General features: G+C 57.8%; 56 protein-coding genes and 4 pseudogenes (1 of these 60 running past the window's edge). 23 read left to right on the top strand and 37 right to left on the bottom strand.

Annotated features, from left to right (window positions below; all coding sequences use genetic code 11):
- From AC1DXW_RS17225 to AC1DXW_RS17195, 7 genes and pseudogenes are all read right to left on the bottom strand, one after another.
- Window positions 1-866 carry the 5' portion of a LysR family transcriptional regulator gene (locus AC1DXW_RS17225; RefSeq protein WP_477760243.1) on the bottom strand. The gene continues 52 nt to the left of window position 1, outside the view, so the window shows 866 of its 918 coding nt (coding positions 1-866); the start codon lies at window positions 864-866; the stop codon falls past the left edge of the window.
- 115 nt (window positions 867-981) lie between these two features.
- Window positions 982-2,193, bottom strand: a complete 1,212-nt coding sequence (locus AC1DXW_RS17220; protein WP_477756550.1) for an MFS transporter — start codon at window positions 2,191-2,193, stop codon at window positions 982-984.
- Between the two features lie 530 nt (window positions 2,194-2,723).
- Window positions 2,724-3,914 (bottom strand): MFS transporter, encoded by a 1,191-nt coding sequence (locus AC1DXW_RS17215; protein WP_477756551.1) that lies wholly within the window; start codon window positions 3,912-3,914, stop codon window positions 2,724-2,726.
- Window positions 3,915-4,029: 115 nt separating this feature from the next.
- Window positions 4,030-4,218, bottom strand: a pseudogene (locus tag AC1DXW_RS17210) (SAM-dependent methyltransferase); the annotation flags it as partial.
- 83 nt (window positions 4,219-4,301) lie between these two features.
- A pseudogene (locus tag AC1DXW_RS17205) lies at window positions 4,302-4,427 on the bottom strand (hypothetical protein); the annotation flags it as partial.
- A gap of 74 nt (window positions 4,428-4,501) precedes the next feature.
- Window positions 4,502-5,119 (bottom strand): LysE family translocator, encoded by a 618-nt coding sequence (locus AC1DXW_RS17200; protein WP_477760242.1) that lies wholly within the window; start codon window positions 5,117-5,119, stop codon window positions 4,502-4,504.
- A 249-nt stretch (window positions 5,120-5,368) separates the two neighbouring features.
- On the bottom strand, window positions 5,369-6,796 hold the full coding sequence (locus AC1DXW_RS17195) for a sensor domain-containing diguanylate cyclase (RefSeq protein WP_477756769.1): 1,428 nt from the start codon (window positions 6,794-6,796) through the stop codon (window positions 5,369-5,371).
- 359 nt (window positions 6,797-7,155) lie between these two features.
- On the opposite strand from AC1DXW_RS17195, the gene AC1DXW_RS17190 reads away from it, so the two are divergent.
- Window positions 7,156-7,347 carry a hypothetical protein gene (locus tag AC1DXW_RS17190; RefSeq protein WP_477760241.1) on the top strand — a complete coding sequence of 64 codons (192 nt, stop codon included), beginning with the start codon at window positions 7,156-7,158 and terminating at the stop codon, window positions 7,345-7,347.
- Window positions 7,348-7,535: 188 nt separating this feature from the next.
- Entirely contained in the window at window positions 7,536-7,724 is a 189-nt protein-coding gene (locus AC1DXW_RS17185; RefSeq protein WP_477757018.1) for a CopG family transcriptional regulator, read from the top strand.
- 21 nt (window positions 7,725-7,745) lie between these two features.
- Here the strand turns inward: AC1DXW_RS17185 and AC1DXW_RS17180 are convergent, their stop codons facing one another.
- Window positions 7,746-9,407, bottom strand: coding sequence for a SulP family inorganic anion transporter (locus tag AC1DXW_RS17180; protein ID WP_477760240.1), 1,662 nt, complete (start codon window positions 9,405-9,407; stop codon window positions 7,746-7,748).
- A 175-nt stretch (window positions 9,408-9,582) separates the two neighbouring features.
- On the opposite strand from AC1DXW_RS17180, the gene AC1DXW_RS17175 reads away from it, so the two are divergent.
- From AC1DXW_RS17175 to AC1DXW_RS17160, 4 genes are all read left to right on the top strand, one after another.
- Window positions 9,583-9,813, top strand: coding sequence for a hypothetical protein (locus AC1DXW_RS17175; protein WP_046043128.1), 231 nt, complete (start codon window positions 9,583-9,585; stop codon window positions 9,811-9,813).
- Window positions 9,814-10,055: 242 nt separating this feature from the next.
- Window positions 10,056-11,000: a chromate resistance protein ChrB domain-containing protein gene (locus AC1DXW_RS17170; protein WP_477760239.1), complete on the top strand. Its 945-nt coding sequence runs from the start codon at window positions 10,056-10,058 to the stop codon at window positions 10,998-11,000.
- Window positions 10,993-12,351 (top strand): chromate efflux transporter, encoded by a 1,359-nt coding sequence (gene chrA, locus AC1DXW_RS17165; protein ID WP_477760238.1) that lies wholly within the window; start codon window positions 10,993-10,995, stop codon window positions 12,349-12,351. The genes AC1DXW_RS17170 and chrA overlap by 8 nt, the downstream gene beginning before the upstream one ends.
- Before the next feature lie 82 nt (window positions 12,352-12,433).
- Entirely contained in the window at window positions 12,434-12,886 is a 453-nt protein-coding gene (locus tag AC1DXW_RS17160; RefSeq protein WP_477760237.1) for a chromate resistance protein ChrB domain-containing protein, read from the top strand.
- A gap of 20 nt (window positions 12,887-12,906) precedes the next feature.
- Here AC1DXW_RS17160 and AC1DXW_RS17155 read toward each other — a convergent pair whose 3' ends face one another.
- The 6 genes from AC1DXW_RS17155 to AC1DXW_RS17130 form a co-directional block, all read right to left on the bottom strand.
- On the bottom strand, window positions 12,907-14,043 hold the full coding sequence (locus AC1DXW_RS17155; protein ID WP_477756174.1) for a nickel/cobalt efflux protein RcnA: 1,137 nt from the start codon (window positions 14,041-14,043) through the stop codon (window positions 12,907-12,909).
- Between the two features lie 7 nt (window positions 14,044-14,050).
- On the bottom strand, window positions 14,051-14,344 hold the full coding sequence (locus AC1DXW_RS17150; protein WP_477756175.1) for a metal-sensing transcriptional repressor: 294 nt from the start codon (window positions 14,342-14,344) through the stop codon (window positions 14,051-14,053).
- A 276-nt stretch (window positions 14,345-14,620) separates the two neighbouring features.
- A complete protein-coding gene (locus tag AC1DXW_RS17145; protein WP_477756176.1) occupies window positions 14,621-15,352 on the bottom strand; it encodes an MBL fold metallo-hydrolase in 732 nt (243 codons plus the stop codon).
- A gap of 8 nt (window positions 15,353-15,360) precedes the next feature.
- Window positions 15,361-16,137, bottom strand: coding sequence for an amino acid ABC transporter ATP-binding protein (locus tag AC1DXW_RS17140; protein ID WP_477756177.1), 777 nt, complete (start codon window positions 16,135-16,137; stop codon window positions 15,361-15,363).
- A gap of 31 nt (window positions 16,138-16,168) precedes the next feature.
- Window positions 16,169-16,849, bottom strand: a complete 681-nt coding sequence (locus AC1DXW_RS17135; protein ID WP_477756178.1) for an amino acid ABC transporter permease — start codon at window positions 16,847-16,849, stop codon at window positions 16,169-16,171.
- Window positions 16,850-16,860: 11 nt separating this feature from the next.
- Window positions 16,861-17,682 (bottom strand): ABC transporter substrate-binding protein, encoded by an 822-nt coding sequence (locus AC1DXW_RS17130; protein WP_477756179.1) that lies wholly within the window; start codon window positions 17,680-17,682, stop codon window positions 16,861-16,863.
- A 137-nt stretch (window positions 17,683-17,819) separates the two neighbouring features.
- On the opposite strand from AC1DXW_RS17130, the gene AC1DXW_RS17125 reads away from it, so the two are divergent.
- Entirely contained in the window at window positions 17,820-18,725 is a 906-nt protein-coding gene (locus tag AC1DXW_RS17125) for a LysR substrate-binding domain-containing protein (protein ID WP_477760236.1), read from the top strand.
- Between the two features lie 218 nt (window positions 18,726-18,943).
- Window positions 18,944-19,849, top strand: a complete 906-nt coding sequence (locus AC1DXW_RS17120) for a LysR family transcriptional regulator (protein ID WP_477755691.1) — start codon at window positions 18,944-18,946, stop codon at window positions 19,847-19,849.
- An 8-nt stretch (window positions 19,850-19,857) separates the two neighbouring features.
- Here AC1DXW_RS17120 and AC1DXW_RS17115 read toward each other — a convergent pair whose 3' ends face one another.
- The 10 genes and pseudogenes from AC1DXW_RS17115 to AC1DXW_RS17070 form a co-directional block, all read right to left on the bottom strand.
- Window positions 19,858-20,280 (bottom strand): VOC family protein, encoded by a 423-nt coding sequence (locus AC1DXW_RS17115; protein WP_477755684.1) that lies wholly within the window; start codon window positions 20,278-20,280, stop codon window positions 19,858-19,860.
- A 69-nt stretch (window positions 20,281-20,349) separates the two neighbouring features.
- Complete coding sequence (locus AC1DXW_RS17110; protein ID WP_477755685.1) at window positions 20,350-21,069, bottom strand: hypothetical protein; 720 nt, start codon at window positions 21,067-21,069, stop codon at window positions 20,350-20,352.
- A gap of 188 nt (window positions 21,070-21,257) precedes the next feature.
- On the bottom strand, window positions 21,258-21,788 hold the full coding sequence (locus tag AC1DXW_RS17105) for a DMT family transporter (protein ID WP_477755686.1): 531 nt from the start codon (window positions 21,786-21,788) through the stop codon (window positions 21,258-21,260).
- Window positions 21,789-22,594: 806 nt separating this feature from the next.
- Window positions 22,595-22,723 (bottom strand): annotated as a pseudogene (locus tag AC1DXW_RS17100) (arginine N-succinyltransferase); the annotation flags it as partial.
- Between the two features lie 115 nt (window positions 22,724-22,838).
- Window positions 22,839-23,777 (bottom strand): citrulline utilization hydrolase CtlX, encoded by a 939-nt coding sequence (gene ctlX / locus AC1DXW_RS17095; protein ID WP_477755687.1) that lies wholly within the window; start codon window positions 23,775-23,777, stop codon window positions 22,839-22,841.
- A gap of 234 nt (window positions 23,778-24,011) precedes the next feature.
- Window positions 24,012-24,491, bottom strand: coding sequence for an Lrp/AsnC family transcriptional regulator (locus tag AC1DXW_RS17090; protein ID WP_007974731.1), 480 nt, complete (start codon window positions 24,489-24,491; stop codon window positions 24,012-24,014).
- 12 nt (window positions 24,492-24,503) lie between these two features.
- Window positions 24,504-25,265 (bottom strand): ABC transporter ATP-binding protein, encoded by a 762-nt coding sequence (locus AC1DXW_RS17085; protein ID WP_477755688.1) that lies wholly within the window; start codon window positions 25,263-25,265, stop codon window positions 24,504-24,506.
- Window positions 25,266-25,321: 56 nt separating this feature from the next.
- The gene (locus AC1DXW_RS17080) at window positions 25,322-26,032 is read right to left on the bottom strand and encodes an ABC transporter permease (protein ID WP_477755689.1); all 711 of its coding nucleotides are present in this window, start codon (window positions 26,030-26,032) and stop codon (window positions 25,322-25,324) included.
- Window positions 26,029-26,754 carry an ABC transporter permease gene (locus AC1DXW_RS17075; RefSeq protein ID WP_477760235.1) on the bottom strand — a complete coding sequence of 242 codons (726 nt, stop codon included), beginning with the start codon at window positions 26,752-26,754 and terminating at the stop codon, window positions 26,029-26,031. Before AC1DXW_RS17075 ends, AC1DXW_RS17080 begins: the two co-directional genes overlap by 4 nt.
- Window positions 26,755-26,813: 59 nt before the next feature.
- Entirely contained in the window at window positions 26,814-27,593 is a 780-nt protein-coding gene (locus tag AC1DXW_RS17070) for a transporter substrate-binding domain-containing protein (protein WP_477755976.1), read from the bottom strand.
- Window positions 27,594-28,122: 529 nt separating this feature from the next.
- On the opposite strand from AC1DXW_RS17070, the gene AC1DXW_RS17065 reads away from it, so the two are divergent.
- Window positions 28,123-29,169, top strand: coding sequence for an ornithine cyclodeaminase (locus AC1DXW_RS17065; protein ID WP_477755977.1), 1,047 nt, complete (start codon window positions 28,123-28,125; stop codon window positions 29,167-29,169).
- A 144-nt stretch (window positions 29,170-29,313) separates the two neighbouring features.
- On the opposite strand, the gene AC1DXW_RS17060 is transcribed toward AC1DXW_RS17065, so the two are convergent.
- Both AC1DXW_RS17060 and AC1DXW_RS17055 read right to left on the bottom strand, forming a co-directional pair.
- Window positions 29,314-30,426 carry a CapA family protein gene (locus tag AC1DXW_RS17060; protein ID WP_477755978.1) on the bottom strand — a complete coding sequence of 371 codons (1,113 nt, stop codon included), beginning with the start codon at window positions 30,424-30,426 and terminating at the stop codon, window positions 29,314-29,316.
- 89 nt (window positions 30,427-30,515) lie between these two features.
- Window positions 30,516-30,602, bottom strand: a pseudogene (locus AC1DXW_RS17055) (hypothetical protein); the annotation flags it as partial.
- Between the two features lie 95 nt (window positions 30,603-30,697).
- On the opposite strand from AC1DXW_RS17055, the gene AC1DXW_RS17050 reads away from it, so the two are divergent.
- Window positions 30,698-31,519 (top strand): DeoR/GlpR family DNA-binding transcription regulator, encoded by an 822-nt coding sequence (locus AC1DXW_RS17050; protein ID WP_477755979.1) that lies wholly within the window; start codon window positions 30,698-30,700, stop codon window positions 31,517-31,519.
- Window positions 31,520-31,572: 53 nt separating this feature from the next.
- Here AC1DXW_RS17050 and otnI read toward each other — a convergent pair whose 3' ends face one another.
- From otnI to AC1DXW_RS17020, 6 genes are all read right to left on the bottom strand, one after another.
- The gene (gene otnI, locus AC1DXW_RS17045; RefSeq protein ID WP_477755980.1) at window positions 31,573-32,355 is read right to left on the bottom strand and encodes a 2-oxo-tetronate isomerase; all 783 of its coding nucleotides are present in this window, start codon (window positions 32,353-32,355) and stop codon (window positions 31,573-31,575) included.
- Window positions 32,356-32,376: 21 nt separating this feature from the next.
- Complete coding sequence (locus tag AC1DXW_RS17040; RefSeq protein WP_477760234.1) at window positions 32,377-33,837, bottom strand: GntT/GntP/DsdX family permease; 1,461 nt, start codon at window positions 33,835-33,837, stop codon at window positions 32,377-32,379.
- 205 nt (window positions 33,838-34,042) lie between these two features.
- A complete protein-coding gene (gene otnC / locus AC1DXW_RS17035) occupies window positions 34,043-34,681 on the bottom strand; it encodes a 3-oxo-tetronate 4-phosphate decarboxylase (protein ID WP_477754350.1) in 639 nt (212 codons plus the stop codon).
- An 8-nt stretch (window positions 34,682-34,689) separates the two neighbouring features.
- A complete protein-coding gene (gene otnK, locus AC1DXW_RS17030) occupies window positions 34,690-35,988 on the bottom strand; it encodes a 3-oxo-tetronate kinase (RefSeq protein ID WP_477754349.1) in 1,299 nt (432 codons plus the stop codon).
- 10 nt (window positions 35,989-35,998) lie between these two features.
- Window positions 35,999-36,904: an L-threonate dehydrogenase gene (gene ltnD, locus AC1DXW_RS17025; protein ID WP_477754348.1), complete on the bottom strand. Its 906-nt coding sequence runs from the start codon at window positions 36,902-36,904 to the stop codon at window positions 35,999-36,001.
- Window positions 36,897-37,064 (bottom strand): hypothetical protein, encoded by a 168-nt coding sequence (locus AC1DXW_RS17020; protein WP_477754347.1) that lies wholly within the window; start codon window positions 37,062-37,064, stop codon window positions 36,897-36,899. Before AC1DXW_RS17020 ends, ltnD begins: the two co-directional genes overlap by 8 nt.
- A 358-nt stretch (window positions 37,065-37,422) precedes the next feature.
- On the opposite strand from AC1DXW_RS17020, the gene AC1DXW_RS17015 reads away from it, so the two are divergent.
- From AC1DXW_RS17015 to AC1DXW_RS17000, 4 genes are all read left to right on the top strand, one after another.
- Window positions 37,423-38,742, top strand: a complete 1,320-nt coding sequence (locus AC1DXW_RS17015; protein ID WP_477754346.1) for an MFS transporter — start codon at window positions 37,423-37,425, stop codon at window positions 38,740-38,742.
- 24 nt (window positions 38,743-38,766) lie between these two features.
- Complete coding sequence (locus AC1DXW_RS17010) at window positions 38,767-39,519, top strand: maleate cis-trans isomerase family protein (protein ID WP_477754345.1); 753 nt, start codon at window positions 38,767-38,769, stop codon at window positions 39,517-39,519.
- A 21-nt stretch (window positions 39,520-39,540) separates the two neighbouring features.
- Window positions 39,541-40,458 carry a LysR family transcriptional regulator gene (locus tag AC1DXW_RS17005; protein ID WP_477754344.1) on the top strand — a complete coding sequence of 306 codons (918 nt, stop codon included), beginning with the start codon at window positions 39,541-39,543 and terminating at the stop codon, window positions 40,456-40,458.
- A gap of 235 nt (window positions 40,459-40,693) precedes the next feature.
- The gene (locus AC1DXW_RS17000; protein WP_477754343.1) at window positions 40,694-41,794 is read left to right on the top strand and encodes a Gfo/Idh/MocA family protein; all 1,101 of its coding nucleotides are present in this window, start codon (window positions 40,694-40,696) and stop codon (window positions 41,792-41,794) included.
- Between the two features lie 4 nt (window positions 41,795-41,798).
- Here AC1DXW_RS17000 and AC1DXW_RS16995 read toward each other — a convergent pair whose 3' ends face one another.
- Window positions 41,799-42,683, bottom strand: a complete 885-nt coding sequence (locus tag AC1DXW_RS16995) for a LysR family transcriptional regulator (protein ID WP_477754342.1) — start codon at window positions 42,681-42,683, stop codon at window positions 41,799-41,801.
- Window positions 42,684-42,830: 147 nt separating this feature from the next.
- Between AC1DXW_RS16995 and AC1DXW_RS16990 the strand changes: the two genes are divergently transcribed.
- From AC1DXW_RS16990 to AC1DXW_RS16970, 5 genes are all read left to right on the top strand, one after another.
- Entirely contained in the window at window positions 42,831-43,931 is a 1,101-nt protein-coding gene (locus AC1DXW_RS16990) for an alkene reductase (protein WP_477754341.1), read from the top strand.
- 141 nt (window positions 43,932-44,072) lie between these two features.
- A complete protein-coding gene (locus AC1DXW_RS16985) occupies window positions 44,073-44,984 on the top strand; it encodes a LysR family transcriptional regulator (RefSeq protein WP_477754340.1) in 912 nt (303 codons plus the stop codon).
- Between the two features lie 137 nt (window positions 44,985-45,121).
- Window positions 45,122-45,880, top strand: a complete 759-nt coding sequence (locus AC1DXW_RS16980; RefSeq protein ID WP_477754339.1) for an SDR family oxidoreductase — start codon at window positions 45,122-45,124, stop codon at window positions 45,878-45,880.
- A gap of 68 nt (window positions 45,881-45,948) precedes the next feature.
- Entirely contained in the window at window positions 45,949-46,350 is a 402-nt protein-coding gene (locus tag AC1DXW_RS16975) for a nuclear transport factor 2 family protein (protein ID WP_477754338.1), read from the top strand.
- Window positions 46,351-46,558: 208 nt separating this feature from the next.
- The gene (locus AC1DXW_RS16970; protein WP_477754353.1) at window positions 46,559-47,731 is read left to right on the top strand and encodes an acetyltransferase domain-containing protein; all 1,173 of its coding nucleotides are present in this window, start codon (window positions 46,559-46,561) and stop codon (window positions 47,729-47,731) included.
- Between the two features lie 224 nt (window positions 47,732-47,955).
- Here the strand turns inward: AC1DXW_RS16970 and AC1DXW_RS16965 are convergent, their stop codons facing one another.
- From AC1DXW_RS16965 to AC1DXW_RS16955, 3 genes are read right to left on the bottom strand one after another with little or no spacing between them, the layout of a single operon-like run.
- Window positions 47,956-49,338 (bottom strand): LLM class flavin-dependent oxidoreductase, encoded by a 1,383-nt coding sequence (locus AC1DXW_RS16965; RefSeq protein WP_477754337.1) that lies wholly within the window; start codon window positions 49,336-49,338, stop codon window positions 47,956-47,958.
- Window positions 49,339-49,371: 33 nt separating this feature from the next.
- Window positions 49,372-50,217 carry an amino acid ABC transporter permease gene (locus AC1DXW_RS16960; RefSeq protein WP_477754336.1) on the bottom strand — a complete coding sequence of 282 codons (846 nt, stop codon included), beginning with the start codon at window positions 50,215-50,217 and terminating at the stop codon, window positions 49,372-49,374.
- The gene (locus AC1DXW_RS16955; RefSeq protein WP_477754335.1) at window positions 50,214-51,035 is read right to left on the bottom strand and encodes an ABC transporter substrate-binding protein; all 822 of its coding nucleotides are present in this window, start codon (window positions 51,033-51,035) and stop codon (window positions 50,214-50,216) included. The genes AC1DXW_RS16960 and AC1DXW_RS16955 overlap by 4 nt, the downstream gene beginning before the upstream one ends.
- 249 nt (window positions 51,036-51,284) lie before the next feature.
- On the opposite strand from AC1DXW_RS16955, the gene AC1DXW_RS16950 reads away from it, so the two are divergent.
- Window positions 51,285-51,740, top strand: coding sequence for a glycine zipper 2TM domain-containing protein (locus AC1DXW_RS16950; RefSeq protein WP_223460554.1), 456 nt, complete (start codon window positions 51,285-51,287; stop codon window positions 51,738-51,740).
- 87 nt (window positions 51,741-51,827) lie between these two features.
- On the opposite strand, the gene AC1DXW_RS16945 is transcribed toward AC1DXW_RS16950, so the two are convergent.
- The gene (locus AC1DXW_RS16945; RefSeq protein WP_477754352.1) at window positions 51,828-52,745 is read right to left on the bottom strand and encodes a pirin family protein; all 918 of its coding nucleotides are present in this window, start codon (window positions 52,743-52,745) and stop codon (window positions 51,828-51,830) included.
- A 119-nt stretch (window positions 52,746-52,864) separates the two neighbouring features.
- Here AC1DXW_RS16945 and AC1DXW_RS16940 point away from each other — a divergent pair, with 119 nt between their 5' ends.
- The 3 genes from AC1DXW_RS16940 (at window position 52,865) to AC1DXW_RS16930 (ending at window position 55,865) form a co-directional block, all read left to right on the top strand.
- Window positions 52,865-53,776 carry a LysR family transcriptional regulator gene (locus AC1DXW_RS16940; RefSeq protein ID WP_477754334.1) on the top strand — a complete coding sequence of 304 codons (912 nt, stop codon included), beginning with the start codon at window positions 52,865-52,867 and terminating at the stop codon, window positions 53,774-53,776.
- Window positions 53,777-53,865: 89 nt separating this feature from the next.
- Complete coding sequence (locus tag AC1DXW_RS16935; protein ID WP_477754333.1) at window positions 53,866-54,681, top strand: AraC family transcriptional regulator; 816 nt, start codon at window positions 53,866-53,868, stop codon at window positions 54,679-54,681.
- A 62-nt stretch (window positions 54,682-54,743) separates the two neighbouring features.
- The gene (locus AC1DXW_RS16930) at window positions 54,744-55,865 is read left to right on the top strand and encodes a threonine aldolase family protein (protein ID WP_477754332.1); all 1,122 of its coding nucleotides are present in this window, start codon (window positions 54,744-54,746) and stop codon (window positions 55,863-55,865) included.
- The last annotated feature ends 120 nt before the right edge of the window (window positions 55,866-55,985 follow it).

The following is a 55,985-nucleotide window of genomic DNA, read 5'->3' as shown; positions in this document are numbered from 1 at the left end:
AAAGCATTCACGCGTTTGGAGCCGCGATGATTGGGAAGATACAGCGCGGAAATGGCCGAACTTGCATCGTTGGGATTGATCACAAAAGACTCGAACAACGACGTCAAGTTGCCGCTGTCGATATCATCGTCGACAAGCCAATCAGGTAACAGCGCCACCCCACCGCCGGACAGTACAACTTCGCGCAAAACCTCCGCATTGTTGCTTTTGAAGCGGCCTTCAATGGGTACTCGCGTCTCCTCACCGTCCTTTTGGAACGTCCAAACCTGCTGCTTTGACCCGTAACTGAAGCGCATGCACTCGTGCTGCAGCAAGTCCAGAGGCTGTTCGGGAAAGCCATGCGTATTCAAGTACGCGGCGCTGGCAACCGCCCGACGCCGAAAATGACCGATGGTACGACTGACCACACCATCCATCGCTGCTGCCGATCCCAACCGTATCGATAGGTCAACGCGCTCGCCGAGCAATTCGACGATGTCGTCAGAAAGTGTCATGTCCAACACCAACTGCGGGTAACGCTTCAACAGCGAGGCGATATGCGGAGCAATGAGACGACGTCCAAGCGCCACCGGCACAGAAATACGCAGATGCCCTGCAGGGACTTCCCCACGGTCAGTGACTGAGGCATCCGCTTCGGCCACAGCGTTGAGCACCTCCCGCGCTTTCAAATAGTAGGCGGCACCGGCATCTGACAATGAGATTTGACGGGTGGAGCGGTTAAGCAGGACAGCGCCCAGTTCAGCCTCAAGCCCATCGATCATCCGAGTTACAGATGACGTAGCCATGCCTAATTGTCGTGCGGCAGAAGAAAAACCCTTCGAATCCACCGCCTGGACGAACATTTTCAATGCGAGCAGCTTGTCCATGACACTCCTTGAGTTACCGGGCGCTGACTGGGAACGGTGCGCCTATTTCACTGATTGGATTTGATAACTAACTTGGGGCGCCCTCCCCAATCACTTGTCCAGGCGACGGATTTACTCAGTGGGTCTGCCCGCTTCTACGGGACACCATCAAGAACGCGGTCAGAGTGGCCAGTGACAATGCACTTCCGACGGCGGCAATCGCCAACCAGCTGAAGTGTTCATAAAGCGAGCTGGCCACCGAGGAGCCGATCGCCCCGCCAATGAAGATGCTGATCATGTACAACGCATTCAGACGGCCTCGGTTGGCAGTGCCCAAGGCGTAGACGGCTCGTTGCCCAAGCACCATGTTCATCTGCACGGCAAAATCCAGCGCGATACCCGTAACCGCTAACCCGATCACACCGTAAAAAGGATTGATGAAGGCCGGCAGGAAACTCACTGCGCCCAATATCATGGCCAACTGTGAGGCTCGTCGAGTGTGCCCTGCATCGGCGAGTCGACCACTGATAGGTGCGGCGATTGCGCCGATGGCGCCGACCAGAGAGAAAATCGCAATCTGACTTTGCGTGAGGCCGAACTCCCGGCTCAACACCAGGGGGACAGCAGTCCAGAACAAACTGAACGCGGCAAACATCAACCCTTGATAGAGCGCTCGCTGACGCAATACCGGCTCGCGGCAAAACAGTTGTCCAAGGGACTTCAGCAACTGACCATACGACGCGCGATGGGTCGGTTGCCATTTGGGCATGGTCATGCCGATCACCATGGAGATGACGAGCATCAACGCAGCCGCGCCGATAAATACTGCCCGCCAACCAAAATGGTCAGCAACCAGGCTCGACAGCGGCCGCGCAAGCAGGATCCCCAACAGCAAGCCCCCCATGATCCCTCCCACCACTCGGCCGCGAGACTCTTCCGGCGCCAGATGCGCGGCCAATGGAATCAGCATTTGCACGGAGACCGAGCTGAAACCGATGAGTGCCGAGACGACAAGAAACACACTCGGCTGCCTGGCCAAACCAGCGGCGATCAGGCTGAAGATTGTAACCACGATCGTCGCGATCATCAGTCGGCGGTTTTCCATGAGGTCCGCCAAGGGAACCAGGAAAAACAATCCGAGTGCGTAACCAATTTGAGTCAGCGATACGATAAAGCTGGCGCTGCCATTCGACATGCCGATATCCGGGGCGATCAAGCTGATAATGGGTTGCGCGTAATAGATGTTGGCCACGATCGCACCACAACAAAACGCAAAGAGAAGCACCATTCCCCTCGTCATTGAAGCTTTTGTTATCGCCGCTGCTGTGCCGCTTGTTGAAACGCTCATGCCATGAACTCCTGAGGTTCGACAGCGGTGACTTTCCAATAAAGGTCACCCGCCTGATGTTTGTCAGGTCACAAAATAGGCGGCACGCCCCACCGAGAGAATATGGACATGGCGCAACGTCATGTTGCGTCGTGCGCAAAAGCTGCCTGGGTGCAATCAACGCCTCCCGTGTGCATCATTGGCGTAAATAAGCGGGATACTTCATTGCCAGCACTCACCTTTCCAGGTCGATGCCCATACGGCACCTGTCCTTCATGTGATTGACCTACCCCCCCTTTTCAACGCCCATCGACAAGCCGTTTGTGTTGAGCGTAGACTATTATTAATCGGTCGATTATTAATGCTTTCAACCCAAAAACACTCCTCTCCCTTCTTAACCGCTTCGAGTGTGGGTCGTCGATTTCGAGCTCACGAACGGGCGTACTTCACCGCTTTGGATAGGCTCCGTTTTGGAAGTGCGTGCCTATCATCCCCTATCCCTTGTCACGCTGACGTCGACACAGACCGATGTGAATACACCACGGGACACCTTACTGCTGCTTGAACAACAATATGAGCAGAGCCGTTGCGGCAAGCAACGCCCCCATGAGGAACGTGCTGCCTGCCCCAAAGTGCTGCCATAGCCAGCCCGCAAGAACACTGGCGATCAGCATGCATACACCACTGACCAAATTGAAAATACCGAACGCGGTGCCCTTGAGCGCATGGGGGGCATTGTCGGCCACCAACGACGCAAGAATGCCTTGACTGAACCCCATATGAAGCCCCCACAAGGCAACGCCCAGCATCATCATGATTACAGAACTGGATTGAGCCAGTAGCAGATCCGCCAAGACGAGCAAGACCATCCCCACATAGAGCAACTTCGCTCGACTGATCCGATCGGATAGCCAGCCGGCCGGGTAAGCGGACAACGTATAGAAAAGCGCCATGACCACCATCACCAGCGGAATCCAGGCGACCAACAGGCCTGTCTGTTGCGCTCGTAGTACCAGAAATGCCTCGCTGAAACGAGCCAGCGTAAACACCCCTCCAATGATGACGATCCACCAATACCCGGAAGAGAAGTCGTCAACGACTCTCCAGTGAATTGGAGATCGAAATGTGTGTTCGGTCGGGAGGTGTGTGGGTTCTTTTACTCCTGTGACAATGAGAACCACCGCCACTGCTGCCGGAATAACTGCAAACCACAGGACTAGCTGTATATCTGCGAGCCATAACATGAGCACGATGGCCAGAGCAGGGCCAAGAACAGCCCCGACGGTATCCATCGACTGCCGCAGCCCAAAACAGGCGCCACGGATTTCTGGTGGCGCCACATCTGCGATCAGAGCATCTCGTGGTGCCCCTCGAATGCCTTTGCCAATTCGATCCAGAAAACGCGCTGTAAAGAAAACTTCAACCGAGTGAGCCAGAGGAAAAAGGGGTTTGGACAACGCGGCTAAACCATATCCAAGCAAAAGCAATCCTTTGCGCCGCCCGATAAAATCGCTGAAAGCACCGGAGAAAATCTTGACGAGCATGGCGGTCGACTCGGCAATCCCCTCGATCACCCCGACGGTCAATGCACTCGCACCCAATGTCGTAACCAGAAACACCGGCAGCAAGCTGTGTACCAACTCAGAAGACAGGTCCATGAAAAGGCTGACAAAACCCAACGTCCAGACAATGCGAGGAATACGAAGACGCTCGGCGTTGGTGTGTGGACTTTCGTTACTCATATTTTCAACCTGAATCGTCCTTGCTGCTGTAGACACAAATGACCGGCAGCCTGGGTCGGTTTCTGCCCGTCACGGTAGGCAGAAACCGGCCAGAAACTGTCTGTCGCGTCCAGGTTCAAACCATTTTGCACGTCAACCAAGCACTCCAGAACAGGCTGCGGAAGAAACGAGTCGCGTCCCCGAATCCGGCGTCGTGTAACAGTGTTTGAACCGCCGCCTCAGAATGTGGAGGGTCAGCGCCTTGGAGGATTTTCCCCAGCTTTACCTTCACTTCATCCGGGCTGGCTCCATGCTCCCAGCGCCGGACTCGCCGCTCCGTGCTCGGTGTGCGCTGCGGTTTAATGGCGCAGTCGGAGCCGACGTTGGTGACCTCATGCGCAACGATCAAATGTTGAGTTCGTCGACGAAAACGTCGACTACACGCACCGGATTGGTGTCGCTGACGTAATCGTCGAGGCTCGACGGAAGCAAGGTGCCTTGACCCCGATGTTCACCTTGAATAAAGCGCTTCATGGGCGATCCTTGCGATGAAATCCTCAGAAATCATAGCAAGGGTATTCGGGCTGGATAGATACTCAATCGTAGACTTATTGAACCAGCTGCCGGATCCCTAGAGACAAAATCAAACCACCGCATAATCGATCAATAGCTTTTTTCCTCCTTCGATACGCTGAAGCGATCTCAGGTTGCGAAAGAGCGATTGCGACCACTCCATACCAAGTCATCGAAACCACCACTACGACTGCCAGCATCGACAAAAACGTGCTTGGTGAAACGTGGGTGGGGGCTGCCGCTGAGAAAATAGCGGCATAGAAGGCCATGGATTTAGGGTTGCCAATGTTCGTAACGACCCCCTGAATGAATGACTGCCGAAAGTTTCCGACGACAGCATTATTACAGGGGGCAAGCGCGCTCTTCCCGGCCTTGAGCAGCAGTCGGAATCCAAACCACATCAGATAGGCTGCCCCCAGAATTTTTACGATCAGCGCCGCCCAAGGGAACGCAGCAAATACAACGCCAATACCTGCGATTGCACAGGTGGCCCAGAATAAATTGACCAATACGATGCCTGCTACCAAGGCCAAAGCTTCTGACCGCGTAGCAGCTACCGCTTTGTGGACTACTGCAACGAAATTTGGCCCTGGAATAACGACACCGGCCAGGTAAACCAAAAAGACTGTCAAAACGGCGGGACCATCGATCATCTGCATTCCTTGCGAGTGTTGTGGCTAGGGACGGTCTTTCAGATCAAGGCCTCCCGCGGACTCAACGTACAACGAAATAATCATTCGATACAGGGCTTTTGAGCGTAGTTGTGTTTTTACACGCTCTCGGCCAAAAGCGGTCGTATGTCGTGAATGGTGCGCTCAGAATGTGGAGATCGAACAACACCCGATGCTGTGACGCAAAGCTGGGTATCGGTGCCGACGCTTTCAGCGACGTCGAGATAATGGTCAGGGCAGAGGTTGGAGGCTGGTTTTGACGGTAGTGACCACACGGTTACGGCCTTCGTGTTTAGCGTGATACAGGCGTTGATCGGCTGTACGCAGAATTACCTCGATAGTGTCGCCGTCGCGGCCAGATTGCGATACGCCGATGCTAACTGTGACCACGGTTGACCGCGGCAGGCCATGAGAAGAACTATTTGCAACGGTGCTTCGCAGACGCTCAGCGATTACGTGCGCGCCTTCAAGTGAAGTCTGAGGTAGCAGTATCATGAATTCTTCCCCGCCCACTCGGGCTACGCCGTCATATGGCCGGATCGAATCGAGGCATATCTCCACGAAACTCTTCAGGATGTCATCGCCAACCTGATGCCCGAAGCGATCGTTGATGGACTTGAAATTATCCAGATCGAGTGCCAACACGGAGAACGGCGCACCGCCGCGCGCGGTCCGGCCAATTTCGACTTCGACTCGCTCCATGAACCGACGCCGATTATCAGCACCTGTCAGTGGGTCGGTCGCCGCAAGGTGCCCGAGTTCTTGATTGGTGCGCTGGAGTTCCTGCAGGGCACTCTCGGTGTACGCCATCGCTTCGGCAAGACGCACCATTAACTCCTCTTGGCTGTAAATCTTCGAGAACGACCGCGTGGTGAGGAACGCTTGCACTACCCCATAGCTCAACATGAAGAATCCACCGGCGAAGATCGCATGAGCGAGCCACCACATATGGTTCCACGGACGTGCAAGGATGAAGGCGAAAGATGACAGCGCGAACGCGGTAACCGAGATGACAAAAATCATCATCAGCGGCGAACGGATACGGCGCAGCAGGAGCATTATCACGGTCAATGTGGAAAGAACGAGGGCACCACCTTCCATCGAGAGGCGCACCGCGAGATTGCCGGCGATCGACGAGTACGCAACGTACGCCACTGCCACGTCAACCAGCAGGAACAGTCCTATCCAGGTCAACCACGGGCGGGCCTTCATTCGTTGGTCCGCGACATCTGGTGGGCGGTGGTACGACAGCATTCCAACTAACAGCAGAATCGACATGACCAGTCGAGAGGCCGGTCCATAGAGCAGGAAGAGCCAGATATTGTGGTGGGCTTGCCCAGTGAACGCACCATGCAACGCGTAGATCAGTACAAAACCGAGAAAACCAAGCGTCATCCATCGCAGCAGCGGATCTCCCGATGACTGATAGCAGCGCCACGTTACGTAAGTAACAAACAAGCCTGCCAAGGTGGCTGTCGTGATCGCAACGATATGGAACAGGTGATTCTCGAATGTAAGGCTGGGGTCTTGAAAGAAGTATAAGTAGCCAATCAGATAGGCCGGAACCAACGAAAATCCCGCGAGCACCAAGTAGGCGTAAATCTTGACTATGAGGCGAACGGCTTCAGGTGGCTCGCCGGTGGCGATGAGATTGCTCATGGCTCCCTCCAATTTTAAATCCATTCAGCCAACACCGGACCGGTGTTGGAGGCGCCTACATGCCAACGGTCCCTCGCATCATTACGCAGATATGGGATGGACCGACCTATGGAATTTCAATTTTAGACTCCTTACCAACTTCTGCTGCACAAGCAGGTAAAAATGTTCACGCGAACGCAATTATCTAACAACGAATGTCTCGTTATTCTCATCGGCCAAGGGTTAGCTGTCCTTCCTGAAAATCAGGTGGACACCATCCCTGGACTAGCGGAGTCAGCCAGATGACTTTGCCGGACGCGTACAGTTAATTGCCCCAGTCTCCCTAGCCATAGGAAGGTGGCACCGGTAGCGGACCGGCCATGCCAAACGACCTTCCCCCCGCCCTGCTCCACCGCCTTAAACAGAACATCATGGCCCTGGGTTGTGCCGTTGAAGAGATCGGTATTTGGATCGATCAGCGCGGCTCGACGATTGATCGTGAGTTGAACCTGATCTTTCACCCGGATGCGCTATCGCTGGTTAAGGCCGTCGATATGTCGTCCGGGCTTTGAAAGCCGGACATAAGGCAGGGGATGGGGATTATCCACGCTGAGTCGAAGCAGATCCGGCTCATCACCCACAGTGAGAGCCAAATCTTTTCTTGTGGGTAAAGTCGAAGTAACGAGCAGCACAGTGACAGCACGGGACAAGGCAATTACAATTTGATTAACATCTAGCGACTTGAGCGATTGAATACCCTATGGAAAGCAAGACTGCGCGCCTCACTGTGCTCATTGATCCCGTCAAGAAAAAAGCCTTCGAGGAACTCTGTGCAGCACAAGACCTGACACCTTCGCAGGTTGTCCGTCAACTGATTCGTGACTACCTGGACACCCACGGTGCCAGCTATTCGACCAAAAGTAAGCATGCTGCCACTACCAAGTCATAACCTGATACGGGCGGTAAGCCCCTAGAGGGTCGACGGGCCCTCTGCAATACTGACCGCTTTAGCCAGCGCGGTGTTGAAGTCGGCGTGGTAATGCTCCGTGCCGATTTCTTGCAAGATACCTACCCTATCGAGCTTGTGGAGCACCTTCGTGTTCGCTTCGCAGAGTTTCACCACGATGTTGCGTTTGTGCAGTTGCTGAATGACCTCCTCCAGCACCTGCAAGCCAGTGATATCCATAAACGGTACACGCTTCAAGCGAATAATCAGCAGACGTGGATCGGTATGGGTCTGTGCCAAGACTCGCTCGAAGGTCTCAGCCGCGCCAAAGAACAATGGCCCTTCAATCGTATAAATCAATGTCCCTGGCGGCAGGCGAGTGTGGCCATTGGCCCTCAGCTCTTCTTCAAGCTCGTGCTCGATTACCTGTTGCACCTCCACAGATGAGGCCATGCGGCGCATGAAGTGCAGCATCGCAAGAATGACGCCGATATTCACGGCGATCACCAGGTCACTGAACACTGTGAGGCTGAAAGTGATGAGCAGAATAGCTACGTCTGCGCGTGGAGCCCGCTGGACCATGCGTTTGAAGTGCTTCAACTCGCTCATGTTGTACGCGACCACGAAAAGAATGGCGGCCAGAGCGCACAGTGGGATGTTTGAGGCCAGAGGTGCCAGAAACAGAATAATAAGCACCAAGGTGACCGCGTGCGTAATGCCGGCCAGCGGGCTCGTGCCGCCGTTACGGATATTGGTTGCAGTACGGGCAATGGCTCCGGTAGCTGCGAAACCGCCAAACAATGGCGTGACCAGATTAGCCACTCCCTGACCGATCAGTTCCTGATTGGAATCGTGCTTGGTGCCCGCCATGCCATCGGCCACCATTGCGGACAGCAGCGATTCGATTGCTCCAAGCATGGCGATAGTGAACGCCGGACCAATCAAATCGATGACGCGAGACAACGTGATTTCAGGCAGGCTCAACGCTGGAAGGCCTTGAGGTATGCCCCCAAATGCACTGCCAATCGTGGCTACCCCCTCGAAATGAAAGGTTGACTGTATCGCTGTAGCTACTGCCATTGCGACTAATGGGCCAGGTACCCGTTTGAGTCCGGGAATTCTGGACGCGGTTGTGACCAGCAAAAGACTAAGTACCGCCAGCAGGGTCGTGGCCATGTGAAGATCCGGGAGCGCCTGGAGCAAATGCCAGATCTTTTCATGGAAATGCTCTCCACTGATCTTCGGTAAACCGAAAAAGTCTTTCCACTGTCCGACCCAGATGATCACGCCGATGCCCGCAGTGAATCCGACTATCACCGGGTCAGGGATAAACTTGATGATTGCACCGAGGCGGGCCATCCCCAGCAATAACAACATGACCCCCGCCATCATCGTGGCGATTTGCAGACCGTCAACACCATGCTTGGCCGTGACCCCCGCCAGAATCACGATGAACGCACCTGTCGGCCCGGCAATCTGCAAGCGGCTTCCGCCAAAGAGTGAAACCAGCAGACCACCGATGATTGCGGTGTAGATGCCTTGCTCAGGTTTGACGCCAGATGCAATGGCAAACGCCATTGCAAGGGGGAGCGCCACGACCCCGACGATCACGCCAGACACCAAATTGCGGAGCCAATGCTCTCGCCCCAACAACCCCGCCTTCCATGCCTCACCTATTGCAATCATGGCTAGCTCCTCAGTGGATGCATGTGCATAATATTAACATACAGTGATAATTGAAATGCCCTTGATCCACCGCTTCGTGCGGCTGGAGATGTTTATAGTGAAAGTTCAGATGGAGCTGGGCGGGCATGCACTGCAAATAGAGAATCTTGAGAGCGCGCGTAGCGTGGTGACTGACATGAATCGTAAAACTGTGAAAAGCAAACACGCCGAAGGCGTGACCTTTGACACCCATGTGATCGCGAATCCGACCAACCCCAAGGAGTGGATCGTGTTCTTCAAGAAGGACGCCGGGAGAAGTTATTTCCTGGTTGATGACAACGAGGAAGTGGAGTCTTTCGGGCATCTGGATGACCTGATCGCCGAGCTTCGAGACTTGGGCCTCAAGACCGCTGAAATCCATTTCTAAAAATCAATGCCTTTCTGGTAGTGCCCATATCGCACACCCTGCTTACTCCCGTCTCAAGCCAATTCGCCAAAATTTCCGTCATGAAGGCAATGCTGTTCAGTCAAGGAAATTGTAGGAGCGAGCTTGCTCCTACAGAGGACCACATTCGCTTAACTGAACAGCATTACGTCATGAAGGGGGCTTTTCGACCGCCCGAATCAGCGCTACTGTAAACATCACTACAAAAAACTAGCGAACTCTACATGTTAAACTGGCTAGCGTTGATTCTTGGCTTACCGACAGCGAATGCCACCGAGCGCATGCGCGCTTGGCGTGCACTGAAAGCTGCTGGTGCAGCGGTTCTGCGTGATGGTGCCTATCTGCTGCCTGATACCGGTGTCTGTCGTGAAGCGCTCGCAGCTGTCGAACGGGACATCCTGGCCATCAATGGCACCGCATTTATCCTGCCTGTCATGGATCCTGACGGTGAGCGTTTTGTCGGGTTGTTCGACCGCAGCGAGGACTACGGCAAGCTACACGCAGAGATCGAAGAATGCCGTGGGCAGCTCAATCCTGAAAACGCATTGGCCCTCACGAAACAGGTTCGCAAACTGCGTAAAACCTACGACCTGCTGACCAGCATCGATTACTTCCCAGGCAAACCGAAGCAACAAATCGACGCTGCTTTGCAGGAGTTGGAGACAGCAGTCAGCAGAGTCCTGTCCCCAGACGAACCGCACAGCCACAACATACCCATAACGGTGCTCAACCGTGACGACTTTCAGGGGCGACTCTGGGCAACCCGCAAGCGTCCTTGGGTTGACCGCCTGGCTTGTGCCTGGCTGATCCGTCGCTTCATTGACCCCAATGCTCAGATCCTCTGGCTGGACACGCCACAGGACTGTCCGGCCGATGCGTTGGGCTTCGATTTCGATGAGGCGACTTTCAGTCATGTCGGCAACCGCGTGAGCTTCGAAACCCTGCAAGCCAGTTTTGAGCTTCAAGAGTCCGGTCTGAACCGCATTGCGGCCCTGGTGCACTACCTCGATATCGGAGGCATTCAGCCGGTGGAGGCTGCCGGTGTCGAGCGTGTGCTGGCAGGACTGCGCGAAACCATTACCCACGACGACCATTTGCTGGTCGCTGCGAGCGGCATTTTCGACGGTCTGCTCGCCGGGTTTGTGAAAGAGGAACAACCCAATGAGTAAGGATTTGGCACCAATGGTTGAAGAAGAGCTGTTGAGGCCGGAAGCGATCAGTTTGCGTGAAGCGTTCCGGTTCTGGTTGAAGCTCGGCTTCATCAGCTTCGGCGGGCCTGCGGGACAGATCTCGATCATGCATCAGGAGTTGGTAGAGCGGCGGCGCTGGATATCCGAGCGCAGATTCCTGCATGCCCTCAACTACTGCATGTTGCTCCCTGGGCCAGAGGCTCAGCAGTTGGCAACCTATATCGGCTGGCTGATGCATCGAACCTGGGGCGGGGTGATTGCGGGCGTGCTGTTTGTGCTGCCCTCTTTGTTCATCCTGATCGCTTTGTCGTGGATGTACATCGCCTTCGGCGAAGTGCCTGTGGTTGCGGGGCTCTTCTATGGCATCAAGCCCGCCGTGACCGCCATCGTCGTGCAGGCGGCCCATCGAATAGGCTCTCGGGCATTGAAGAACAATTGGCTATGGGCGATAGCGGCAGCCTCATTCACCGCAATCTTCGCGTTCAATGTGCCGTTCCCTTTGATCGTTCTGGGTGCCGCACTGATCGGTTATGTCGGCGGACGCCTGGCACCCGAAAAATTCAGAGCCGGGGGCCATAGCGCCGCAAAAAAATCCTTCGGCCCGGCCTTGATCGATGACGACACTCCGTCCCCGGAGCATGCCCGGTTCAGCTGGTTGAAATTGGCATCGCTCGCACTGATTGGCGCCGCACTATGGGCATTGCCAATGGGGATTTTGACCGCACTCTTTGGCTGGGAAGGCACTTTGACCCAGATGGGCTGGTTCTTTACCAAAGCGGCGCTGCTGACGTTTGGCGGGGCCTACGCGGTACTCCCATATGTGTACCAGGGCGCGGTTGGTCACTATGGCTGGCTAACCCCGACACAAATGATCGACGGATTGGCGTTAGGCGAAACCACACCAGGGCCGCTGATCATGGTGGTGGCCTTCGTCGGCTTTGTCGGGGCCTATGTCTCGCAAGTGTTCGGTGCCGATCAAATGTTTCTGGCTGGGGCTGTCGCCGCCTCCCTGGTGACATGGTTCACCTTCCTGCCCTCGTTCCTGTTCATCCTCGCGGGTGGCCCGCTGGTGGAGTCGACCCACAACGAACTCAAGTTCACGGCACCGCTAACTGCCATTACAGCGGCAGTCGTCGGCGTGATCCTCAATCTGGCGTGTTTCTTCGGTTATCACGTGCTATGGCCGAAGGGCTTCAGCGGCAACCTCGATTGGCCCTCAGCCCTGATCGCCATTGCAGCGGCAATTGCCTTGTTCCGCTTCAAGCGGGGCGTTATTCAGGTGCTGATGACCTGCGCACTCGTCGGCTTGGCAGTGCATCTGTTGCGCTGAAAACACGAGCTGGTTAACAGTCTATGGCGGGCACCGGGCTCGCCAGATCACCCAGCCTACCGAGCTAGGCAGGAGGTGTTCCATGAGGTGGATTACCCGTGAACGACCCAAGATCGACCGCATCGCCTGTCCTTGGTTGATCGCTCGTTTTATCGATCCGCAACCCGAGTTTTTGTATGTGCCCAGCGCTGATGTGCTGCGGATAGCCGCAGAGAAAGATGCTGCACCTTACGACATTCCCGGCGTTGAGCTGACCCATGAGGGCGAGCTGTGCAGCTTCGATGCATTTCTAAAGAAGTACCGGCTCAGTGAACCCGCCTTGCAGCATCTGGCCAGGATCGTGCGCGGCGCTGATACCTCTCGCCTGGATCTAACGCCGCAATCGGCCGGGTTGTACGCCATCTCACTGGGACTGTCGAAGTGCTTTGCGAATGACCATGAGATGCTGGTACACGGCCTGATCCTGTATGACGCACTCTACGCATGGTGCAAGGAATGCCAAGGTGAAACGCATAACTGGCCTGCGCAAATGTGAAGAGTCCCGGTTACACAGCGTTATGCGGTCAGGCCGATCCAGCCATGGAAGCCTACGTACAGACCTACACCGATGATCAACAGACCGGACAGGTATGGCGCACGACGAGCCACGGTGCCCAGCCATGGCCAGCGATTGGACGCCTGTTTAGCGCCAATGGCCGCCGCCACTCCCACCGCCACCAAGGTAATCGCCAAGCCAATGCTGAAGCACAGAACCAGCATCCCACCCAGCGCCACTTCTTTAACCTGAAGGCACAGCAGCAGTACGGTGATGGCCGCAGGGCACGGAATCAAACCGCCTGTAAGACCGAACATGACGATCTGGCCTGTGGTGACCTCACGGTTGGTAAAGCGCTTGCGGATGTCGTTGGCATGCGCACGTTCATGCGCATCCTGATAGCCATCAATCGACAACTCCAGGCCTTCCGGCCCGGAAGGCGCATGCCCGTGATCATGCTCCTGATACTCCAGATCGTAATCATGGGAATGCCCCGCATGCCCAAGACTCAAGCGAGCACTGAATTCATGCGGCTCCGGGATATCGACTGCCGACTCCAGGAAGCCTTCGCGCTCGACAAAAGAGAAGGATTGCGTGCTTCCGTCTGGACGAGTCGTCATCAGGCGAACATCTGAGGCAGCCCAGGCATGTCCGGTCAATGTTTTCAGGCGCCAATGCGGTGGCATGTCTACTTCGAATATCGACAGTTCGACACGGCCATGGCCGGTATCGATTCGGTGGGTTTCATCATGATGGTCATGGTCATGTTCGCCGTGGTGGTGGTCATCACCTTGCTCGAACTTGAACATCTGCTCACCGCGCCAGGTACGCCACAGCATCCAAAGCGCAATCACGATGATCAGTGCGCAGGACGCCATCTGGAAGTACGGCTCAGTGGTTTGAGCGTCGAGGCCTTGGCCCAGGTACATGCCGCCGATGGCGACCAACCAGACCACTGCGGTGTGCGACAGCGTCGCGGCCAAGCCCAACAGAACGGCCTGTTTGACCGAGCCACGGATGGCCACGATAAAGGCCGCCATCATGGTTTTTGAATGGCCTGGTTCCAGGCCATGCAAGGCACCGAGCAGAATGGCGCTCGGGAAATACAGCCAGGCGTGAGCCCCGCCTTGTTGCAGCAGTTCAGCGAAATTGGGCATGTCAGACCTAGAGGTACTTGGTGATTTGCTTGAAGGCTTCCAGTGGTGCGCGCTCGCCATTGTTCAACGCCGAGACAGTGTCCTCCAGGCAGTGATCAATGTGATCCTGTATGAGCGTGCGCTTGGCTTGGCACACCGCTTTTTCAACAGCATGCAGCTGCTGGGCAATGTCTACGCACTCACGCCCCTCTTCGATCATGGTGATGATTGCGCGTAAATGGCCGTCTGCCCGCTTGAGGCGTTTGATGATCGCCTCATGACTTTGGTGGACGTGTGGGTGCGCGTGTTCGTGCTCACTCATGATTTGAGTCTTCGCGATTAGAGAATTACGTGAATCTTATCCCCCCAGGGGGGATACAAGCAATCTAGAATCCGTCTGCACCTGGGTATAGATCCGGGCGGTCAATTTCTGGCTACTGCGACAGGCAGTTATGGGTCGGTTTCAGCCCATCGCAACAGGCGACAATCGGCCAGAAGCTGCCCTTCATGAACGGCAGCAATGGCCAAAAGTGGGCAATCGTTTACGGTGAAACGATGCTCCAGACGGATATAACACTCTATTCGATAACCCGCCCGATCAGATCGTTGCCTTGGCTGATGTGCCGTGAAGATATTGCCTCGCAATAGCCTTCATCTGCTCGGAGGACATGACTGCGCCATGTCCTCCGTGAATGCACTGCACCTCCAGATCGATCAAGCGTTGCATCGTCTGACGGTAAAGAGCCTGGTTCGAGCAGGGCAGGTTATCGACCAATCCACCGATGTAGATGACATCACCACTGAAAAGCACACCTGCAGATTCGTCGAGTAGGCCGATGGAGCCATGAGAGTGACCGGGTAAATGAAGTACCCGTAGCTGTTTGTCTCCCAGATCGATGATATCTCCCTCCTCTACGGTCTGGGTCAATGGAGCCGGCCTGATGCAGTAGTGCTCCGGCGACCAGTTCAGGCAAGGTGATTGCGTCACTGCGCCCGGCAAGCTGCGAAACACATGAGCCAAGGTGTCCTGATCAACCATGCGGGCAAAATCTTCCGCCTCAGCTGGGTGCCCGAGTCGTGTTTCGAACTCATGGAAACCGCCGACATGGTCGGCATGAATATGGGTCGCCACCGCAATAAGCCGCTTACCTTCTTCTAGAGCCAGGGCTGGTCGTAACGGAACCAACCCCATGCCGAAATCAATCACCAGATCGGCATCGCGCCCTCGCACGTGAAAGAGGTTGGCGGCAAAGTAGCGGTGCACATAAGGCTCGCTCAAGCACGTGATGCCATCGCCCAGGTCCTGCCTTTCGTACCATTCATCCCTCATGGAGCACCTCAATGCAGAAGCTGGCCAAGAAAGCGCTGGGTTCGTTCGTGGCTCGGCTGGGTAAATATTTGATCAGGCGAACCACACTCGACGATTTGACCTGCATCCATGAAGACAACTTTGTCAGCCACCTTGCGAGCAAAGCCCATTTCGTGGGTAACACACACCATGGTCATCCCCTCTTCCGCCAGTTGAACCATGGTGTCGAGCACCTCTTTGATCATCTCCGGGTCCAGCGCTGAGGTTGGTTCATCGAACAGCATCACTCGGGGGTTCATGCACAAGGCTCGTGCAATGGCAACTCGCTGCTGTTGGCCTCCCGACAGTTTGGCGGGATAGCAGTGGGCTTTGTCCGGGATGCGTACCCGCTCCAGGTAATGCATGGCCAGTTCCTCTGCTTCTCGACGAGGCATTTTGCGTACCCAACGTGGAGCCAGGGTGCAGTTTTCAAGAATAGTGAGGTGAGGAAATAGATTGAAATGCTGAAACACCATACCCACTTCACTACTCACCCGGTCGATGCGTTTGAGCTGACCGGTAAGTTCCACGCCGTCGACGACGATGCGTCCTTCCTGGTGTTCCTCCAGGCGATTGATGCAGCGAATCAGGCTGGACTTGCCAGAACCGGAGGGCCCGCAAATGACCACCCGTTCGCCCTGCTGGACATCCAGATCAACATTTTTCAGTACTTGGAACGTCCCGTACCATTTGCCAAGCCCCCGAATTTCCACCGCAGTTGGCTGAGTCTTGGCAAGCGCGACTGGCGTATCAATGGACAGTTTCATGGTGTCTCCTGTTTTGCCCGGAAAACCGCCCTTAGCGGTAGCCATTGGAAAGAACGCGCTCGACGCGCATCTGCAAGCCCGTCAATACCGAGACCAGCAACATGTAGTAAACCAACGCAGCGCTGTACCACTCCAGGAACTGAAAACTCGTGGCAATTGCAAACTGGGTGGTGGTCATCAATTCATTCAAAGAGATGATGGTCGCCAGGGAAGTCGCCTTGAGCAGCGAGATGAACTCGTTAACCAAAGCAGGTAGCGCAATACGTAAGGCTTGCGGCAACACCACCAACATGAACACTTGTGATCGATGCAGGCCCAATGCCGCTGCGCCTTCGCGCTGGCCGCTGCTCACCGCAGCAAATGCACTGCGAAATATCTCGGTCAGATAGGCGATCTGTATCAGCGTCAGAGCAATGAATGCCGCCAGAAAAGGCGTGAACCAGCCACCACGAAAACTGGGGAACAGTTGCGGTAGCCCATTCCAGATAAACAGCAAGACCAGCAACGCCGGAGCACCACGGAACAACCACACATAACTGGCCATCGACCAGCGCACGCCGCGCCGCGACGAAGTTGCACAGGAGCCGGTGAACAGCGAAACACCCATGGACAACGCCATCACGCCAACCGACAACACAAGGGTCAGCAGCGCCCCTTTAGCCAGCGGCCAGCCGAATACGGCGTCCAGGAATAACGAAGAATCAAACACCATGACGCTCACCCTTACTGCTGAGCCAATTGGACGTCTGTCGACTGGGTTGGCAGATTCCACTTGGCGAGCAGCGTTTTCAGTTCACCACTTTGCTGCAAGGCACCCAGCGCATTGTTGAGTTGTTGCAAATCGGCAGTGTTCTTGCGCAGGTAAAGTCCAAACAGGTCAGCGTCTGGATAGGTGTAGGTAATCTGTAGTTGCCCAGGTACCTGGGTACTGCGATAAGCCGCCGTTGTATCCTGGGTGATCGTCGCGGTTGCTCGCCCTACGAGAACCTGCTGGATGACCGCCGAAGCCGACGGGTACGTCTGCATGCTGATGGGCTTGCGACCGTTTTCTACCAGCTGTTTGTTGAGAGCCTTTACCGTGTCCTCGTAGGTGGTGCCCGCCTCGATAGCGATCACCTTGCCGCTCAGATCTTCCGGTTTGCGGGTTTGCTCATCCCGTGCCGACGTCACCATGACCTTGGACGATTTGAAATAGCCAACACCGTCGTAGCGCTTCAAACGTTCGCTGGTAAGGGTCATGCCGCTGGCAACGACATCACAACGTTCTGAGTCGAGAGACGGCAACAGACCTTTGAAATCGCCCACAACCAACTGGAGTTTTACGCCCCAGTGTTTGGCCAGCGCAGCCATGACATCCACCTCAAAACCAACCATCTGGGTGTCGCCGGGCTTGGCGTAGAACTCCATCGGTGGAAACTCGCCGGCCGTACAGACTTTTAATGTGTCGCCCTGAGCGAACGAAGGTTTCGTGCTGCTCAGATCAGCTGCAACGGCCAAGCTGCTGGCCATACCCAAACCCAGAAAAATTGCGGCTACTTGTCTCATGACATTTCTCTTGTTGTTTTAGTGGCTTAGAGGAGGAATGCGGTAACGCAGGGCAATGGTGCTGGCGACAAAGAGGGCAAACAAGCTAAACTTTTTATAGGGTTATTCTTTAGAAAAACTGAAATATAGGCACGGCAATGGCGCTCCCACCTCTCCATAGTTTTCGGGTATTCGAATGTGTCGCACGACTGGGGAATATTGCCGCGGCGGCGGTGGAGTTACATGTCACCACGGGCGCAATCAGTCAGCAGCTTCGGGTTCTGCAAAGTGGGCTGGGTAAGGAGTTATTCGAGAAGCAAGGTCGACGACTGGTCCTGACCGACAATGGCCGTCTCTTGCAACATCGGGTAGCCAACGCGATTTGCGAAATCCAGGATGGGGTGCGACAGCTGTCCAGTGAACATGAGGGAGAACGGCAGAAAATCGAACTGACGCTTTCTATTCCCAGCGTGCATGGCGTCACTTGGCTTGCCACACGGCTTTTCGCGTTCATGGATGACAATCCGCACATCAAGTTGAATGTCATCACCGCAAGTTACTTCAATACAGTTGATTGGCGACGAGCCGATCTGGCCGTGATTTACGGCGTCCCTCCCTGGCCTGGCTTCTGGTGGCGATTACTGCACGGCATCCGCATGACACCCGTATGTAGCCCCCAACTATTGCGCGGCCCCAAGGCCATTCGAAGCGTGTCCGACCTGGCTCATTATCGATTGCTTCATGAAGACGATGGCGCCCAGTGGCGACGCTGGCTGTCCGAGGCACGCTTTGGACAATCGAGTGACTCGGATATTTACTTCGATGATTTCGGCATGGTTCTGCAAGCTGCTCGCGATGGGTACGGCGTGGCACTCAGCGACGAGGTTGTGTCCGCCCGCGATCTGGATGAAGGCCGACTGGTACAGCCTCTCGCCCTTGCCGTGCCAGCTTTGCAGAACTATTACTGCGTGTGCAGCGAAGGTAATCGCGATCGTGAGGAAGTGAGCAATTTCATCGAGTGGTTGATTGCGCAATCGCGACTACCTGTTACGCCTCAGGTGTAAATTGCTTTTCGTAGGGAGTCGGATCATACGACAGCATGACGGCTTCAACCCGCTGACTTCGAGTGTGAGCGTCCGCTTTGGGATGTGGATTGAACCAGTCAAGGCAACAATTTCGGTATTGCTCCGGGAGTCGTCACCCTGCTCCGGTAGAGTGATCTGTCATCGCTTACGACAGTTTGGTACGCTGTCCTGACGCACCTGACAGATTCGAGCCCATGCTGGAAGAGCTACGAAGAATCGACCTAAATCTATTGCTGACCCTTCATGCATTGTTGTTGGAGCGGCACGTGACTCGGGCATCGGTTCGACTGCATAAAAGCCAGCCAGCTGTCAGCCATGCCCTGGCTCAACTTCGAGCGCACTTTGACGATCAATTGCTGATCCGTCGCGAAGGGCAATTGGTGCTCACCGCCAGAGCTCAAAGCTTGCTAGGGCCTCTTGAACAGGCGTTAAGGCACCTCAATGACTTGCTGGGGGCTTCTGACTTCGACCCCAGCAGCTCTCAAGCACGGTTCCGGCTATCGCTGTCCGACTATGCCACTCGCCGGGTACTGCCTGGCTTGGTACGGCATGTTCGCAATGTAGCGCCTGGAGTGGATCTGGCTGTCAGCCAAGCGAGTCGTGAAACCATGATGGCCCAATTAGCTGATGGTGAGCTCGATGTGGCGCTTGGTATCTTTCCGGAGTATCCGGATGGCATCCATGTGCAGGAGCTTTTCCCGGAGCATTTTGTCAGCCTCGCCGACGAAAGCGCCCTACCGGAATGTGGCTGCCTGACGCTGGAGGAATGGCTGGAGCGTCCGCATGTGATGCTTGCCCTTCGGCCTGATGCGAATGACGAGATCGAAAGAGTGCTGGCAAGCATGGGACTGCGTCGAAGAATCGCTGTGGCACTTCCTCATTGGAGCGCCGCAATCGAGCTCATTGCCGGCACAGACCTTATCCTGACCGTTGCGAGCTGGGCCGTCAGTGGGCTCGACAGATATCCAACGCTTCGAACGTTCGATGCTCCTCTAGATCTTCCCGTCCTGTCCTATCAACAAGCATGGCATGCCCGTAAAGACGCAGACCCTGCCAACAGGTGGATCAGGGAAGCAATCTTGAAGTGCAGCCAGAGCACCTGAATCTTGACTTAAGCAGCTCCCGACTCAGCGGGGCCTTTGAGCTCAACCTGATTACCGTCAGGATCGAAGCAGTAAATCGATAGACCAACGCCTTCGGCCCCGTACCTAGTCACCGCCTTATCAGCAACGATGTCAAAAGCTTGCAAGTGGGCAAGGATCGCCTGCTCATCGAAGGGTTCGACTCGAAGGCAGAAATGATCGACATTACGTCGTTCTTTCCCTGGCGCCCCGCCGCCCATGGCACCCAAGGGGCCATTAACGTCCACCAGATCGATCATCGAGCTTCCCGCTGTAAGGTGGATCATGGCGTACTGGTCATTGCGCTTCTTAATTGAGCATCCGAGAACCTGGGTATAGAAATCGACACTCCGCTCCATGTCCTCAACTCGCAGGACAACGTGGTCGATGTGCTGAACTTTGAAAATAGACATTCAATCGTCTCCTGAGGCAGAAAGCGAACCTCCGTTGCCAAATGGTACGGAGGCTCGTGAGCGTTAGACTTAGTGAATCTTGTCGAACAGAGTTGGCATGTCGCCGGAGAAGTCCACCCAGGGATTGGTGTTCAACAGATACGCATGGGGCGCAGTAGGCTCATCGTAGTGGACTACGAACTCTTCGGGGCCGTGAGCATATGCCACGATCAAGCCCTGTTTCGCATCCATGTATCCGGCGTGAATGCCCATGCCTGGATAACTCAAGCGAATCGCTGTTTCCTCACTGGCTGGGCCAACGGTGAGCCGTACTACAACTCCTTCGGGCAGCACGAACATCCAGGTGAAGGGGCCGCCCGATACGACGGTCATCACTTCATCGATACCTACACCGTTCTCGGCCATGTTGACGTGGAAGCGACCGAAGCTCTCCAGAACGCCGGCACGGTGTTCGTCAGGGATGGCCAGCATGTCATAGACCTTGGGATAGGGGGCAACGCCAGGCTGATGGGTGGAAAGAAGGCCGCCACGTGGCGTCTCGGGCACACGGCCAGCCAGTTCGATCTGCTCAAGCAACTCTGCGCGGTTCAGGCTGAAGAGCCTGATCAGTTCTTCTTGCTCGGCCTCGGTGACAGTGCGGGACTGCGATGCTTTCAAAATGGGTTTGGCTGCGTCCGGAATGCTCACGGTGCTTGCACGAACACCTACGCTCCGAAGCACGGCGTTTACTTCTTCAAGGCCAACAGCGTTCGGACGGCCATCACTGAATTGCAGTTTCACGATATTCATAAATAACACTCCGATCTTTCTACGAAAATATAGTGCTGAACTTCCGTTCATATGCACCTCATGTCAGCCGAGAAAGATTTCTCGGCTATTCGCACACAAGCCGCGTGCGTTGGTTCGACTAGAGGGTCGACCTGAATAAAAAGGGCTGGCTACCAAGAGCGACCACCAGCCGAAAGGGAGGCTCTGGTTTATTTGAGGTTCGCGTTGACCGTTGCGGTCTGAATCAACTTTCCGGAATTAGCGGGCTCTTTGTTTGAGCCCACTTGAACCACGATCAATCCGAAGAAGATGATCAGCACCCCTGCAACCCGAACCAGGTTGATTGGCTTCGCGGTCAGGCCGAGGAGGCCAAAGTGATCGATTAGCATCGCGGCTATGACCTGACCCACCATCACGAACAAGATGTAGTTCGAAGCGCCAAGCTTTGGGGGCAGGAAGGTGGCCATTGCGACGTAAATGGCCCCGCTGAATCCGCCTATCCAGAGCCACCAAGGCCCCTGCAACGCTCCCGCAATGTTTGGCTGCGGTATGCGAAGAACCACGATGGTGGCGATCAGCACAGCTGAGCTGACGATCAGCGAAGTAAGGGCAGCCCAGAGTGGATGACCGAGCTCGCGGCCAAGGGCGCCATTGCTGGAGGCTTGTAAAGGAATCAAGGCGCCGGCAATCAGAGCCAGGCCCATTGGAACAGTTGCAAGAATCGAGATCTTCCCAAACATGACCGTAACCTCTCGTGTTTCGGTGTGGATGGGGAGATATTGATGTATGGGTATTATGAATGGAAATCGACAATACGCACACGTCATATTCGCCTGACGAATGCATCGCGTTAAGTACGTGCCTAGGTGGGCAAGCTTCTCCTCATGCCAATTTTGGTTAAGCGGGTATCGCTCGGTTGATGTCATTCCAGTGATACCTACTGAGACAGGGTCAGTACGTAACGGTGCCCGTTTCTATTCCAGCACAGTGTCTTCTGGCTTCAACATCTACGACAACAAGGAAAAGTGTCGCCTTCCCCTTTCATTTCCAACGCGAGCGGAAGCAGATGCGGTGTGTAACGCGAAAAACTCAAAGCAGTTATTCAGCTCAATGGATTGATCGCGAATACCGAAAGTGGCTTACAGGTCACTAAGAAAGACTAGCGGACACTCGGGCCAGACAATCGATCGTGCCTATTGTGATCAGCCATTGAAACGCACCGCACTGACTGACGTTAGCCCCACGCTCAGGAAGCAATCGGCCGCCGTCATAAATCACCATCTAACTTCTCCCCTTTCTTATTAGATCGATTGGCAGATTATGGTTGAGGTTCCAGAAACTTTAGATCGCTATTGGCCGATTTCTGCCTATGCTGACAGGCTGCTGGGTCGTTTTCAGCCGGTCGTGGAAGGCAGAAATCGGCCACAAGCAATCGTTGGGCAGTGGCAAACAGGTGCCCCGTGAAGAAATCGAGCAGGAGGCGGATTTACCTCCGCCGTCCTCTCACATACATGGACGCCCGAAGTCCAGCCGGCGCAAGCTCCATTCACCGCGCTCCCCCCGCACTCAAGTCCAACGCCTTGGCGACTTGAGCGTCGACAATCAGCGTACCGACTGCAACTCGCGCCACTGCCGAAGTGATCCGGCAATCGGCAAACTGACGGTTATGGATCAAACAAGAGTGCCGTCCCAGAGCTTCTCAGAACGGTGAAACCCCCTCTTCGTCCGAGTAATCGCGCATTTGCGCAATGACCTGGTCACCGAAGCGCCGGCGAAACTCTGGCGGACGATCATCGCACTTGTTCCTGGCTGGACGAATGCCTGGGCAGAAACACCTCGGCCAGCATGCAGCGCGCGCTGCCGCCACCGATGCGCTCGATGGTGTCGATGTTCACCGGCAACGGCGTGGTGTGAGCTTCGATCAAGCGACGCTGATCGGCGTCCAGCGATTGCCAGGCTGTGCGCGACATCACCAGCAGCGGCTCGCCCGCTGCGTTGTGCACTTCCAGCATGTTGCCGGCAAAGGACTCCAGCTGCGCCCAGTTCAAGGCGATGACCTGTTTGCCGCTGGTTTCGAGCCGATTACGCAGCGCCGCACGTTCACCCGGATGGGGCACGGACGCCAGGCAAACCACCGCCACACGGGTGCCGACACTCATCATGACGTTGGTGTGATAAATCGCCACGCCTTGGCGGTCCACCGCGTTGAACGCACACAGTTCATAGCCCAGATGGGTGACCAGCTGATCCAGGGCCCGGGCGTGGGTGCGCGTGGAATAACCGGCGTAGCAGATCCGCTGTTGCCGATCCAGGACCATGCTGCCCGTGCCCTCGAGGAAAACCTCCTGCTCTTCGAGGCTGGACAGGTCCAGCACCTGCTCGACCCGGTATTCACCCAGCAACCCGTCGAGTACACCTTTGTCCCGCTCCAGACGCCGGTTGTGGCCCTGCATCGGATACAGGACCAAGGTGCCATCCGGGTGGCTGCTCCACCAGTTGTTGGGGAAGATCGAGTCCGGGGTATGCGGCGCTTCGCGATCGTTGTGCACCAGGACTTCAACGTCGTGCCGACGCATCGCGTCAACATAGCCATCGAACTCGGCCAGGGCCTTGAGTTGTACGTCTTCGGCAACGGTTGCCGGACGCTGGAAACGGTTGTTCGCCGCCGTGTCCTGATTGAAGGAGAAACGTGTCGGGCGAATCATTAAAACCGTATTGGTGGTTTGCATGGGCACAGACTCAATGAGGGTCGAGAGAGGCTCATTGTCTGTTTCGAGGTGGGAAAAACCCGGTTGATAACGGCTTTTGCGCTGATGAAAACGGCTGAAGATTACTGGTTGCCCAGCCGATTCGGTGAGGGTCGGAAAGCAAAAGATCGCAGCCTGCGGCAGCTCCTACAAGGATACACATTCCAAAGTAGGAGCTGCCGCAGGCTCGGGCCGCGTTCGGACGATCTTTTGATCTTACTCCATGGTGGTCTTGACCATCGCCAGCTCCGGGTGGCTGACCAGTTTGTCGATGTGCAAATCCGGGTCGTCAAACCAGACTTCGGTCAACACCCGGTAATGCTCCATGTCACGGCAGCGCATGCGCAGGCTGTAGTCGAACGCGCCGCTGATCAGGCGACATTCCAGCACCTGCGGGCAGGCGCGGACCTTGGCTTCGAAGGCCTTTTGCGCCGCGCGTCCGCTCTGGTTCGACAACGCCACCAGCACCAGCAACGACAAGCCCGGCGTCAGTTTCTTCTCATCGAGAATCGCGCCATAGCCGCGAATGACCCCAAGCTGTTCCAGCTTGCGTACCCGTTCCAGACAAGGCCTGGGGGTCAGGTGCACGCGCTCGGACAGCTTTTGGTAGGTGATGCGCCCTTCGTGGCGCAACACTTCAATGATTGCCTGATCGATACGATCAAGCACGATCGACAGATCGCGGATATCCGCCATGTACGCCTTGCCTCACTTCAAACGACCCGATAGAAATTGCTGCAAACGTTCACTGTTTGGCCGGTCGAGTATCGTAGCATCGCCCTGCTCTTCGACCCGCCCCTGATGCAAGAACAACACTTGGCTTGAGACCTGCCGGGCAAATCCCATTTCGTGGGTCACCATCAACATGGTCCGGCCTTCTTCGGCCAGCGCCTGAATCACCTTCAACACTTCACCCACCAGTTCCGGGTCGAGCGCCGAGGTTGGCTCGTCGAACAACAGGATTTCCGGTTCCACCGCCAGGGCACGGGCAATCGCCACCCGTTGCTGCTGCCCGCCCGACAGAAACGCCGGGTACTGATCGGCCGCCCGTTGCGGCAAGCCGACCTTGTCCAGATACGCCCGTGCGCTCTCTTCGGCGGCCTTGCGACTCATACCCAGGACTCGACACGGCGCCAGTACGATGTTTTCCAGCACGGTCAGGTGGCTCCACAGATTGAAATGCTGGAACACCATCGCCAATCGCGTGCGCAAGCGCTGCAACTGCTTCGGGTTGGCAACGCGCATGCCACCGACGCCCTGACGGGTGAGGACTCGCTCGCCATCCAGAGCAATGGCGCCTTCGTCCGCACGCTCCAGAAAGTTGATGCAGCGCAGCATGGTGCTTTTACCCGAACCGCTGGCGCCGATCATGCTCACCACGTCCCCTGCCCGTGCGTTCAACGAGACGCCCTTGAGCACTTCATTGTCACCAAAACGTTTATACAGATTTTCAACTGTGAGTTTGTACATGCGAGTACTCCTGGAACGGCACGCTTATCGGCGCCGCTCTGGACAAAGAATGGAAGTCAGTGGGCCGGGCCGAGAAAGCTCAGCCAGCGCTTCTCCGCCAGGCGGAACGCGCCGACCAGCCCGAAGGACAGCACGAGGTACAGCAGACCGGCGATACCGAAAGCCTGAAACGTCATGAAGGTCGCCGCATTGGCATCCCGGGCGATTTTCAGGATGTCCGGAATCGTTGCGGTGAACGCCACCGAAGTCGCGTGCAACATCAGGATCACTTCGTTGCTGTAGTACGGCAGCGCCCGGCGCAGCGCCGAAGGCAGGATCAGTTGCAGATACAGGCGCCAGCCACTCAGGCCATAGGCATGTGCCGCTTCGATTTCACCGTAGGGAATGCTGCGGATCGCTCCGGCGAAGATTTCCACGGTGTAGGCGCAGGTGTTGAGGGTGAACGCCAGCAAGGTGCAATTCATTGCGTCGCGGAAAAACGCTTCGAGCAATGGCTGCGAACGGACCACGGCAATGCCGTAGATCCCGCTGTAGCAAATCAGCAACTGGATATACAACGGCGTGCCGCGAAAGATGTAGGTAAACAGCTGAACCGGCCAACGCAAAACGCCCCAGCGCGAGGTTCGCAAGATCGCCAGGGGCAACGACAGGAAAAAGCCCATGGCAATACTCGCCACCAGCAACCACAGGGTCATCGCCAACCCGGTGAGGGTCTCGCCGTCGCTGAACAGAAAGGGTTTCCAGTATTCGGCAATCAACTCGATCATCGCGCCATCCCCCGTACACCCTGGTTGTAGCGCCGTTCCAGCACGCGCAAGACGTAGTTCGAAGCGCTGGTGATCAGCAGGTAAAGCGCTGCGGCCAGCAGCAGGAAATCAAGCATATTGAACGTGCTTTTGCCGGCCTCCTGCGCGACCTTGACCAGGTCCGACAAACCAATGATCGATACCAGCGCCGTGGCCTTGAGCAGCACCAGCCAGTTGTTGCCAAGGCTCGGCAATGCAAAACGCATCATTTGCGGGAACACCACGAAACGGAAGCGCTGCCAGCGGTTCAGGCCAAAGCACGCCGCGGCTTCCTGTTGCCCGCGTGGCACACTCAGAATCGCCCCGCGAAAGGTCTCGGTGAAATACGCCCCGTAGATAAAACCAAGGGTGATGATCCCGGCCACGAATGGGTCGATTTCCATGTAGGGCCAGCCCATGGAGTCGGTCAGGGCGCTGAGCCAGCCTTGCAGGCTGTAGAAAATCAGCAGCATCAACACCAGGTCGGGCACACCACGGATCAGCGTCGTGTAAAAGGTCGCCGGTAGATTCAACAGTTTCAGCGGCGACAGCTTGGCCGCCGCGCCGAGCAGCCCCAGCGCCATGCTCACCAGAAGCGCGAGCGCCGACAGTTTGAGGGTGACCCAGGTGCCGTGCAGCAACAGAGGGCCATAGCCTTGCAGGGCCGAAAAGTCGAGCCCCAGAATATTCAGGAAGGAATTCACGCCAGTCACCTGTCTTGATGCGCCCCGGTCGCTGCGACACAGCGACCGGGGCGCGAGGATCAGTTGTTGTAGAGGTCCAGGTCACCGAAGTGTTTCTGCTGGATCTGCGCGTAGATGCCCTTGTCGTGCAGGGCCTTGATGGCGGTGTTGAGCATGCCTTTGAGCTCTTCGTTGTCCTTGCGCACACCAATGGCGATTTCTGCCGGCACCAACGGGTCGCTGATGCCCTCACTGTTGTGGAAGTCCGCCCCTTGTGGCGCGGTCAGGAAACTCATCTGCGCTTGCAGCTTGTCCTGGATCGACGCATCGAGACGGCCAAATACCAGGTCGGCATAGACCTGATCCTGATTCTGATAGGCCCGCAGTTTCACCCCGCCCGGCGCCAGTTTGGCCTTGGCGTAGGTTTCCTGAATCGTGCCCTGCATGTAACCGATGGTTTTGCCGCGCAGCGACTCGGCGGTCGGCAACAGTCCGGAGTCTTTGCGGGTAACGATGGCGGTCGGTCCGGCGTACAGGCGATCGGTAAAGTCGATCTGTTTTTTGCGCGCGTCGGTAACGGTCATCGAAGATTCGATGGCATCGAACTTGCCGGCCTTGAGCCCCGGAATCAACCCGTCGAAATCATTGCTGACCCACACGCAGGTCAGCTTCAGCTCGGCACATATTGCATTGCCCAGATCCACGCCGAAGCCCTGGACCCCACCATCGGCCGTGGTGGATTCAAAGGGTGGGTAGCTTGGGTTGACGCCAAATCGCAGCTCCTTCCATTCCTTGGCACTGGCGCCCGTGGCGCAGCACAGCAACGCGAGTGCCGGCAAAGTCAGCCATTTGATGTTCATTTTCTTGAGTCCCGGATTATTTGGATTTATCGCGATCCGGCGCCTGCGTCGGACCACACTTTTTGACAGGGGCAGAGAGTCGATGCGGTCTTCACCGCAGCCGTTTTTGTTGTTGTTTTCGACTGGAAGCAGCCAGTCGTCGGAGTTGTACTCCATCTCAAGCGGCGAACGACAAGCGCTTGAAACGGACCATCAGAATGCCAATTGCCGGGACGGTGCTGGTGTCGTAACCCCGGGTTCAAGCAGCGTGCCTGTGCTGAACGAATGGCTTTCACAGCCGATGCTGTCGTCGCAGCAAGTCACTGTGTCCCCGCTTTAAGGGAGCGGCACAGGAATGTGCTTGTCTTTGCGGCCTTCTTCATCTGCATGACGATACTGCGGTGACTGTCACTTCGCCGATTGCGCTGTGCGCTCGCTGTTTTTCGACTTCTCTTGCTGTATCCAGGGTCAGTATTGGCCGAAATCTTCTCTGAATTGCCTCGACAATAGTCCAGACCGGCACACCAAAAATCGCCCAAAGGAACCCAATATGACCCGTTACATTGACGTCAATGATCTGAGCCGCCTCGTCCAGGAAAAAAGCTTGCCGCGTTGCCTGATCGAAATGGCCGAGTACATCCGCGAAGACTACGTACGCTGGCCGGATTTCGAAAAGTGCGCGCGCCTGGCCAACCACTCACCCGAGGGCGTCATCGAGCTGATGCCGGTGTCTGATGCTGCGCTCTACGCCTTCAAGTATGTCAATGGTCATCCAAAGAACACCCACAATGGCATGCTGACGGTCATGGCCTTTGGTGCACTGGGAGACGTCGATACCGGCAAGCCTGTGTTACTGAGTGAAATGACGCTGACGACCGCCATTCGCACCGCTGCCACTTCTGCGCTCGCAGCCCGCTACCTCGCCCGACCGGACAGTCGTCGAATGGCACTCATCGGCAACGGCTCACAGAGCGAATTCCAGGCCCTGGCCTTTCATACACTGCTCGGCATTACTGAAATCAGTCTCTACGACATCGATCCTGCCGCGACAGCGAAGCTGGTAGCCAACCTGCGGGCCTACCCCGCCATACAGGTGAGCGTTGCCAAAACCGTCGCAGAAGCGGTGCGTGGCGCCGATATCGTGACCACGGTCACGGCCGACAAGGCCTACGCAACGATTTTAACCCCTGAGATGATCGAGCCCGGGATGCACCTCAACGCCGTGGGCGGCGACTGCCCCGGCAAGACCGAACTGCACCGGGACATCGTCGAGCGTGCGCGGGTCATGGTTGAGTACGAACCGCAAAGCCGCATTGAAGGCGAAATACAGCAGATGCCCATCGACTCACCGGTTATCGAGTTCTGGAAAGTCATCAATGGTCAGACCCAAGGTCGCCAGCATGCCGGGGAAGTCACCTTGTTCGACTCGGTCGGCTTCGCCATCGAGGACTACTCCGCCTTGCGCTATGTGCTGGATATTGCACGAACGCTCAACATTGGCAGCGACATCCAGCTGGTGCCAGAGCTGCAAGATCCCAAGAACCTGTTCTCGTTGCTGCAGCCTTCAGCAACTGACGATGTAAGGCTTCGGGCTTAATACCTAAACGCTGCGCCCCTGTGGGAGCGAGCCTGCTCGCGATAGACGTTAACGATAACGCGTGTTTCTGAATAAACGCGCCGTCCTTCAGTCCATCGTCGGAACGCCGCCCGAAGCAATCGAGTGTCGAGCCGCCAAAGGGGCTCACCAACGCAACTCAAAGGCATTTTTCGCACCCGGCTGGATGCTGCTGCCCAAACGTGCGCACTCGCGAGAAAGGGTGTCGTGCAGCCATTGACGGTCATCCCCTTCGGCGCGACAGATGCGAAAGCGACACAGGCGGGTGGGTATCAAGTCCAGCGACTGCAGGTGCCCGCCCGGGTCCAGCGAGGCAAAGTATAGAAGCCCCAGGTCGCCGCGAAAGGCTGTGTAGCCCTCGATGCCTTCGTAATCGTTCAGAAGATCACCGCAGCCATAGAGAATCAGGTGGTCGCGGTACACCTCGATGCCTTTGACGTGGTGTGAGGAATGCCCGTGCACCACGTCAACTCCGGCCTCGTCGATCAAGGCGTGGGCGAACCGGACTTGCTCGCGCGGGATATCGAACCCCCAGTTGCCGCCCCAGTGAATGGAGGCGACCACCAGATCCCGCGGTTTTTTGCCCTCGAGAATCCGTTTGGCCACAGGGCGCAGGCTTTGTATCGACAGATCCTCCAGCCGCGCGACGCCCGCGCGCTTATCCGTGGCGGCCCAGTCCGACGTTATGCCGCTGTCGGGTGCGCCGAGGCCAAACACCAGCAAGCGCCGCCCGCCAGGCAGCAGCAACACGGCGGGCGCTTCGGCAGATTGCCGGTTGTGCCCGGCGCCGGCGCTGCACATACCATTGCTCGCCAGAGTATCCAGCGTATCGGCCAGGCCGGCAGCCCCCCAGTCCAGCACATGGTTGTTGGCCAGCACGCAGCAGTCGATGCCGGCTGCGCTAATGACCGGGAAGTTCTCCGGGCTCATGCGGTAATTGATGCCCTTTGGCTCCGGTCGTCCGCGGCGGGACACCGCAGTTTCCAGATTGATGATGCGTGCGTGTGGCTGGCGAAGTTCGAACTCATCCAGCGCAGCGCCCCAGACATAGGTGAAATCGACTGGGCGGGGAATCGAACCATTGACTCGTTCTGCCAGCCGGACGTAATCGCCGGCATTCTTGACGTAAGCTTCGTAAAGCCGCGGATCGCCAGGATGCGGCAGTAGTGCGTCGATGCCGCGGGCAGTCATGACGTCGCCGCAGAGAAACAGCTTAAGCGTATCGGTAACAGCTGCCATGGCACCCTCCCGAATATAAGCCGGGGGATGTTTCCATCCCCCGGCTTATTATTACGCTGAAATAGGCAGAACGACTTCTGAACCTCTACTCAGTTGTTCTTCATATGCAACTGATAAAGCTCATTGGCAATGGCGATATCCTCCAGACCCAGTCCGATTGAGCGAAAGAAGAATGGGCTCGAGATCTCATCCCGCTACTGATCCAGCTGCAGATTCGCTACTATGATTGCCCGCCCTCCTTGTCTGCGGATTTCTTCATTCTGGAGCCCGAATGCCTAGTCAAAAGGACATCGCCGCCGAAAGCGGCGCACCGATGATCCCTGAACAGCGCCGTGAATTGATGCTGCGACAGTTGCGCAAGCATCAGGTGCTGAGCGTTCATCAATTGATGGAAATGTTCGACTGTTCGCACATGACCATACGCCGCGACATTGCATTGCTGGAGCAGGAAGGTCGTGCTTACTCGGTAACGGGTGGGGTGCGGATCGCCAGCCAGCTGCACAGTGAGCCCAGCCATCAGATCAAGGCGGTGGTCGAGTTGCCGCAGAAGCAGGCCATGGCCAGGCTCGCCGCCCGGCTATTGCATGCCGACATGACGGTTTACCTGGATGCGGGAACCAGCACGCTGGAAATTGTCCCCTACATCAAGGCGCTGTCCGGCATGGCCGTGGTGACGAACGACTTCGGCATTGTCCAGGCACTGATCGACGCGCCCCATGTCACGGTGATTCATACCGGCGGGCAACTGGATCACTCCAATCAATCGTGCGTGGGCGGTCTGGCGGTTGCCACCTTGCGTCAGGTGGTCACCGATATCGCGTTCATATCGACCAGTTCATGGGATTTGCGTCGCGGCCTCACCACGCCTTCGGCGCTGAAGGTTGAGGTCAAACAAGCCGCGATGCAATCGGCTGCGCAAGTGGTGCTGGTGGCCAGCAGTTCGAAATACGGCACCTTCAGTATGTACAGGATTGCCGGGCTCGAGCAGTTCGACATCATCCTCAGCGACGACGCATTGACCCCTGCCGCGGCCGATGGCATCCGCAAGCAGGGTGTCGAACTGTTGCTGCCGGCTGACAATACACCGGCGTGAAACGACGGGCTCCTGCATCCAGCGGAGCCCGTCGCCGCCCTCCTCTATAGTGCTTAACGCGCTTTCCAGTCGCGCAACCACTGCAAGCCGGCAGACGTATTGCCTCGTGGCCGATACTCGCACCCTACCCAGCCGTCATAACCCAACTGGTCGATCAGCTCGAACAGATAAGGATAATTGACTTCCCCCAGGTCCGGTTCATGCCGATCCGGCACGCCGGCGATCTGGATGTGGCCGATACCGTCGAAGTCGCGACGCAGTTTGGTCGCCAGGTCACCCTCGACGATTTGGCAGTGGTAGCAGTCGAACTGAACCTTCAGGTTACTGGCGCCCACTTCCTTGCAGATGGCCTGGGCCTGGTCCTGGCGGTTGAGGAAAAAGCCTGGCATGTCTCGTGTATTGATCGGTTCGAGCAATACGGTGACGCCTGCCTTGGCCGCCTGGGCGGTGGCGTAGGCGAGGTTTTCCAGGTACACGCCGTGATGCCGTGGGCGATCGTTTTGCGACGGTAACAGCCCGGCCATCACATGGATGCGTGAATTGCCCAGCACACCGGCGTATTCCAGGGCGCGATCAAACCCGCTACGAAATTCACCCTCCCGACCGGGCAACGACACCGTGCCCCGCTCCCCCGCAGCCCAATCACCGGGTGGCGCGTTGAACAGTGCCTGCACCAGGCCGTTGTCGCTCAAGCGTTGCTTGAGTTCTTCAGCGCTGTAGTCGTAGGGAAACAGATACTCCACCGCTTCGAAACCGTCAGAGGCAGCGGCGGCGAAGCGATCCAGAAACTCATGTTCCGGGTAGAGCATGCTGAGGTTGGCTGCAAAACGAGGCATGGTAGCTCCTGAGATAAAGGGTTAGACAAAGGGCCAGATCAGCAGGGTAATACAGAAACCCAAGGTGCCGAGCAAGGTGGTCATCACCGTCCAGGTGCGCAGACCGTCGGCCACGTTCAGGCCTGACAGCTTGGTGAAGATCCAGTAACCGGCGTCATTGATATGGGACATGGCCAACCCGCCACCGCCCATGGCCAGGCACAGCAGGGCCATGTGGTTCGGGGTGAGATCGAGGGTCGCAATCAGCGGGCTGATGATGCCGGCAGTGGTCACCAGCGCCACCGTGGTCGAACCCTGCACCGCGCGCAACAGCATGGTCAGCAGAAAGCCCAGGGCCAGCACCGGCAGACCGGTGGTGCGCAGCATGTCGGAGACCACGGCACCGATTCCGGTGTCCACCAGTACCTTGCCGAACACACCGCCGGCACCGGCAATCAGAATCACCATGGCGACACCAGGCAAGGCCGAACCGATCACGTCGGACACCTGATTGCGGCTCCAGCCCCGACGCGAACCCAGCAGCCAGGCACACAGCAAGGTGTCGATCAACAACGCCACCAGCGGTGCGCCGAGCACGGTCATGATGCCGCGCAGGACCGATTCGGCAGGCAGCAACGAGGTGGACAGAGTCCCCAGCAAAATCAGAATGATGGGCAACAGGATCAGGCTGACGATCAGGCCAAAACCCGGTGCGGGGGCCGGCGGCAGTTTGGAAACGATGCTGCTGGTCGACTCTTCCAGGCCCATGTGTGATACGGCTTCAGCCGCTCGATCAGCGCTGATGTCGTTGCCATTGGACCAGGCAGCCAGATCCTCGTTGGTGACATGCGGGCCATAGACCTCGGCACGAATATCGTCGGTCATCGGGTACGCCCGACGGGTCATGCGCCCGGCCACGCGGTAGCCGACATAGCAAAGGAACGCGGTGATCGGCAAACCGAACATCAGCACGCGGCCCAGGTCCGCGCCCAATTGGCTGGCAGCGGCCACTGCACCCGGGTGCGGCGGCAGAAAGGCGTGTACGGTCAACAACGCCGCACACATCGGCAACGCAAACACCAACAGCGGCTTGCGCGCACGCCGGGCAATACCATAGGCCAGCGGCATGAGGATGATCACACCGACCTCGAAGAATACCGGCACCCCGACCATGAAGCCGGCAATCGTCAACGCCAGGGGCGTACGCCGGTTGCCGAAACGGGTGATCAGCGTCTTGGCCAGCGCCTCGGCACCGCCGGAGAGCTCGATGATCCGCCCGATCATCGCGCCCAGGGCAATGATGATTGCGATATGGCCCAGGGTCTTGCCCATGCCGCCTTCGATGGTAGCGACCAGATCGGCCGGTTTCACCCCGGCCACCAGCGCCACCAGAATGCTCACCAGCATCAAGGCCACGAAGGGCTGGAACTTGTACTTGAGCACCAGGAACAACAACAGCGCGATGCCTGCCCCAGCGGTAATCATCAGGATTAACGGGCTCATTTCAGAAGCCCTCCACACCGGGTGAACGAAAGGATTCTTCTGAAAATGCCACAGTGAAGGCGAGTCATGCCTGGAGTTCCTCTTGTTATTGTATTTTTAGGCAAGCCGGGGCCATCGAGAGTCGCTGAGCGTCTCCCGGACAGGGCCTGCGTTATCGATCTGTCGTGTTCTATCGTGTTCTATCGTTTTAAAAGAATTCAGCGCACTACCAGTGCGCACCGAATGTCTCTCGCAGCTCGTCCAGCGCCGCCTGATCCAGCGGTTCAGGCTTGGGATTGCTCATCAGCCAGAGCCGCGCGGTTTCCTCGAGCTCTTCCAGGGCGTAGCTGGCCCTGGAGACCGAACTCTCCCAGACCACCGGACCCAGCCGTTCGAGCATCACGCCGCGAACGCTATTGGCCAGCAGCGCGACCTGTTCGGCAACCTTCGGCGATCCGGGTCGCTGGTAGGCGATCAACGGGATATGCCCGACTTTCATAACCTGATACGGCGTCAGCGGTGGCAGAATGTCGTCCGCCTGCCAGACACCGGCGAGCGTCAACGCCACCAGATGGGTGGAGTGGGTATGCACCACGCCGCCGACATTCGGGTTGCGGTCGTAGACCTGGCGATGCAACGCCAGAGTCTTTGAAGGCTTGTCACCGGACACCCATTCACCCGCCAGATTGACCTTGGCGATGGTTGCCGGATCGAGGCGCCCGAGGCACACATCCGTCGGCGTGATCAACCAGCCGTCATCCAGGCGCGCGCTGATATTGCCGGCGCTGCCGACGGTATAACCACGCTGGTATAGGCTGCGGCCAACCTCACAGATTTCTTCGCGCAGGGCGTTCTCGTTGCTCATTGCGCAGCTCATTGTGCACCCCCGGCCTGGGCGAGTTGGTTCAAGGCTTTACTGAAGAAATCCCGGCCACCGAAGTTGCCCGATTTGAGTGCCAGCGCCAAAGGTTCCTCAGTACTGCTGACGGTCGCCGGTACACCCGGATCAATCTGCGCGCCGATTTGCAGCAACTGCACACCCAACGCCTGGACCACAGCACCCGAGGTTTCTCCGCCGGCGATCACGAAGCGGCGCACGCCGCTTTGGCGCAGACCCTGGGCAATTTCGCCAAAGGCGTTTTCCACCAGACTGCCGGCTTGTTCGACGCCCAGTTGCTGTTGCACCGATTTGACCTCTTCCGGTGAACTGGTGGCATAGATCAATACGGTTTGCTCGTTATCACGGGCGAAGGCCAAGGCTTGCGCCACCACCGGTTCCCCCGCCGCCAAGGCCAACGGATCAATCCGCAACGCTGGCCGGCCGGCTTCGAGCCAGGCGGCCACTTGTCCATTGGTGGCGATCGAAGCGCTGCCGGCCAACACCACTTCCCCGCCTGACACCGCCGGAAGTTTCGAGGCGTCGAGGTCGCGCAGTTTGCCGGCGCGACGGAAGTTTTCCGGCAACCCCAGGGCCAACCCCGAACCACCCGTCAACAACGGCAGATCGGCGCAGGCGCTACTCAGGGTATACAGATCGCTGTCCGACAAGGCATCAGCGATGGCCATGCCGACACCTTGAGCCCTCAGCTCTGCGATGCGCGCCCGCACCTGCTCTGCGCCACGGGCAATCGTGTCGTAGCGCAACAGGCCGACATTCAGGCGGGTCTGCGATTGCAGCACGCGAACCAGGTTGGCATCGGTCATTGGCGTCAACGGGTGATTTTGCATGCCCGACTCGCTGAGCAGTTGATCCTGCACAAACAGATGGCCGCGAAAGATCGTCCGGCCATTCTCCGGGAATGCCGGGCACGCCAGGGTAAAGTCGCTACCCAGTGCGGCCAGCAGTGCTTCGCTGACCTGGCCGATATTGCCGGCCGCGGTGGAGTCGAACGTCGAGCAATATTTGAAAAAGATCTGCTCGCAGCCTTGCTCGCGCAGCCAGGCCATCGCAGCGAGGGACTGCTCGACTGCTTCGGCGACCGGCGTGGTACGCGACTTCAGGGCAATGACGATCGCATCGGCATCAAGCCCGGCAGCCACTTCCGCGCTCGGGATGCCAATGCTTTGCACGGTGCGCATTCCGCCGCGCACCAGCATGTTGGCCAGGTCCGTGGCGCCGGTGAAATCGTCGGCGATGCAGCCCAGTAGCGGGCGTGCGGTGGAGGTAGTCATGGGGTGTTCCTCAAACAGGCTCAGGCTTGGCAGTCGGCAATTCGATGCCCGGGAAAATCTTGATCACCGCCGAGTCGTCCTCACGGCCGAAGCCGGCACTGGAGGCCTGCATGAACATCTGGTGAGCGGTGGCCGACAGCGGCAGCGGGAATTTGCTGGCCCGGGCGGTATCCAGCACCAGGCCCAGGTCCTTGACGAAAATATCCACCGCGGACAACGGCGTGTAGTCCGCCTTGAGAATGTGCGGCACGCGGTTTTCGAACATCCAGGAATTACCGGCGCTGTGGGTGATCACCTCATACAGCGCATCGGCATCGACCCCTTCACGCAGGCCCAGCGCCATGGCTTCGGCAGAGGCGGCAATATGTACCCCGGCCAGCAGTTGATTGATGATTTTGACCTTCGAACCCAGGCCATGGACATCACCCAGGCGATACACCTTGCCGGCCATGCCGGCCAGGATCGACTCTGCCTTGGAATAGGCGTCGGCCGGGCCCGAGGTCATCATGGTCATCTCGCCAGCGGCTGCCTTGGCGGCGCCGCCGGAAATCGGTGCGTCCAGATACAGCAAGCCCAGCGCGGCCAGGCGCTGGCCCAGATCCACGGCGTAAGTCGGAGCGACTGTGGCGCAGCCGATCACCAGGCTGCCCGGCCGCAGAGAGGCCACGGCCCCACCCTCACCAAACAATACGGTCTCGGTCTGCTCGGCGTTGACCACCACGGTAATGATCACGTCACACTCAGCGGCCATGTGCGACGGTGACAGGCAAGCCACACCGCCCTCCCCGGCGAACTGCTCTGTTACGGCAGTGCGCACATCACAGGCATGCACATTGAAACCGCTGCGCAACAACGAGCGGGCAATGCCCAGCCCCATCGCGCCCAGACCGACCACACCGACATTCTTGTTATTCATGGGGTACTCCAGAGGAAAGCAGCGACTGCTTCCACGCCTGCAAGGCGCAGACATTGGCCGCGTTGTAGATAGGGTTTCGGCCGACAGGATCAGCACCGGGCGGATCAACTAGATGAGGGGCGCTGTCGTTCAGGACGTGAGTCGGGATCTCATCGAACATCAAGGCAATCCTGTTTTTGTCGTGTTATCAGGTTGTCATACCGGCTGATGAAGATCATCTACCAGTGATCAGATTATGTGAAGTATTTTTTAACAATAACATTTTTTAACACGGCTTTCGCCGCGCAGAAAGAAGAAGTAGCGAGAGGCTCACAACAGCACTGCCGGTGCAAAAGGCAAAGCAGGTGTTCCTGCACCTCCCCACTGCCATCGCCACCCGCGATGGCAGGCTCGTGAATGGCTGATATACGAACGGCTTTTACCTCTCCTAACATCGGTCGCACATGACCACTCGGGTGCCGATCACCTTTCGGCACACGGGCTCCAAGAATAAAAACGCAAACCCGTGAGGTTGAACCATGAAAACCCTAGCCGTCAGTTCCACGGCGCAAGCTTCAGTCGTCGACGGAGTCGGTCAACTGACCGCCAACCAGCGTTACGTGACGTTGGGGGGCTCCTGGGCCGCCTGGCTGTTTGACGCGCTGGATGCCACCATCTTTGGCTTTGTCCTCCTGGCGGTCGCCAAGACCTTCGCCGTCGGCCTGGGCGATGTGGTCTCCACGGTTGCCTGGTTTCTGCTGGCCACCGGTATCGGTGGTTTCTTCCTCGGCAACATTTCCGACAAGATCGGCCGCAAGAAAACCATGATGCTGTCGGTGTTCGTCTATGGCACCGGCACCTTGCTCTGTGCTTTTGCCGACAGCCTGTGGCAGCTCAACGTGTTCCGCTTCTGCGTGGGCATCGCCGTGGGTGGCTTGTGGTCCGCCGCGGCGGCACTGGTGTCGGAGATCTGGCCTGCGGCCGGGCGCGCCAAGGCCTTTGCGGTGATGCAGACCGGCTGGTCGGGTGGTGGTCTGCTGGCAGCGATTTTCGCCTGGAGTTTCCTCGATGGCGGGAATCCTGAATCCTGGAGAAGCCTGTTCATCTATGCCTCGATCCCGGCGTATTTCACCCTGGTGTTCATCTGGTTGTTCGTCAAGGAATCGCCGGTGTGGCTGGCCAACCGCGAGTTCATGCGCCGTAACGCCGACAAGGGGCGGCTGATGGAAATCTTCCGTCCGCAGTATCTGAAAGTGACCTTGCTGGGCCTGAGCATTTCGGTACTGGGCATGTACGGCTACTGGATCATCACCACCTTCATGCCGGCTTACCTGCAGAGCATTCTGAACGTGCGCATCGATCAGGCTCCGGTGTTTGTCATCTGGATCGGCATCGGCGCCACCATTGGTTACCTGGCCTACGGCTACCTGGCCGAAAGCATCGGTCGTCGCTTGTCGTTCGCGGTGTTTTTTGGCGGCATGGCAATCATGGTGCCGGTGTTTGCCTACTCGGCGACCTTGATGCCATTGACCGACGGCAAGCTGCTGTTCACCACCCAGAACGTCATCGCCCTCGGTTCGCTGGCCGCACTGCTGGGCTTCTTCACCGGTTATTTCAGCGGGTTCGGCGCCTGGTACTCGGAGTTGTTCCCGACCAGCATCCGTTCGACCGCGTCGGGTTTCTGTTTCAACTTTGGCCGGGTCGGCGCCATCGCCGGCATCAAGCTGGTCCCGGTGCTGATCCCGCTCATCGGCTTCACCGCCACCATTTCCCTTGCCTCCGTTTCCTACGTCATCGCCGCTGTCATGGTGTTCACGCTGCAGGAAACCAAAGGCGTTCAACTCACCAGCGGCAACTGAGCCGACCGTTCAAAGGAAAAATCCATGAAAAATTTTCGCATCGGCCAAATCGTCCCCAGCTCCAACACGACGATGGAAACCGAAATCCCGGCCATGCTGACTTCGCGCTACGAACTGTTTCCCGAAGAGCATTTTACCTTTCACTCCTCACGCATGCGCATGATGCACGTCAGCCCCGAAGAGCTGAAAAAGATGGACATCGACAGCGACCGTTGCGCGCTGGAACTGAGCGATGCGCGAGTGGATGTCATGGCCTATGCCTGCCTGGTGGCGATCATGTGCCAAGGCGCGGGCTATCACCAGGTCTCGCAGGATCGCCTGAGTAAAACCGTGGCCTCCAATCAATCGACCGCTCCGGTACTCAGCTCCGCCGGTGCGCTGATCGATAGCCTGCACATGCTCGACTACAAGAAAGTCTCGATCATCACGCCGTACATGAAGCCGCTGACCCGGCAGGTCATCGACTACATCGAAGCGGCCGGAATCGAAGTGGTCGACTCCATCAGCCTGGAGGTTTCCGACAACCTCGAGGTCGGGCGTCTGGACCCGATGAATCTGCTGGCTCACGCCGACAAGCTGAACATAGGCCAGGCCGATGGCGTGGTGTTGTCCTGCTGCGTGCAAATGCCGTCGCTACCCGCGATCCAGCTTGTCCAGGATCGTCTCGACAAACCGGTGCTGTCGGCATCGATCGCCACCGTTTACCAAATGTTGAAAACCCTTGGCCTCAAGGCGCAAGTGCCCAACGCCGGCCACCTGTTGTCCGGGGCGTTCTGAGCCAATGCCGGAGGAAGTACTATGCTGGCCATTCAGGCCAAACCGGTACTTCCCATGAAACTCGATCCGGTCTCGTTGCGACTCTTTGTCAGTGTCGTTGAAGAAGGCACCATTGCTGCCGCCGCCAAACGCGAACACATCGCCGCGGCGGCGGTCAGCAAACGGCTGAGCGAGCTTGAAGAACTGCTCGATTCGAAACTGCTCAACCGCACCAACAAAGGCATCACCCCGACCGATGCCGGTCTGTCGCTAATGTTCATGGCGCGCAGCGCCTTGAACAACCTCAATGAAATCGTCGTGCAGATGCGTGACTACTCCCACGGCCGCCGTGGCTCGGTGCATGTCCTGGCCAATATTTCCGCCATCACCCAATTCCTCCCGGGCCTGATCAAGTCGTTCATGGAGCTGTACCCACTGATCAACATCAGCCTCGAAGAAAGGCAAAGCCTGGCCATCACCAAGGCGGTGTCCGAAAATCGCACCGACATTGGCATCTTCACCCGTCTTCCGCACGGAGCCGATATCGAGGTTTTCCCGTTTCGTACCGATCGACTGGTGTTACTGGTTCCCCTTGGGCATCCGCTGGCGACACGCCGTTCCGTCAAATTCAGCGAAACCCTGGATCACGAATACATCGCCTTGCGCAGTGGCACTCATCTCAACTTTCAGTTGATCAAGGCGGCCAACGACCTGGGGCGTTCGCTGAAAATCCGCATGGAAGTCTCCAGCTACGACGCGCTATGCCTGATGGTTCAGGCCGGCCTGGGCATTGGCATCATGCCCGAGGGGAGCGCGGCGATTTACAAAATGGACGGTGCGCAGGCGATCAGTCTGGATGAGCCGTGGGCCTCCCGGGAACTCAGCGTGTGCGTGAGGTCGCGAGAGGCGTTGTCGGTCGCGGCGGGATTGTTCCTGGAGCACTTGCTCGAAAGGCACTAAGCGATATCAGGCTCAAGGGCTCGAAGGTAAATCACGAGTTGATTCATCGATTACAGAAGGCTTGGGCCAAACGTCTCTGTAGCCCTGATGCGCAGTATTGCGGACACCAGCGTCCGAAGTGTTCGGATCTCTAGCGCATTTTTCCCGCCTCCATCTCTTCCTACACTGGGTGACCGGGCTTCTTGTCCCGCCCGGCACCGCAACCTTTCCCTTCAAACCAGGCTCAGGAGCTTCCATGACCCTGTCATCAAAAATTCGCGTGGGTCTCATTGGCGTCGGTCATTGGGCCGAGTACGGCCACTTGCCTGCCCTCCAGTTGCTTCCCGACTATGAGCTGACGGCAGTCCACAGTCGCAGCCCGGAAAAAGCCGCCGGGTTGGCACTGCGCCACGGCATCCGCTTTGCACTCGATTCCGTGGAGGCGCTGGTCAACCATCCGGAAGTGGATCTGGTGCTCGTGCTCAACACGGCACCCCAGCACGAGGCCACCGTACGGGCAGCCATCGCCGCCGGCAAAGATGTGTACTGCGAATGGCCGCTGACGCCCAGCAAGGCCGTGTCGCAGGAACTGATGGCGCTTGCCGAGAAGGCTGGCGTTCGGCATATCGTCGGATTGCAGCGTCGACTGAACCCGGACTATCGCTACGTACGCGATCTGTTAAAGGACGGCTATATCGGGGAACTGCGTTCGGTACGGTTGCATGTCAGCGTCGAATATTTCCAGCGTGAACGCCTGGCCGCCCTGCACTTCACCATCCCGCCGGAGAACTTTTCCAGCCTGCTTTCCATCTATGGCGGTCACTATTTCGATGCGGTGTTCAGCATGCTGGGCCATCCGCAGAGCATCAGCGCGCTGACTGTCAACCAGTTCCCGGAAGTGACGCTGATCGAGACGGGTGAAGTGCTGAAACACACAACGGCGGACCAGGTTCTGGTCAACGGCACCTTCGCCGACGGGGCTGTGCTGACGGTCCATATCGAAGCCGGGAAACGCAATAACCATGGCATGCAGTTGGACCTGACCGGCACCCGGGGCGATCTCAAGATCTGGAACACCACCAGTTTTGGCGACCCGTTCAATACCATCGAAGCGGCCCAAGGCGACTCGCAACCCATGCATACGCTCACGGTGCCACCGAGCTACAACTGGCTGCCGGAGAATGACCTGGGCGGCAGCCAGCAGGAACTGGCCAATTTGTATGCTGCCTACGCCAGGGATGTGCGCGACGGTACCCAGGTTGCACCTACCATGGCGGATGCCGTGCGCATGCACGAATTGATCGATGCCATCGAAATCTCCAACCGCGACGGCGTGCGCCTGACGCTGCAGGCGTAAGCGATCAGATGCGCAAATGCGCACTCATGTAGTCAATGAACACGCGCAACTTGGGCGAGGCATAACGGCTGGCTGGCCACAGCATCCAGAAGACGACCTGGCGGTCAATGCAGTCGTCCAGCACGGTGACCAGCTGGCCGCTTTCCAGCGCTTCGCGCACCAGGAAAGTCGGCAGAAAGGCAATGCCCCTGCCCTGGATTGCGGCGTAGGCAAGAGGCTCGATCGTGTTCGACGTCATCGTGGCGGGCAGCACCAGTTCAGCCTCGGAAGCTTCGAGCCGCAACGGCCAACGTTCCAGCTTTCCGGTTGCGGGAAATTTGTGCTGCAGGCATGAATGGCGTTCCAGTTCACGCGGATAAGTGGGTACACCATGTCGCTTGAGATACGTCGGCGACGCCACCAGCACATGTGCGCAGGAACCCAGGCGGCGCGCAGTCAAGCGAGAGTCGGTTTGCTCGCCGGTGCGAATCACCGCGTCGAACCCCTCCTCGATCACATCGACCATGCGGTCGCAAAAATCGATATCCAGTTCGACTTCCGGATACCGCTCCATGAACCCGTCAAAGGCCGGCATCATCAGGTCGCCCAATAGCGGAGTGCCCACCCGAAGTCGCCCCCGTGGACTGCCCGCCAGGCCTGACAGCTCGGACTCGGCAGCGGTGACCTCGCTGAGGATGCGGCGGCAGCGCTCAAGGAACAGGGTCCCCTCGGCCGTCAGCGTGATGCTGCGTGTGCTGCGATGAAACAGCCTTACATGCAAGCGCTCCTCCATGCGGGCAATGGTTTTACCCACGGTCGAGGATGACACCCCCAGCTGGCGGGCGGACTCGGTAAAGCTGCGCGTTTCGGCAACCTGCACGAACATCGAGATGCCATTCAGACTTTCCATCACTTTTCCTGCCTGCTCCGGTAGCCCCCCGCCAACAAGGCGGGATTACGGAAAAAACATCCGAAATGTTCGGCATCGCGGGATATTTTTCTCCGCGAATTTTACGCCTACATTGCGCCCATCCCACCACTGATAGGTATCGTTGTCATGTCCAAACTGCATACCAGCATCCAAATAGGTCCACACCAGATTTCCCATCGCGTCGTTCTGGCGCCACTTACCCGTATGCGTGCCGAGCCGGGTGCCATTCCTGGCCAGTTGATGGCCGAGTACTACGCCCAGCGTACCACCGCCGGTGGCCTGCTGATCGGCGAAGCCACTATCGCCGCTGCCAATGGTAACGGCTACCTCGGTGCTCCCGGTCTGTATGACGACAGCCAGATCGCTGGCTGGAAGCTCGTGACCGATGCGGTTCATGCCAAGGGCGGCAAAATCTTTCTGCAGCTCTATCATGCGGGGCGTCAGTCCAATAGCCTCCTGCAGCCAGGCGGCGCCCAACCGGTGGCCCCTTCCGTCGTGGACCACGGCGGCCTCGCCTTCACCGAGACTGGCTGGACCCCCGGCAGCCCGCCGCGCGAACTGACCATCGCGGAAATCCGCGGGCTGGTGGAAAGCTTCCGTGCCGCAGCCGAACGCGGTATCGCAGCCGGATTCGACGGCGTGGAGTTGCACTCGGCCAATGGCTACCTGTTCGATCAATTCCTCCAGGACGGCAGCAACAAACGTACGGACATCTACGGTGGCTCGTTCGAGAACCGCAGCCGGTTCCTGCTGGAAGCGGTAGAGGCGGTGATCTCCGTCTGGGGCAGCAATCGGGTGGCGGTGCGTCTGGGGCCGAGCGGCAATTTCGGCGATATGTCCGACAGCGACCCCATTGGCCTGTTCACCTATGTCGCACGCGAGCTGAACAAGCTGGACCTCGCCTATCTACACCTGATCGAGCCGCGCATCCTGGGTGTCGCCGAAGACGAGCGCCGGGACCAGAACCCGGTGGCGTCGCAACTCATCCGCCAGCACTACAAGGGCACCCTGATCGCGGCAGGCGGTTTCTCCGGTGAATCGGCCAACGCAATCCTTGAGGCCGGCGATGCAGACCTGGTCGCGTTCGGCCGCCACTTCATCGCCAACCCTGACTTGCCAGAGCGCCTGCGCAACGGCTGGCCGCTGAACCCGTACGACCGCGAGTCGTTCTTCGGTGGCACGCAAGTGGGTTACACGGACTATCCTTTCCATACCGAAGTTGCGTGATCATTTGCACCACTGGTAGCTGGGGTCATCGTGCCCCAGTTGCCTCTCCTTCAAAAAAACACTCACCCAAACTGCCGCGTTTCACGGTCGCCTCTGCCAACGGGGTCAAGGTGCGTACCGGCTGAAGGAAGGTGCCAACGCATGAAAGACCTTTTCTCCTATAGGCTTTTCACAAGGGTGGCGCGACTGGGCAGCTTTTCGGCTGCGGCACGCGAAGTGGGTCTTTCTCAATCCCAGGTCTCCAGGATCGTGGCCGAGCTCGAAGCCGATCTCGGCACCCTGCTGCTGGCGAGATCGACACGTGCCGTCGTACCGACCGAGGCCGGGGCGGACTTTCTCTCGCGCATGGAACCCATCCTCGTCGCTGTGGAAGAGGCAGAGCAGAGCGTTCGCGGGGGCGCAGAGCTGCGTGGGGGCGTGCGGATGAGCATGCCAACGAGCATCGGCGTACGGGAAATCATTCCACGCCTCGCGCCGTTCGCAGCGATACACCCCAACCTGCATATCCAGGTGCTGCTTGCCGATCATTGGCAGGATCTGGTGCGCGAAAATATCGATGTTGCGATAAGGCTGGGACGGCTGGTGGATTCCAGTGCAACAAGCCGTCAGATCATGACGATCTCCAGATACATTCTCGCCTCACCGTCCTACTTGCGCGCCGCTGGGGAGCCGACTACGCCGGAGGACCTGCAATCACATCGAATTATCGCCGGTCCAGCCTCAACGGTGCCGAGCGGGTGGATGTTCAAACGCGATGGCGAGACCAGGACGATTCAGCTCGAGGCGCACTTCTCGACCGACGAAAACGAAGGCGCTGTCGCAGCGGCAACGGCTGGCTTAGGGATTACATCGACAACGGCCTGGGCGTGCCGGCGGGAGCTTGAAAGCGGTGAGCTCGTCGCGCTGCTCACCGATTGGGAGACCGAATCCGTACCTGTGCATGCCTACTTCCCCCACGGCTCTCGAACCCGCAGAGCCGGCCGCGCCCTGATCGAACATCTTGTCGCCAGCCTGCTTGACGATGCCGGCGGTGCTTATGCATCCGGCGCATAGAAGATAGCCGGCCACAGCGTCTACTCCGATCCCGCCGAAGCTGCCAATTTAGCGCCATACCCCGCGACGCAGCAGTCGAGCTGATCGACCTGGCAGCGTGGCGGACGCCCTGACTTTTTCGTTCAAGGAAATCCCTCATGCGCATGACTGGCAACACGATCTTCATCACTGGCGGCGGCTCCGGCATCGGCCAAGGCCTGGCGGAAGCCTTCCACAGGCTGGGCAATCAAGTGATCATCTCGGGACGGCGCAAGGAGCGACTGCAGCAGACGCTCGATGCCAACCCCGGCATGGCAGCCATCGAGCTCGACATCAACGACACGGCCAGCATCCAGGCCGCAGCGCAACACCTCATCGCCCATTACCCTGAGCTCAACGTGCTGATCAACAATGCCGGCATCATGCTGCTCGATCATGCAGAAGGTCCGGTGGACGATGAGCTTGCCCTGTCGACCGTCACCACCAACCTGCTGGGTCCGATCCGCATGACCTCGGCGCTGGTCGAGCATCTGAAGACCAGGCCGGATGCCGTCATCGTCAACGTCTCCTCGGTACTCGGCTTCGTACCCATGGCCGTGACGGCGGTCTACTCGGCGACCAAGGCAGCGTTGCACTCCTACACCTTGTCGCAGCGCTACCTGCTGCGCGAACACGGCGTCCAACTGGTCGAGATCGCACCGCCGTGGGTACGCACCGAGTTGCTCGACAGCAGCGAGGAGGAGCGCGCCATTCCCCTCGACCAGTTCATTGCCGGCGCCATGGCGCAATTCGAGAGCGGCGTGAACGAAATCCTGGTCGCGCCCGCTGAAGCCATGCGCGCCAATCCTGGTCCGAACGAGCATGCCTGGGTCAACGGGTTCAACGACATGATTGCCAACGGACCGGCTTTCGGCTGAGTCCACAAGGCGATATTGGGCGGCCCTACAGCCGCCCTCCCCTTTACTTTGTTAGCAGGAAACCGACCATGACTTCACTCACCCCCGCCGAGAACAAGGCCATCGTCCTCGAAGGCTTCGCAACCCTGTTCAATCGCAAGGATCTGGCTGCGGCCGAACGCTACTGGTCGCCCTCCTATATCCAGCACAGTGCCCATGTGCCCCCGGGTCGCGAGGGTCTGTTCGAACTGGTCGCCGCAGGAGCGCCCGATTTGCGTTACGAATGCCAGCTGGCAGTCGCTGAAGGCGACTTCGTCATGTTGCACGGTCGCTTCACTGGCATCGGCCAGCCGGCGAACTGGGTCGTGGTCGATATCCTGCGCCTCGAGGACGGCGTGATGGTCGAACACTGGGATGTGATTCAGGACGAGGCGACGCGCGAAGGTTCTGCCGGCGGGTATCCTATGTTTGGGGATCAGTTCCCAGGCTGATGCTCCATTAAACAGTTCAAGGAGTTCAGGCCGAACTCAGGCGACGCTCGATTGCGGGACGCATTCCTTGAGTTGAAGGCGTCTAGGTAGACAGCTATCAACGCAATCAGGCGGTCGCCTTTGGTTGATTTGTTATGTTATAACTAATGCAAGCGTGCACTGTCAGTCGCCACTGGCAGTGCCATCCATTCCCTGCTTGCGACATTCGATGACAACCTCTACTCACATCCCACCTATCACACCCTTGAACCAACGCCTGCTGTCCATTGATGCCCTGAGGGGATTGGTAATCCTCCTTATGCTGCTGGATCACGTGCGCGAAACGTTCTTTTTGCACCGTCAGGTAGCAGACCCGATGGACATTGAGTCCACTGAGCCGGCGCTATTTTTCAGCCGCACACTTGCCCATTTGTGTGCGCCGGTTTTCATACTGCTCACCGGACTTTCCGCTTGCCTGTATGGCCAAAAGCACCAGGGCAAGGGCGATGTGTCAGCCTTTTTATTCAAGCGCGGTCTATTGCTGGTACTGCTGGAATTCACCCTGGTGAATTTCGCCTGGACATTTCAGTTCCCGCCTACGGCGATTTACTTGCAAGTGATCTGGGCCATTGGCATCTGCATGATTGCCCTGGCCGGACTGGTCTGGTTACCCAGGCCCATTCTGTGCTGCCTGGGCCTGGTGATCGTGGCCGGGCACAACCTGCTGGATAATGTTCACTTCGCGACAGGCTCGCCAATGCATATACCTTGGGCGATTCTGCATGATCGCGGCTGGATCGAATTCTCCGACAGCTTGCGTCTGCGCACCTCTTACCCTGTGCTTGCGTGGATCGGTGTGATCGCCCTTGGATACAGTATCGGCCCTTGGTTTGCTGGCCAGGTTTTGGCCGCGCAGCGTCAACGTAATCTGCTGCTGGCAGGGGCCGGGACATTGATCGGATTTGTCGCACTGCGAGCAGTCAATGGTTATGGCGAGGTGCATTGGGTCGCCCATGAAGGCATCACGCAAACCCTCATGAGCTTCTTCAACATTACAAAATACCCACCTTCCCTGTTGTTCCTTTCGCTGACCTTGGGCATGGGCCTGTTACTGCTTCGTGCCCTGGAACGGGCTCAACAACGCAAGTGGGTCAATGCATTGGCAGTCTTTGGCGCGGCGCCGATGTTCTTCTACTTGCTCCACCTTTACGTACTCAAGGCGCTGTATCTGGTCAGCGTGGCGTTATTCGGATTGAACCAGGGTACTTTTTTCGGTTTCGACAGCATTTGGGCGGTGTGGCTGACGGCGGTGCTCCTGGCTTTATCCCTGTATTTACCCGTGCGTTGGTTCGCGGCATTGAAGGCACGCCGTCGCGATATCGGATGGCTCAAATACTTTTGATCAGGATCATTGGAGAGTAATGCTGTTCAGTTAAGCGAATGTGGTCCTCTGTAGGAGCAGCCGGTCGACGCTCGATTGCTCGCGATGGTCGTTAACGATAACGCGTATTTACCGGCTAAACGCGGCGCTCTCGATTCCATCGCCAGCAAGCTGGCTCCTACAGTTTCCCGGGATTACGTGAAGAACCTTTTTCAAGACATACAACGGGATACCCCTCCGCCAGCCTAAAAACCTTTATCAAAGCGGAATGAGGCTCCATAAGCAGAATCCGGTAAATGGTTAGCGCCATCGTCCCGTAACCGCGAACGGAAAGTACCACTCTGGGGTTCAGTACGATACAAGCCACGTTTTTGCAGTTCAGGAATGACCAGTTCAACGAAGTCCTCAAGGCTGCCCGGGCTGATCAGCGGGTTGAGCATGTAGCCGCTGGTGCCGGAAATACGGGCGTGCTCTTCGATCCGATCGGCCACTTGTTGCGGCGTTCCCACCAGAATCAGATCACTGCCACGGGTGACGTTGGCAAAGCGCTGTTTGACATCGCCGGCGGTCAAGGGCTTGCCACTGCCATCGGGACGCATCACATAGGAGGTCATGCCTTCGGTGTGAGTCGATAACGCATCGCTGTCCGCGTAACGGCTGATGTCGATACCGGTATCACCGGCATAACTCACCAGTTGCGCCTGCAAGTGATAGTTGCTTTGCAGTTCGTCATATTTGCGTTGGGCTTCGATCTCGGTCCTGGCCGTGACGATGCGCAGGACCGTCAGTGATTTAACATCTTCAGCGTGACGCCCCCGTGCCCTGGCCTGCGTCCATATATCTTCCAGTCCCTGGCGAATCTCCAGCGGGTTGGACTTGGCGATGAAAATCAGTTCGGCGTGCTTGGCCGCAAACTCGCGACCACGGCCTGACCAACCGGCCTGGATCAGCAACGGTGTGCGTTGCGGTGACGGGGACGTCAAATGGGGCCCGGCCACCCGGTAATGCTCGCCAACATGATTGATCGGTCGCACGCGATCGCCCTTGGCAAAGACCCGACGAGACTTGTCGGCCACCACGGCATCGTTTGCCCAGCTGCCTTCCCAGAGCTTGTAAACCACATCGAGAAATTCATCTGCGCGTTCATAGCGATCATCGTGCTTGATCATCTGCTCCAGGCCGAAGTTGCGAGCGGCACTGGTCAGGTAGGAGGTGACGATGTTCCAGCCGACCCGGCCATTGGTCAGGTGATCCAGCGTGCTGAAGCGCCGGGCGTGGGTGAAAGGATGTTCATAACTGGTGGTGACAGTGACGCCGAAGGCGAGGTTTTCCGTCACCGCAGCCAATGCCGGAATGATCATCAACGGATCGTTGGCCGGTGCTTCCACCGCCCACTTCATCGCCGCGTCGGCATTACCGCCAAACACATCGTAGAAACCCAGCACATCACCAAAAAACAGCATGTCGAGATGAGCCTGGTCGGCGATGCGTGCCAGGTTCGACCAGTAGCCCAGCGAGTTGATGGTCAGTCGTTCGTCTGCCGGGTGCGTCCAGAGGCTTGGCGCGCCGCCACAGCCAACACTGGCTTGCTCGTATAACGCAAACAACAGAGGTTTTGGATCGGACATCGTAGTACCTGTAAAAGTCATTAAGCGGATGGGTCAGCGCTGATGCTTGAAACCTTTGCCGTAGTGGCGTTCAAGACGGTTCTGTATCAACTCCAGGCCAATGGACAGGAGCCAATAGATAACGGCTGCGGTGGTGAGCATTTCGATGTAGCGGTAAGAGGATCGACCGTACGACTGCGCCAGGAACATCACTTCCCAGACGCCCATCACCGATATCAACGATGAGTCCTTGAGCATTGAAATGAACTGACTGGTTGTCGGTGGAATGATCGTGCGCATGGCTTGCGGCAGGACGATGTGCAGGAACGTTGCCGCCGGCCCCAGACCCAGAGCCATCGCCGCTTCGCGCTGCCCGGGTGCTACAGCCATGATGCCGGCACGAAAAATCTCGCTGAGGTAGGCACCATAATTGAGCGAGAGCGCAATGATCCCCGCGCTGATGGCGCCAGGAACCACCCCCAACTGCGGCAGACCCAGGTAGATCAGCAGGATCTGGATCAGCAGTGGAGTACCGCGAAAAAAAGACGCATAGAAACTGGCAATGCCGAAAGCCACTGCACTGCGAGACAGGCGCGCCAGCGCCGTCACGAAACCAAGGAGCAACGAAAGCCAGATCGAGCAGAAGCACAAGAACAGCGTCAGCGCGGCGCCCTGCAAGAAACCGTCAGGCCCCAAATGCAGGCCGACCAGGTTGGGCAACTTCTGCACAATGATCGAGAACTTCAGATCGAAGCCCATGAAAAACATGACGCACAGGCCGAACAGCACTGCCCAGGTCAAATACAGGCGAGTGCGAAAACCAACTAGCTGGCTGAAACGACGCGCCTCGGTTTTGGGGGCGACAGTCGCCTTGGCCGGGTGTGGATTGAGGGCTGTCATTGGCTGATATCGGCACCGATCCACTTCTGTGAAATCTTGCTTAATGTGCCATCGGCCTTGAGCTGGGTGACGACCTCAGTGACTTTGGCATTCCATTGCGGATCGCCCTTTTCGATTGCTACCACGTTGGGCTCTGCATACAGCGTATCGCCGGCAATTTTGAAGCGAGGATCCTGGGCGATGCGTTCGCGAGCCGTGATGAGGTTGGTGACCATGGCATCCAGGCGCACGCCCGTGCCCAAGGCCAGATCCTGGAAGGCCACGGTTTCGTTGTCGTATGGCGCGACCTGGACGCTTTCGAATGGATAGCTCAACGGCTTGTCCTCGGCGCCCTCAATCACCAGATCCTTGTTCAAATAGGCTTCGTAGGTCGACGCACTGATCACACCGACTTTTTTACCGGACAGATCCTTGCCCGTGACAATGTTCTGGTCTTTGGCATTCACCACGATCACGGCCGGTGACTGGTAATACTCCACCGGGAAGTCGAACACTTCGGCCCGTGCCTTGCTCGGGGTCATCGAGCAGACGCAGATGTCATATCGTCCGTTCCAGTGTCCGGCAGCGATGACATCCCAGGACGGTGTTTGCAGCTTCAGCTTCACCCCAAGCCGTTGCGCAACAGCCTTGGCGACATCGACGTCAAACCCGTCCAGTTGGTTCTGTTCATTGAGAAAGGAGAATGGCGGATAGCTTTCCATCAGAACGCCGGTCAGCTCCCCGCTCCTGGTTACGCGATCCAGTATGGGGCCCGCGAAAGCCGTCGAGCAGGTAGCCAGTAATGCCAAGCCAAAAGGTAAAAGCGCCTTAGTGTTCACAGACAAGAGCTCCAATCGATTCAAAATACTGAATAGATTAAAACGCACTATAAAAATAGTTTGTACTTCCTTTATGGAATATGCGACTACATTCAAGCTATATTGGATCGAGCGGTCCAGGCGCTTGCACCACTGCCCCTTCGTGGCAAGCGCTTTGCACAACCAAACAACCGAGCGAATCAGGCATTTTCGTCTAACTTGAATGGATGCGTTTGCATGATCCACTTCCTCTGAAAATGGAGTTTGACGATGAAAACTATCGCTTCCTGGCTGACGATTACGCTTTTTGGTCTTGTGCTTGGCGGCTGTGCCGCGGTTGGCGCCGGGAGTGGAGGCGCTGGCGAGATGGAGATTCGTTCGGGGAAAATCGAGCAGATTACACAGACCCAGATGCAGACCAATCACGATAGCGGTGTCGGTGCCATAATGGGGGGTATTGGCGGTCTGGCCCTGGGAAGCCTGATCGGCCACGGTACCGGCCGGGATGTGGCGATGGTCGCCGGTGCCCTGGCTGGCGCGGCGGGCGGCAACTACGCCGAAAAGAAAAAATATGATCAGCCCGTGGACGCACAGCAGATCATCGTTCGCACCCACAGCGGCGTACTGGTTCAGGTGACCCAGCCGATCAACCCGGGGCTGAAAAATGGCATGAACGTTTATGTCGAGGGTGCCGGTAACGAAGCGCGGGTGGTGCCGCAAAGTTAGGGGCGGCGACTGGACGTTGCACAGCCGCCCCATGATCCATGACTGCGCGCAATCCTGACTCGAATGGCGCGCCGCCATGGGTCATGGTTACTTGAATACCGGTACGCTGGCTGACGCGTCGGGCTTTTTCAGGTACTCACGCAACCGAACGCCAATCTCGGCAATTTTCACCTCTCCCGCACGCAAGGCTTGCGGGTTGGTGTGCACCGAGTAATTTCCCAGCGCCAGATCATAGGGATGAGGTACGGCTGAACCGATCACGAAGACCGTATCTTTTTGCAGCGCCTTGAGCGTCACGGCGCCGTTGCCAGGTTCGAAGATGGCCATCTCTCCTGCGTTGACCAGGCCTGGTGCAGACAAAGCGCCGCGGCTGACACTCAACCACAACGACTCATGTTCGCCAGGTGGAACATAAGTCCAGGATTCCCCGGCACGTAGCGTGACCAGCAGATAATTCATTCCGGCGGGGGCACGGACCGGGCTCTGGACACCCTGGTACGTGCCGAGAATCAACCGCGCCGGCCCGACTTCAGGCATCACACCTGACTCCAGGTATTGACTGTCGACACTGGCGTTTTCCAACTCAGGCGGTAGTGCAACCCACAGTTGAAAACCCTGAATCCGTTTCGATGTGCCCACCGACATTTCCTTGCCGTGCCAGACCCCGCCTCCGGCACGCATCCATTCGACACCGCCGTAGTCGATCATCCCCTTGCCCGAATCCGCATCCTCGAAGCGCAAATTACCTTCGGTGATGACGGTGACGGTGGCGATTCCTGAGTGCGGGTGAATTGGCATGCCGTTGATGAATGAGCTCTCACCTTCAAACAGATCCAGGAAAACGAACGGCTTGATCAAATGGCCCAGATCCGAAGGACTCATCAGCCGGACAATAGCGCCATGCCCGCTGCCTGTGGTGCGATAGCTGATTGCGCGGTGAGTTCCGGTTTCGCGTGCAGAGCCAGGGTCCATTGCGAAGTGAGGTGGTTGCTGAAGGTTCATCATGATCACTCGAAGTGGGAAGCCTCGCGGCCCGATACCTCAAACAATAGAGCGGGACCGATTGCTTGATTAGTCGATACAATTGGCTTGCACTCGTCCACCAATACCAGGAATGACCGGCCATGCTCGACCTCAATGACATCGCGATGTTTGTGCAGGTAGTCCGCTGCGGCAGCTTTGCCGAGGCGGCACGACGCCTGGGCATGCCGCCCAATACCGTGAGTCGCCGCATCCAGCAGCTCGAAGCACACCTCGGCACTCGGCTGCTGCAACGCTCCACTCGCAAGCTCACACTCACCAGTACAGGCCAGGACTTCCATGAGCGTTGTGCAGGTGCTGTCGACGGCTTGCTCGAAGCCGGACAGGAGTTGATAACGGGTAGTAACGAGCCCAATGGCCTGGTGCGTGTGGCGGCTCCAGCCGACTTCTTCGACTTCTTCCAGATGGACTGGGTGACCGGGTTTCTCGCCGCGTATCCACGCGTGAGGCTCGACTTCATACTCAGCGATGCGAAGGCCGACTTGATCGCAGAGCAGATCGATGTCGCGTTTCGCGGCGGCGCCTTGCGCGATTCCGGTTTTGTCGGGCGTCAGATCCTTGACCCGCGCAGCGTCGGAATGGTCGCAAGCCCCGCCTACATTGCCGCGCACGGCTCACCCCGCACGCTGCAGGACCTGGTAAACCACGATTGTGTGATCTCGGCGCAACCCGGCGGCCACGCCACATGGCGCTTGATCGGCCCGCAGGGTGAAGAGGAAGTGCAGGTCAGTGGGCGCTTCAGTGGCAATACCGCACAGGCATTGCGCAGGGCCGCCGTGGCCGGCCTCGGCATCGCGCTACTGCCACCGGTGATGGCCAGGCTCGATGTTCAGGCCGGCGTGCTCGTCCCGGTGCTGGCGCAATACCAACCCAAAGGCTATGGCCTGAACGTGCTGTATCCAAGCCGACGACAGTTGCCGCTTGCGGTATCGGCCTTCATCGACCTGGTGATCGAGAAGTTGAATGCCTCGGACGCACCAGAGGTGCACCCGTAGCGAGCGGCAGTCGATGCCCATGGATCTATTCCGCTGGTGGCCCTAGACTTCGTAGTCCCCGCCCTCCTCGCCGATTGTTAACGGGTTTCATGACTGAGCATGCCAAGTACCATCACGTATCCGACGTACCAGGCTTGGTGCTGGGGTCCGCTCGCTTTGTGGACACCGGTTTCGATCGCCATTACCACCTCGATTTCCACGTTGGTTTGGTCACCGAAGGCATCCAGCGTCATCGATCCAAAGGCGAGTCGTATCTTTTAGGTCCGGGAAGGATTGCCCTGATGCCGCCGGGTGAAATCCACGATGGTGTGCCCGAGGGCGGCGACGCTTATACGCTCAAGACATTCCGTCTGTCCCAGGCGCTGGTCGCGAGTCTGACCGAGGAGATCAGCGGTCAACCGAGAGAACTTGAATTGACCGGTGTGTTGCTGGAAGACGCAGGGCTTGCCGGTAACCTGCGCGGGTTGCATGACGCGATGCAGCAGGCCGTTGGGCCAGGTAGCCTGGCGGTACAGACGCAATGGATCACCCTCCTTGAACACCTGTTGAGCCAGTCACGGGCGACCAGGCCCGAAACGATTACGGGCACACTATCTCCCCTGCAATGGTCTCGCGTCAGGGACTATTGTTTCAGCCACATCGATCAGCGAATCACCCTCGATGATCTCGCTGGCCTGTGCGGGTTGGGCCGGTTCCCGTTCCTTAAACAGTTCAAGCGGACCATTGGCATGACGCCGCACGCATGGCTGCTTCGCCTGCGTCTTGAACGGGCTTGTGGCCTGCTATCGCGCAGCGGGCAACCGATCATCGAGGTCGCCCACGCTGTCGGCTTTTACGATCAAAGCCATTTCAACCGCGCCTTTCGACAGGCATTCGGCGTCGCACCCTCGCGCTACAGGACATAGGGCGTCGGCCATCAGGCGGCCGTCAATTTTTTACAAGCGCGACAACCTTCCCTCTCCATAGGATGCGCCAATACGGGCGAAACACCTTCGCCTGCGCAGCCGAGAACTGGATGATGAACGGTGAGACAAACAGACCGCCCGCGCTGGGGTTTTCAAGTGACAACATCGCTGGCGCATCGCCGGAGGTGGCACAAGCCATCGTGAAACACAGCACGGGCCAGGCGAGCCCCTATGGAACAGACGCGTTGACGGCGCAGGTCCAGCGCAAGTTCTGCGAGATCTTCGAGCGTGACGTGGAGGTCTTTCTGGTGCCCACCGGCACCGCCGCCAACGGCTTGTGCCTGAGCACCATGACGCCGCCCTGGGGCAACATCTATTGCCACCCGGCCAGTCATATCAACAACGATGAATGCGGCGCGCCGGAGTTCTTTTCCAACGGTGCGAAGCTGATGACCGTCGACGGCCCGGCGGCCAAGCTGGACATCGTCCGACTGCGCGAGCGGACTCGCGAAAAAGTCGGCGATGTACACACGACCCAGCCCGCCTGCGTCAGCATCACTCAGGCCACCGAAGTCGGCAGCATCTACACCCTGGACGAAATCGCAGCCATCGGTGACGTCTGCAAGTCATCTTCCCTTGGAATGCATATGGATGGCTCGCGATTTGCCAACGCCCTGGTGTCGCTTGGTTGCTCCCCGGCCGAGATGACGTGGAAGGCAGGCGTGGATGCCCTGTCGTTTGGAGCCACGAAGAATGGTGCACTGGCGGCGGAAGCCATCGTCCTGTTCAACACCTCGCTCGCAGCCGAAATGAATTACCGGCGCAAGCGCGCAGGCCATCTCTTTTCCAAGATGCGTTTCCTTTCGGCGCAAATCGACGCGTACCTGACCGACGACCTCTGGCTGCGCAATGCACGCCAGGCCAACGCTGCGGCCCAGCGCCTGGCGCAGGGACTTGCCGGCCTGAGCGGCGTTGAAATGCTCGGTGGCACTGAGGCGAACATCCTGTTCTGTCGTCTGGACTCGGCAATCATCGAAGCACTGCTCAAGGCCGGGTTCGGCTTCTACCATGATCGCTGGGGACCCAACATCGTTCGCTTTGTCACCTCGTTCGCCACCACTGCCGAGGATGTCGATCACCTGTTGAATCAGGTGCGGCGAGCGCTTGATCGTGTACACGAGTAACGGGTAGCAAAGCTACGCATTTCCCAGACGTAAAACTTCAGGTTCTTCACGCAATCCCGGGAAGAACCAAAAAAACGTGGGCACGCTCCCTTGTAGGAGCTGCGGTGCGGCGATCCGACT

The sequence above is a fragment of the Pseudomonas sp. P4_C4 genome, assembly GCF_056402055.1.
This window is presented reverse-complemented; position numbering and strand designations above follow the sequence as displayed.

Coding starts and splice junctions, on each gene's coding strand:
- AC1DXW_RS17220 (WP_477756550.1), bottom strand. CDS start 2,193: ATGAGCGTTTCAACAAGCGGCACAGCAGCGGCGATAACAAAAGCTTCA.
- AC1DXW_RS17215 (WP_477756551.1), bottom strand. CDS start 3,914: ATGAGTAACGAAAGTCCACACACCAACGCCGAGCGTCTTCGTATTCCT.
- AC1DXW_RS17200 (WP_477760242.1), bottom strand. CDS start 5,119: ATGATCGATGGTCCCGCCGTTTTGACAGTCTTTTTGGTTTACCTGGCC.
- AC1DXW_RS17195 (WP_477756769.1), bottom strand. CDS start 6,796: ATGAGCAATCTCATCGCCACCGGCGAGCCACCTGAAGCCGTTCGCCTC.
- AC1DXW_RS17190 (WP_477760241.1), top strand. CDS start 7,156: ATGCCAAACGACCTTCCCCCCGCCCTGCTCCACCGCCTTAAACAGAAC.
- AC1DXW_RS17185 (WP_477757018.1), top strand. CDS start 7,536: ATGGAAAGCAAGACTGCGCGCCTCACTGTGCTCATTGATCCCGTCAAG.
- AC1DXW_RS17180 (WP_477760240.1), bottom strand. CDS start 9,407: ATGATTGCAATAGGTGAGGCATGGAAGGCGGGGTTGTTGGGGCGAGAG.
- AC1DXW_RS17175 (WP_046043128.1), top strand. CDS start 9,583: ATGAATCGTAAAACTGTGAAAAGCAAACACGCCGAAGGCGTGACCTTT.
- AC1DXW_RS17170 (WP_477760239.1), top strand. CDS start 10,056: ATGTTAAACTGGCTAGCGTTGATTCTTGGCTTACCGACAGCGAATGCC.
- chrA (WP_477760238.1), top strand. CDS start 10,993: ATGAGTAAGGATTTGGCACCAATGGTTGAAGAAGAGCTGTTGAGGCCG.
- AC1DXW_RS17160 (WP_477760237.1), top strand. CDS start 12,434: ATGAGGTGGATTACCCGTGAACGACCCAAGATCGACCGCATCGCCTGT.
- AC1DXW_RS17155 (WP_477756174.1), bottom strand. CDS start 14,043: ATGCCCAATTTCGCTGAACTGCTGCAACAAGGCGGGGCTCACGCCTGG.
- AC1DXW_RS17150 (WP_477756175.1), bottom strand. CDS start 14,344: ATGAGTGAGCACGAACACGCGCACCCACACGTCCACCAAAGTCATGAG.
- AC1DXW_RS17145 (WP_477756176.1), bottom strand. CDS start 15,352: ATGAGGGATGAATGGTACGAAAGGCAGGACCTGGGCGATGGCATCACG.
- AC1DXW_RS17140 (WP_477756177.1), bottom strand. CDS start 16,137: ATGAAACTGTCCATTGATACGCCAGTCGCGCTTGCCAAGACTCAGCCA.
- AC1DXW_RS17135 (WP_477756178.1), bottom strand. CDS start 16,849: ATGGTGTTTGATTCTTCGTTATTCCTGGACGCCGTATTCGGCTGGCCG.
- AC1DXW_RS17130 (WP_477756179.1), bottom strand. CDS start 17,682: ATGAGACAAGTAGCCGCAATTTTTCTGGGTTTGGGTATGGCCAGCAGC.
- AC1DXW_RS17125 (WP_477760236.1), top strand. CDS start 17,820: ATGGCGCTCCCACCTCTCCATAGTTTTCGGGTATTCGAATGTGTCGCA.
- AC1DXW_RS17115 (WP_477755684.1), bottom strand. CDS start 20,280: ATGTCTATTTTCAAAGTTCAGCACATCGACCACGTTGTCCTGCGAGTT.
- AC1DXW_RS17110 (WP_477755685.1), bottom strand. CDS start 21,069: ATGAATATCGTGAAACTGCAATTCAGTGATGGCCGTCCGAACGCTGTT.
- AC1DXW_RS17105 (WP_477755686.1), bottom strand. CDS start 21,788: ATGTTTGGGAAGATCTCGATTCTTGCAACTGTTCCAATGGGCCTGGCT.
- ctlX (WP_477755687.1), bottom strand. CDS start 23,777: ATGCAAACCACCAATACGGTTTTAATGATTCGCCCGACACGTTTCTCC.
- AC1DXW_RS17090 (WP_007974731.1), bottom strand. CDS start 24,491: ATGGCGGATATCCGCGATCTGTCGATCGTGCTTGATCGTATCGATCAG.
- AC1DXW_RS17085 (WP_477755688.1), bottom strand. CDS start 25,265: ATGTACAAACTCACAGTTGAAAATCTGTATAAACGTTTTGGTGACAAT.
- AC1DXW_RS17080 (WP_477755689.1), bottom strand. CDS start 26,032: ATGATCGAGTTGATTGCCGAATACTGGAAACCCTTTCTGTTCAGCGAC.
- AC1DXW_RS17070 (WP_477755976.1), bottom strand. CDS start 27,593: ATGAACATCAAATGGCTGACTTTGCCGGCACTCGCGTTGCTGTGCTGC.
- AC1DXW_RS17065 (WP_477755977.1), top strand. CDS start 28,123: ATGACCCGTTACATTGACGTCAATGATCTGAGCCGCCTCGTCCAGGAA.
- AC1DXW_RS17060 (WP_477755978.1), bottom strand. CDS start 30,426: ATGGCAGCTGTTACCGATACGCTTAAGCTGTTTCTCTGCGGCGACGTC.
- AC1DXW_RS17050 (WP_477755979.1), top strand. CDS start 30,698: ATGCCTAGTCAAAAGGACATCGCCGCCGAAAGCGGCGCACCGATGATC.
- otnI (WP_477755980.1), bottom strand. CDS start 32,355: ATGCCTCGTTTTGCAGCCAACCTCAGCATGCTCTACCCGGAACATGAG.
- AC1DXW_RS17040 (WP_477760234.1), bottom strand. CDS start 33,837: ATGAGCCCGTTAATCCTGATGATTACCGCTGGGGCAGGCATCGCGCTG.
- otnC (WP_477754350.1), bottom strand. CDS start 34,681: ATGAGCAACGAGAACGCCCTGCGCGAAGAAATCTGTGAGGTTGGCCGC.
- otnK (WP_477754349.1), bottom strand. CDS start 35,988: ATGACTACCTCCACCGCACGCCCGCTACTGGGCTGCATCGCCGACGAT.
- ltnD (WP_477754348.1), bottom strand. CDS start 36,904: ATGAATAACAAGAATGTCGGTGTGGTCGGTCTGGGCGCGATGGGGCTG.
- AC1DXW_RS17020 (WP_477754347.1), bottom strand. CDS start 37,064: ATGTTCGATGAGATCCCGACTCACGTCCTGAACGACAGCGCCCCTCAT.
- AC1DXW_RS17015 (WP_477754346.1), top strand. CDS start 37,423: ATGAAAACCCTAGCCGTCAGTTCCACGGCGCAAGCTTCAGTCGTCGAC.
- AC1DXW_RS17010 (WP_477754345.1), top strand. CDS start 38,767: ATGAAAAATTTTCGCATCGGCCAAATCGTCCCCAGCTCCAACACGACG.
- AC1DXW_RS17005 (WP_477754344.1), top strand. CDS start 39,541: ATGCTGGCCATTCAGGCCAAACCGGTACTTCCCATGAAACTCGATCCG.
- AC1DXW_RS17000 (WP_477754343.1), top strand. CDS start 40,694: ATGACCCTGTCATCAAAAATTCGCGTGGGTCTCATTGGCGTCGGTCAT.
- AC1DXW_RS16995 (WP_477754342.1), bottom strand. CDS start 42,683: ATGGAAAGTCTGAATGGCATCTCGATGTTCGTGCAGGTTGCCGAAACG.
- AC1DXW_RS16990 (WP_477754341.1), top strand. CDS start 42,831: ATGTCCAAACTGCATACCAGCATCCAAATAGGTCCACACCAGATTTCC.
- AC1DXW_RS16985 (WP_477754340.1), top strand. CDS start 44,073: ATGAAAGACCTTTTCTCCTATAGGCTTTTCACAAGGGTGGCGCGACTG.
- AC1DXW_RS16980 (WP_477754339.1), top strand. CDS start 45,122: ATGCGCATGACTGGCAACACGATCTTCATCACTGGCGGCGGCTCCGGC.
- AC1DXW_RS16975 (WP_477754338.1), top strand. CDS start 45,949: ATGACTTCACTCACCCCCGCCGAGAACAAGGCCATCGTCCTCGAAGGC.
- AC1DXW_RS16970 (WP_477754353.1), top strand. CDS start 46,559: ATGACAACCTCTACTCACATCCCACCTATCACACCCTTGAACCAACGC.
- AC1DXW_RS16965 (WP_477754337.1), bottom strand. CDS start 49,338: ATGTCCGATCCAAAACCTCTGTTGTTTGCGTTATACGAGCAAGCCAGT.
- AC1DXW_RS16960 (WP_477754336.1), bottom strand. CDS start 50,217: ATGACAGCCCTCAATCCACACCCGGCCAAGGCGACTGTCGCCCCCAAA.
- AC1DXW_RS16950 (WP_223460554.1), top strand. CDS start 51,285: ATGAAAACTATCGCTTCCTGGCTGACGATTACGCTTTTTGGTCTTGTG.
- AC1DXW_RS16945 (WP_477754352.1), bottom strand. CDS start 52,745: ATGATGAACCTTCAGCAACCACCTCACTTCGCAATGGACCCTGGCTCT.
- AC1DXW_RS16940 (WP_477754334.1), top strand. CDS start 52,865: ATGCTCGACCTCAATGACATCGCGATGTTTGTGCAGGTAGTCCGCTGC.
- AC1DXW_RS16935 (WP_477754333.1), top strand. CDS start 53,866: ATGACTGAGCATGCCAAGTACCATCACGTATCCGACGTACCAGGCTTG.
- AC1DXW_RS16930 (WP_477754332.1), top strand. CDS start 54,744: ATGCGCCAATACGGGCGAAACACCTTCGCCTGCGCAGCCGAGAACTGG.